Source organism: Citrobacter freundii complex sp. 2024EL-00216, assembly GCF_043945515.1.
Classification (GTDB): domain Bacteria; phylum Pseudomonadota; class Gammaproteobacteria; order Enterobacterales; family Enterobacteriaceae; genus Citrobacter; species Citrobacter portucalensis.
This window is the reverse complement of the sequence record NZ_JBIMRA010000007.1, coordinates 57,530-115,200: the sequence shown is the minus strand read 5'-3', so window position 1 is coordinate 115,200 and position 57,671 is coordinate 57,530. Positions and strand designations below refer to the sequence as shown.

At 52.1% G+C, this 57,671-nt stretch carries 50 protein-coding genes, 2 tRNA genes and 2 other RNA genes (2 of these 54 running past the window's edge); 34 read left to right on the top strand and 20 right to left on the bottom strand.

Translation table 11 applies throughout. From position 1 onward, the window contains the following. The 6 genes in view from hemA to kdsA are tightly spaced (at most 41 nt apart) and all read left to right on the top strand, a layout consistent with a single transcriptional unit that may run on beyond the window. On the top strand, nucleotides 1-516 hold the 3' portion of the coding sequence (gene hemA / locus ACHHZ7_RS11325; RefSeq protein WP_060682113.1) for a glutamyl-tRNA reductase. The gene continues 741 nt to the left of window position 1, outside the view; only the last 516 of its 1,257 coding nucleotides appear in the window; its start codon lies off the left edge, out of view; it ends in the stop codon at nucleotides 514-516. Between the two features lie 41 nt (nucleotides 517-557). Next, nucleotides 558-1,640, top strand: coding sequence for a peptide chain release factor 1 (gene prfA / locus ACHHZ7_RS11320; RefSeq protein ID WP_003020786.1), 1,083 nt, complete (start codon nucleotides 558-560; stop codon nucleotides 1,638-1,640). After that, nucleotides 1,640-2,473, top strand: coding sequence for a peptide chain release factor N(5)-glutamine methyltransferase (prmC, locus tag ACHHZ7_RS11315; protein WP_057066746.1), 834 nt, complete (start codon nucleotides 1,640-1,642; stop codon nucleotides 2,471-2,473). The genes prfA and prmC overlap by 1 nt, the downstream gene beginning before the upstream one ends. Next, entirely contained in the window at nucleotides 2,470-2,862 is a 393-nt protein-coding gene (sirB2, locus tag ACHHZ7_RS11310) for an invasion regulator SirB2 (protein ID WP_032943708.1), read from the top strand. Before prmC ends, sirB2 begins: the two co-directional genes overlap by 4 nt. Nucleotides 2,863-2,864: 2 nt before the next feature. Continuing rightward, the gene (sirB1, locus tag ACHHZ7_RS11305) at nucleotides 2,865-3,674 is read left to right on the top strand and encodes an invasion regulator SirB1 (RefSeq protein ID WP_003020775.1); all 810 of its coding nucleotides are present in this window, start codon (nucleotides 2,865-2,867) and stop codon (nucleotides 3,672-3,674) included. Between the two features lie 35 nt (nucleotides 3,675-3,709). Beyond that, on the top strand, nucleotides 3,710-4,564 hold the full coding sequence (gene kdsA, locus ACHHZ7_RS11300) for a 3-deoxy-8-phosphooctulonate synthase (RefSeq protein WP_003020772.1): 855 nt from the start codon (nucleotides 3,710-3,712) through the stop codon (nucleotides 4,562-4,564). Nucleotides 4,565-4,631: 67 nt separating this feature from the next. Here the strand turns inward: kdsA and bdcA are convergent, their stop codons facing one another. Beyond that, nucleotides 4,632-5,345 carry an SDR family oxidoreductase gene (gene bdcA / locus ACHHZ7_RS11295; RefSeq protein WP_060682114.1) on the bottom strand — a complete coding sequence of 238 codons (714 nt, stop codon included), beginning with the start codon at nucleotides 5,343-5,345 and terminating at the stop codon, nucleotides 4,632-4,634. A gap of 72 nt (nucleotides 5,346-5,417) precedes the next feature. On the opposite strand from bdcA, the gene ACHHZ7_RS11290 reads away from it, so the two are divergent. Continuing rightward, on the top strand, nucleotides 5,418-6,011 hold the full coding sequence (locus ACHHZ7_RS11290) for a TetR/AcrR family transcriptional regulator (RefSeq protein ID WP_060683717.1): 594 nt from the start codon (nucleotides 5,418-5,420) through the stop codon (nucleotides 6,009-6,011). Nucleotides 6,012-6,102: 91 nt separating this feature from the next. Continuing rightward, complete coding sequence (locus ACHHZ7_RS11285) at nucleotides 6,103-6,390, top strand: amidohydrolase family protein (RefSeq protein ID WP_081003589.1); 288 nt, start codon at nucleotides 6,103-6,105, stop codon at nucleotides 6,388-6,390. Nucleotides 6,391-6,482: 92 nt separating this feature from the next. Here ACHHZ7_RS11285 and chaA read toward each other — a convergent pair whose 3' ends face one another. Then, nucleotides 6,483-7,583: a sodium-potassium/proton antiporter ChaA gene (gene chaA / locus ACHHZ7_RS11280; RefSeq protein ID WP_060682115.1), complete on the bottom strand. Its 1,101-nt coding sequence runs from the start codon at nucleotides 7,581-7,583 to the stop codon at nucleotides 6,483-6,485. A gap of 403 nt (nucleotides 7,584-7,986) precedes the next feature. Here chaA and ACHHZ7_RS11275 point away from each other — a divergent pair, with 403 nt between their 5' ends. Further along, nucleotides 7,987-8,682 (top strand): gamma-glutamylcyclotransferase, encoded by a 696-nt coding sequence (locus ACHHZ7_RS11275; RefSeq protein ID WP_060682116.1) that lies wholly within the window; start codon nucleotides 7,987-7,989, stop codon nucleotides 8,680-8,682. 54 nt (nucleotides 8,683-8,736) lie between these two features. On the opposite strand, the gene ACHHZ7_RS11270 is transcribed toward ACHHZ7_RS11275, so the two are convergent. Together ACHHZ7_RS11270 and ACHHZ7_RS11265 are read right to left on the bottom strand one after the other, a co-directional pair. After that, the gene (locus ACHHZ7_RS11270; RefSeq protein WP_003020763.1) at nucleotides 8,737-8,982 is read right to left on the bottom strand and encodes a DUF1883 domain-containing protein; all 246 of its coding nucleotides are present in this window, start codon (nucleotides 8,980-8,982) and stop codon (nucleotides 8,737-8,739) included. Nucleotides 8,983-9,244: 262 nt separating this feature from the next. Further along, nucleotides 9,245-9,598 (bottom strand): DsrE/DsrF/TusD sulfur relay family protein, encoded by a 354-nt coding sequence (locus tag ACHHZ7_RS11265; RefSeq protein WP_003833402.1) that lies wholly within the window; start codon nucleotides 9,596-9,598, stop codon nucleotides 9,245-9,247. A 73-nt stretch (nucleotides 9,599-9,671) separates the two neighbouring features. Between ACHHZ7_RS11265 and nasR the strand changes: the two genes are divergently transcribed. The 7 genes from nasR to ACHHZ7_RS11230 all read left to right on the top strand — a co-directional run bounded on the left by nasR (nucleotide 9,672) and on the right by ACHHZ7_RS11230 (nucleotide 22,170). Beyond that, entirely contained in the window at nucleotides 9,672-10,853 is a 1,182-nt protein-coding gene (gene nasR, locus ACHHZ7_RS11260) for a nitrate regulatory protein NasR (protein ID WP_081003590.1), read from the top strand. A gap of 222 nt (nucleotides 10,854-11,075) precedes the next feature. After that, complete coding sequence (locus ACHHZ7_RS11255; protein WP_008784967.1) at nucleotides 11,076-12,335, top strand: CmpA/NrtA family ABC transporter substrate-binding protein; 1,260 nt, start codon at nucleotides 11,076-11,078, stop codon at nucleotides 12,333-12,335. A gap of 1 nt (nucleotide 12,336) precedes the next feature. Then, nucleotides 12,337-13,212, top strand: coding sequence for a nitrate ABC transporter permease (gene ntrB, locus ACHHZ7_RS11250; RefSeq protein WP_032943702.1), 876 nt, complete (start codon nucleotides 12,337-12,339; stop codon nucleotides 13,210-13,212). 9 nt (nucleotides 13,213-13,221) lie between these two features. After that, nucleotides 13,222-14,010 carry an ABC transporter ATP-binding protein gene (locus ACHHZ7_RS11245; RefSeq protein WP_395149077.1) on the top strand — a complete coding sequence of 263 codons (789 nt, stop codon included), beginning with the start codon at nucleotides 13,222-13,224 and terminating at the stop codon, nucleotides 14,008-14,010. Nucleotides 14,011-14,020: 10 nt separating this feature from the next. Further along, nucleotides 14,021-18,085 carry a nitrite reductase large subunit NirB gene (gene nirB, locus ACHHZ7_RS11240; protein WP_192464129.1) on the top strand — a complete coding sequence of 1,355 codons (4,065 nt, stop codon included), beginning with the start codon at nucleotides 14,021-14,023 and terminating at the stop codon, nucleotides 18,083-18,085. After that, on the top strand, nucleotides 18,082-20,682 hold the full coding sequence (locus ACHHZ7_RS11235) for a nitrate reductase (protein WP_192464128.1): 2,601 nt from the start codon (nucleotides 18,082-18,084) through the stop codon (nucleotides 20,680-20,682). Before nirB ends, ACHHZ7_RS11235 begins: the two co-directional genes overlap by 4 nt. 102 nt (nucleotides 20,683-20,784) lie before the next feature. After that, complete coding sequence (locus tag ACHHZ7_RS11230) at nucleotides 20,785-22,170, top strand: YchO/YchP family invasin (protein WP_060683719.1); 1,386 nt, start codon at nucleotides 20,785-20,787, stop codon at nucleotides 22,168-22,170. Between the two features lie 21 nt (nucleotides 22,171-22,191). Here the strand turns inward: ACHHZ7_RS11230 and narL are convergent, their stop codons facing one another. Then, nucleotides 22,192-22,842, bottom strand: a complete 651-nt coding sequence (gene narL / locus ACHHZ7_RS11225; RefSeq protein ID WP_003833392.1) for a two-component system response regulator NarL — start codon at nucleotides 22,840-22,842, stop codon at nucleotides 22,192-22,194. Next, nucleotides 22,835-24,631, bottom strand: a complete 1,797-nt coding sequence (gene narX, locus ACHHZ7_RS11220) for a nitrate/nitrite two-component system sensor histidine kinase NarX (protein WP_060682118.1) — start codon at nucleotides 24,629-24,631, stop codon at nucleotides 22,835-22,837. The genes narL and narX overlap by 8 nt, the downstream gene beginning before the upstream one ends. A 340-nt stretch (nucleotides 24,632-24,971) precedes the next feature. Between narX and ACHHZ7_RS11215 the strand changes: the two genes are divergently transcribed. From ACHHZ7_RS11215 to narI, 5 genes are all read left to right on the top strand, one after another. Beyond that, nucleotides 24,972-26,363, top strand: a complete 1,392-nt coding sequence (locus tag ACHHZ7_RS11215; protein WP_003833390.1) for a NarK family nitrate/nitrite MFS transporter — start codon at nucleotides 24,972-24,974, stop codon at nucleotides 26,361-26,363. Nucleotides 26,364-26,758: 395 nt separating this feature from the next. After that, on the top strand, nucleotides 26,759-30,502 hold the full coding sequence (locus tag ACHHZ7_RS11210) for a nitrate reductase subunit alpha (RefSeq protein ID WP_008784960.1): 3,744 nt from the start codon (nucleotides 26,759-26,761) through the stop codon (nucleotides 30,500-30,502). Further along, nucleotides 30,499-32,037 carry a nitrate reductase subunit beta gene (narH, locus tag ACHHZ7_RS11205; protein WP_003833388.1) on the top strand — a complete coding sequence of 513 codons (1,539 nt, stop codon included), beginning with the start codon at nucleotides 30,499-30,501 and terminating at the stop codon, nucleotides 32,035-32,037. The genes ACHHZ7_RS11210 and narH overlap by 4 nt, the downstream gene beginning before the upstream one ends. Beyond that, complete coding sequence (narJ, locus tag ACHHZ7_RS11200; protein WP_008784959.1) at nucleotides 32,034-32,744, top strand: nitrate reductase molybdenum cofactor assembly chaperone; 711 nt, start codon at nucleotides 32,034-32,036, stop codon at nucleotides 32,742-32,744. The genes narH and narJ overlap by 4 nt, the downstream gene beginning before the upstream one ends. Further along, complete coding sequence (gene narI / locus ACHHZ7_RS11195) at nucleotides 32,744-33,421, top strand: respiratory nitrate reductase subunit gamma (RefSeq protein WP_003833386.1); 678 nt, start codon at nucleotides 32,744-32,746, stop codon at nucleotides 33,419-33,421. The genes narJ and narI overlap by 1 nt, the downstream gene beginning before the upstream one ends. Before the next feature lie 505 nt (nucleotides 33,422-33,926). On the opposite strand, the gene ACHHZ7_RS11190 is transcribed toward narI, so the two are convergent. From ACHHZ7_RS11190 to ACHHZ7_RS11165, 6 genes are all read right to left on the bottom strand, one after another. Next, nucleotides 33,927-34,057: non-coding RNA, RtT sRNA (locus tag ACHHZ7_RS11190), on the bottom strand. A 44-nt stretch (nucleotides 34,058-34,101) separates the two neighbouring features. Next, nucleotides 34,102-34,186, bottom strand: a tRNA-Tyr gene (locus tag ACHHZ7_RS11185). A 34-nt stretch (nucleotides 34,187-34,220) separates the two neighbouring features. Then, a non-coding RNA gene (locus tag ACHHZ7_RS11180) (RtT sRNA) lies at nucleotides 34,221-34,352 on the bottom strand. Nucleotides 34,353-34,396: 44 nt separating this feature from the next. Beyond that, a tRNA-Tyr gene (locus tag ACHHZ7_RS11175) sits at nucleotides 34,397-34,481 on the bottom strand. A gap of 156 nt (nucleotides 34,482-34,637) precedes the next feature. After that, nucleotides 34,638-35,480 (bottom strand): formyltetrahydrofolate deformylase, encoded by an 843-nt coding sequence (gene purU / locus ACHHZ7_RS11170; protein WP_060682119.1) that lies wholly within the window; start codon nucleotides 35,478-35,480, stop codon nucleotides 34,638-34,640. A gap of 55 nt (nucleotides 35,481-35,535) precedes the next feature. Next, a complete protein-coding gene (locus ACHHZ7_RS11165) occupies nucleotides 35,536-35,991 on the bottom strand; it encodes a YchJ family protein (protein WP_008784957.1) in 456 nt (151 codons plus the stop codon). A 111-nt stretch (nucleotides 35,992-36,102) separates the two neighbouring features. On the opposite strand from ACHHZ7_RS11165, the gene rssA reads away from it, so the two are divergent. From rssA to galU, 3 genes are all read left to right on the top strand, one after another. Further along, a complete protein-coding gene (gene rssA / locus ACHHZ7_RS11160; RefSeq protein WP_008784956.1) occupies nucleotides 36,103-37,014 on the top strand; it encodes a patatin-like phospholipase RssA in 912 nt (303 codons plus the stop codon). Nucleotides 37,015-37,104: 90 nt separating this feature from the next. After that, nucleotides 37,105-38,118 (top strand): two-component system response regulator RssB, encoded by a 1,014-nt coding sequence (gene rssB / locus ACHHZ7_RS11155; RefSeq protein WP_032943688.1) that lies wholly within the window; start codon nucleotides 37,105-37,107, stop codon nucleotides 38,116-38,118. A 204-nt stretch (nucleotides 38,119-38,322) separates the two neighbouring features. Then, nucleotides 38,323-39,231, top strand: coding sequence for a UTP--glucose-1-phosphate uridylyltransferase GalU (galU, locus tag ACHHZ7_RS11150; protein ID WP_003020727.1), 909 nt, complete (start codon nucleotides 38,323-38,325; stop codon nucleotides 39,229-39,231). A gap of 136 nt (nucleotides 39,232-39,367) precedes the next feature. Here the strand turns inward: galU and hns are convergent, their stop codons facing one another. Further along, nucleotides 39,368-39,781 carry a histone-like nucleoid-structuring protein H-NS gene (gene hns / locus ACHHZ7_RS11145; protein ID WP_003020723.1) on the bottom strand — a complete coding sequence of 138 codons (414 nt, stop codon included), beginning with the start codon at nucleotides 39,779-39,781 and terminating at the stop codon, nucleotides 39,368-39,370. Nucleotides 39,782-40,391: 610 nt separating this feature from the next. On the opposite strand from hns, the gene tdk reads away from it, so the two are divergent. After that, on the top strand, nucleotides 40,392-41,009 hold the full coding sequence (gene tdk / locus ACHHZ7_RS11140; protein ID WP_008784954.1) for a thymidine kinase: 618 nt from the start codon (nucleotides 40,392-40,394) through the stop codon (nucleotides 41,007-41,009). A gap of 236 nt (nucleotides 41,010-41,245) precedes the next feature. Here tdk and adhE read toward each other — a convergent pair whose 3' ends face one another. Then, complete coding sequence (adhE, locus tag ACHHZ7_RS11135) at nucleotides 41,246-43,924, bottom strand: bifunctional acetaldehyde-CoA/alcohol dehydrogenase (protein ID WP_008784953.1); 2,679 nt, start codon at nucleotides 43,922-43,924, stop codon at nucleotides 41,246-41,248. A gap of 486 nt (nucleotides 43,925-44,410) precedes the next feature. Between adhE and ychE the strand changes: the two genes are divergently transcribed. From ychE to ACHHZ7_RS11100, 7 genes are all read left to right on the top strand, one after another. After that, nucleotides 44,411-45,058, top strand: a complete 648-nt coding sequence (ychE, locus tag ACHHZ7_RS11130; RefSeq protein WP_003020714.1) for an NAAT family transporter YchE — start codon at nucleotides 44,411-44,413, stop codon at nucleotides 45,056-45,058. Nucleotides 45,059-45,829: 771 nt separating this feature from the next. Beyond that, complete coding sequence (gene oppA, locus ACHHZ7_RS11125) at nucleotides 45,830-47,461, top strand: oligopeptide ABC transporter substrate-binding protein OppA (protein ID WP_048216252.1); 1,632 nt, start codon at nucleotides 45,830-45,832, stop codon at nucleotides 47,459-47,461. Nucleotides 47,462-47,693: 232 nt separating this feature from the next. Beyond that, nucleotides 47,694-48,614, top strand: a complete 921-nt coding sequence (gene oppB, locus ACHHZ7_RS11120; protein WP_003020708.1) for an oligopeptide ABC transporter permease OppB — start codon at nucleotides 47,694-47,696, stop codon at nucleotides 48,612-48,614. A gap of 14 nt (nucleotides 48,615-48,628) precedes the next feature. After that, nucleotides 48,629-49,537: an oligopeptide ABC transporter permease OppC gene (gene oppC / locus ACHHZ7_RS11115; RefSeq protein ID WP_003020701.1), complete on the top strand. Its 909-nt coding sequence runs from the start codon at nucleotides 48,629-48,631 to the stop codon at nucleotides 49,535-49,537. Between the two features lie 11 nt (nucleotides 49,538-49,548). Next, on the top strand, nucleotides 49,549-50,562 hold the full coding sequence (gene oppD, locus ACHHZ7_RS11110) for a murein tripeptide/oligopeptide ABC transporter ATP-binding protein OppD (protein WP_060682120.1): 1,014 nt from the start codon (nucleotides 49,549-49,551) through the stop codon (nucleotides 50,560-50,562). Further along, nucleotides 50,559-51,563, top strand: coding sequence for a murein tripeptide/oligopeptide ABC transporter ATP-binding protein OppF (gene oppF, locus ACHHZ7_RS11105; protein ID WP_008784949.1), 1,005 nt, complete (start codon nucleotides 50,559-50,561; stop codon nucleotides 51,561-51,563). The genes oppD and oppF overlap by 4 nt, the downstream gene beginning before the upstream one ends. A 45-nt stretch (nucleotides 51,564-51,608) precedes the next feature. Beyond that, nucleotides 51,609-52,445 carry an ion transporter gene (locus ACHHZ7_RS11100; protein WP_008784948.1) on the top strand — a complete coding sequence of 279 codons (837 nt, stop codon included), beginning with the start codon at nucleotides 51,609-51,611 and terminating at the stop codon, nucleotides 52,443-52,445. 37 nt (nucleotides 52,446-52,482) lie between these two features. Here ACHHZ7_RS11100 and ACHHZ7_RS11095 read toward each other — a convergent pair whose 3' ends face one another. Together ACHHZ7_RS11095 and cls are read right to left on the bottom strand one after the other, a co-directional pair. Further along, complete coding sequence (locus tag ACHHZ7_RS11095; protein ID WP_003020691.1) at nucleotides 52,483-52,812, bottom strand: HI1450 family dsDNA-mimic protein; 330 nt, start codon at nucleotides 52,810-52,812, stop codon at nucleotides 52,483-52,485. A gap of 34 nt (nucleotides 52,813-52,846) precedes the next feature. After that, complete coding sequence (gene cls, locus ACHHZ7_RS11090; RefSeq protein ID WP_003020687.1) at nucleotides 52,847-54,307, bottom strand: cardiolipin synthase; 1,461 nt, start codon at nucleotides 54,305-54,307, stop codon at nucleotides 52,847-52,849. A gap of 142 nt (nucleotides 54,308-54,449) precedes the next feature. On the opposite strand from cls, the gene ACHHZ7_RS11085 reads away from it, so the two are divergent. Further along, on the top strand, nucleotides 54,450-54,623 hold the full coding sequence (locus ACHHZ7_RS11085; RefSeq protein ID WP_094301000.1) for a YciY family protein: 174 nt from the start codon (nucleotides 54,450-54,452) through the stop codon (nucleotides 54,621-54,623). Between the two features lie 50 nt (nucleotides 54,624-54,673). Here ACHHZ7_RS11085 and ACHHZ7_RS11080 read toward each other — a convergent pair whose 3' ends face one another. Continuing rightward, nucleotides 54,674-54,970 (bottom strand): YciI family protein, encoded by a 297-nt coding sequence (locus ACHHZ7_RS11080; protein WP_060682121.1) that lies wholly within the window; start codon nucleotides 54,968-54,970, stop codon nucleotides 54,674-54,676. Nucleotides 54,971-55,185: 215 nt separating this feature from the next. On the opposite strand from ACHHZ7_RS11080, the gene tonB reads away from it, so the two are divergent. Beyond that, the gene (tonB, locus tag ACHHZ7_RS11075) at nucleotides 55,186-55,914 is read left to right on the top strand and encodes a TonB system transport protein TonB (protein ID WP_168978222.1); all 729 of its coding nucleotides are present in this window, start codon (nucleotides 55,186-55,188) and stop codon (nucleotides 55,912-55,914) included. Nucleotides 55,915-55,978: 64 nt separating this feature from the next. Here the strand turns inward: tonB and yciA are convergent, their stop codons facing one another. The 3 genes from yciA to ACHHZ7_RS11060 form a co-directional block, all read right to left on the bottom strand. Further along, nucleotides 55,979-56,380, bottom strand: coding sequence for an acyl-CoA thioester hydrolase YciA (gene yciA, locus ACHHZ7_RS11070; RefSeq protein WP_008784945.1), 402 nt, complete (start codon nucleotides 56,378-56,380; stop codon nucleotides 55,979-55,981). Between the two features lie 165 nt (nucleotides 56,381-56,545). Further along, a complete protein-coding gene (locus ACHHZ7_RS11065) occupies nucleotides 56,546-57,085 on the bottom strand; it encodes a septation protein A (protein WP_003020667.1) in 540 nt (179 codons plus the stop codon). A 54-nt stretch (nucleotides 57,086-57,139) separates the two neighbouring features. Beyond that, nucleotides 57,140-57,671 carry the 3' portion of a YciC family protein gene (locus ACHHZ7_RS11060; protein WP_003020663.1) on the bottom strand. It continues 212 nt past the right edge of the window, so only the last 532 of its 744 coding nucleotides appear in the window; its start codon lies beyond the right edge, outside the window; it ends in the stop codon at nucleotides 57,140-57,142.

Sequence of the window (57,671 nt, the reverse complement as noted above, 5' to 3'; positions counted from 1 at the left end):
AGTTCTACCGCCAGTCCGCTGCCGATTATCGGCAAAGGAATGGTGGAACGTGCGCTTAAAAACCGCCGCAATCAGCCTATGTTGCTGGTGGATATCGCCGTACCGCGCGATGTCGAGCCGGAAGTGGGTAAATTGTCTAACGCCTATCTGTACAGCGTTGATGACCTGCAAAGCATCATTTCGCATAACCTGGCCCAGCGCAAAGCGGCGGCGGTGGAAGCCGAAACGATAGTGGAGCAGGAAGCCAGCGAGTTTATGGCCTGGCTACGCGCCCAGGGCGCAAGCGACACTATCCGCGAGTATCGCAGTCAGTCAGAACAGATCCGTGATGAACTGACCGCCAAAGCGTTGGCCGCTCTTCAACAGGGCGGTGATGCGCAAGCCATTATGCAGGATCTGGCCTGGAAACTAACCAATCGCCTGATTCATGCACCAACCAAATCACTTCAACAGGCCGCCCGTGACGGGGATAGTGAACGCCTGAATATTCTGCGCGACAGCCTCGGGCTGGAGTAGCAGCACACCAATCTTATTTTTTACAGGGTGCATTTACGCCTATGAAGCCTTCTATCGTTGCCAAACTGGAAGCCCTGCATGAACGCCATGAAGAAGTTCAGGCGCTGCTCGGTGATGCGGGTACTATCGCAGACCAGGATCGCTTTCGTGCGCTGTCGCGCGAATATGCGCAATTAAGCGATGTATCTCGCTGTTTTACGGACTGGCAACAGGTTCAGGAAGATATCGAGACGGCTCAGATGATGCTCGACGATCCTGAAATGCGTGAAATGGCGCAGGATGAACTGCGCGAAGCAAAAGAGAAATGTGAGCAGCTGGAACAGCATCTGCAGGTCCTGCTATTACCTAAAGATCCCGATGACGAACGTAACGCCTTCCTCGAAGTGCGCGCGGGAACTGGTGGTGATGAAGCGGCGCTGTTTGCCGGCGATCTGTTCCGCATGTACAGCCGTTACGCTGAATCGCGTCGCTGGCGGGTTGAGATCATGAGCGCCAGCGAAGGCGAGCATGGCGGGTTTAAAGAAGTCATTGCCAAGATTAGCGGCGAAGGCGTTTACGGGCGACTGAAGTTTGAGTCTGGCGGCCATCGCGTGCAGCGCGTACCTGCGACGGAATCGCAGGGGCGTATTCATACCTCGGCCTGTACGGTCGCGGTTATGCCGGAACTGCCGGATGCCGAACTGCCGGACATCAACCCGGCCGATCTGCGTATTGACACCTTCCGTTCATCGGGCGCGGGCGGTCAGCACGTTAACACCACCGACTCCGCAATCCGTATTACCCACTTACCGACCGGTATCGTAGTAGAATGCCAGGACGAACGTTCACAGCATAAAAACAAAGCCAAAGCGATGTCGGTGCTGGGGGCGCGAATTCGTGCCGCCGAAGTGGCAAGACGTCAACAGGCGGAAGCCTCTGAGCGTCGCAACCTGTTGGGCAGTGGCGATCGCAGCGATCGTAACCGTACCTATAACTTCCCGCAGGGTCGTGTGACCGATCACCGCATTAACCTGACGCTCTACCGTCTGGATGAAGCGATGGAAGGCAAACTGGATATGCTCATTGAGCCGATTGTCCAGGAATACCAGGCCGACCAACTGGCGGCGTTGTCCGAGCAGGATTAATGGATTATCAGCACTGGCTGCGTGAAGCGATTAGCCAATTACAGGCAAGCGAAAGTCCGCGCCGTGACGCCGAGATTTTACTCGAGTTCGTTACTGGCAAAGGGCGCACCTTTATTCTGGCTTTCGGCGAAACGGAGTTAACCGAGGCGCAGCGTCAACAGCTTGATACGCTACTGGAGCGGCGTCAGCGGGGAGAGCCGGTGGCGCACTTAACCGGCGTGCGTGAGTTCTGGTCGTTGCCGCTGTTTGTGTCTCCAGCCACGCTTATTCCGCGTCCGGATACCGAGTGTCTGGTGGAGCAGGCGCTGGCTCGCCTGCCGGCCTCAGCGTGTCGTATTCTCGATTTGGGAACCGGCACGGGTGCCATTGCGCTGGCGCTGGCAACCGAGCGTCCGGATTGTGCAGTGACAGCTGTAGACCGCATGCCTGATGCCGTGGCACTGGCCATTCGCAACAAGCAGCAACTGGGCATCGACAATGTTTGCGTGCTGCAAAGTAACTGGTTCAGCGCATTGCAGGGACAGCAGTTTGACATGATTGTCAGCAATCCGCCGTATATCGACGAACAGGATCCGCACCTGGCGCAAGGTGACGTTCGCTTTGAACCGCTGTCGGCGTTGGTGGCGGGCGATCAGGGGCTGGCGGATATCGTGCATATCATCGACCAGTCTCAGCGCATGTTAACGCCCGGCGGCTATCTGTTGCTGGAACATGGTTGGCAGCAGGGCGAGGTCGTCCGTGATGCCTTTACTCGTGCGGGTTACCTGGCAGTTGAAACCTGTCGTGACTATGGCGGCAACGAGCGAATTACGATTGGACGCATCCCATCATGAGTACCTTCGGTGTGTTACTCAACGTCCATCTCATCAGCATTGCGCTTTCGGTTGGTTTGCTGACGCTGCGATTTTGGTGGCGTTACACCGACTCGCGCCTTGCCTGCGCGCGCTGGACGCGCATCGTGCCGCCGGTTGTCGATACCGTTTTATTACTCAGCGGCGTAGCGTTAATGGTTAAAGCGCACATCCTGCCATTCACTGAGCACGGGACATGGCTGACTGAAAAGCTGTTTGGGGTTATCATTTACATCGTTTTGGGTTTTATTGCGCTCGATTATCGTCGGGCGCGCAGTCAGCAGGCGCGATTAATCGCTTTTCCGCTGGCGCTGGTGGTGCTGTACATCATCATTAAACTCGCCACCACAAAAATACCGTTACTGGGGTAAGCATGAGGTCGTTAGCTGATTTCGAATTTAATAAAGCGCCATTGTGTGATGGGATGATCCTGGCGTCGGAGTCTATCCGTCTGGATTTTCCGACACAAACTGTCTATGACGAACTGGAACGTCTGGTCAGTCTGGCGCAAGAAGAAATTAGCCAGCTCCTGTCTCAGGATGAGCAACTGGAAAAACTGCTGGCACTTTTTTACGGCGAATGGGGGTTTACGGATACCCACGGCGTCTATCGTCTTTCTGATGCACTATGGCTTGATCAGGTACTGAAAAATCGTCAGGGCAGCGCCGTATCCCTGGGCGCAATCTTATTGTGGATTGCCAACCGACTGGAGCTGCCACTGGTGCCGGTGATTTTCCCTACACAACTCATCTTGCGTATTGAATCGCTCGATGGCGAAATGTGGCTAATCAATCCGTTCAATGGCGAAACGTTAAATGAGCACACGCTGGAAGTGTGGCTGAAGGGGAATATCAGCCCGGTCGCGGAGCTGTTTAATGAAGACCTGGATGAGGCGGATAATGCAGAAGTAATTCGTAAGCTGCTCGACACGCTGAAATCATCGCTGATGGAAGAGCGGCAAATGGAGCTGGCGCTGCGTGCCAGCGAAGCACTATTACAGTTTAATCCTGAAGATCCGTATGAAATACGCGATCGTGGATTAATTTACGCGCAACTGGAGTGTGAACATGTTGCGCTGACCGATTTAAGTTATTTCGTTGAACAGTGTCCGGAAGACCCGATCAGCGAAATGATTCGTGCGCAGATTAATACTATTTCGCACAAGCAAATTGTATTGCATTGATTAATGACACTTTACCTACCGTTTAAGGCGATCCTATGAAACAAAAAGTGGTTAGCATTGGCGACATCAACGTGGCAAATGACCTGCCGTTCGTGCTGTTTGGCGGAATGAACGTGCTGGAATCCCGCGATCTGGCGATGCGCATTTGTGAGCACTACGTAACCGTTACTCAAAAGCTGGGTATCCCTTACGTGTTCAAAGCCTCCTTTGATAAAGCCAACCGTTCTTCCATCCACTCTTACCGTGGACCGGGCCTTGAAGAAGGGATGAAAATCTTCCAGGAACTGAAGCAGACTTTTGGCGTAAAAGTGATCACCGACGTTCACGAAGCCAGCCAGGCTCAGCCTGTTGCTGATGTGGTGGATGTGATTCAGCTGCCGGCCTTCCTCGCTCGTCAGACCGATCTGGTGGAAGCGATGGCGAAAACCGGTGCCGTTATCAACGTGAAAAAACCGCAGTTCGTAAGCCCGGGCCAGATGGGCAATATCGTGGATAAATTCCATGAAGGCGGCAACGACAAAGTAATTCTGTGCGACCGTGGCGCGAACTTTGGTTATGACAACCTGGTTGTGGATATGCTGGGCTTCAGCGTGATGAAGAAAGTTTCTGGCAACTCGCCGGTGATTTTTGACGTTACCCATGCGCTGCAATGCCGTGACCCGTTTGGCGCAGCAAGCGGCGGTCGTCGTGCGCAGGTTACCGAACTGGCGCGCGCAGGTATGGCGGTAGGTCTGGCCGGTCTGTTTATTGAAGCGCATCCGGATCCAGCCAATGCAAAATGCGATGGTCCATCCGCGCTGCCGCTGGCGAAACTGGAACAGTTCCTGACTCAGATTAAAGCGATTGATGACCTGGTTAAAAGCTTCGACGAGCTGGATACCGAGAACTAAGAAAGTATTGCAGTCCGGAGAGATATCTCTCCGGACTGCTGTTTGAGAAAAGTGTTAAGGGTGGCCGTCAGGCGCCAAATGCACCGTCAATTGTATGCATTGCCCCCGTCACAAACCCAGCCTCAGGGCCTGCAAGCCAGGCAACCATTCCCGCAACTTCCTCTGGACGGCCATGTCGTTTTAGCGCCATAAAACTGTGCATCACCTCTTTCAGTGGGCCATCTTCCGGGTTGGCATCGGTATCAATAGGACCCGGTTGAACCACGTTTACCGTAATGCCCCGCGGTCCAAAATCACGTGCCAGCCCCCGGGCCAGCCCTTGCAGCGCTGATTTGCTCACCGCATAAGAGGCCAGGCCAGCAAGAGGCATACGGTCGCCATTCACAGAACCAATAATGATAATGCGTCCGCCGTCAGGCATCTGTCGTGCCGCTTCCACGGCCGCATAGTATGGGGAGTGAATGTTAATCCGGAACAGGCGCTCCACGTCATCCGGATCCTGCTCCAGCGCATCACCAAACAGAATAATGCCTGCATTAACTACCAGCACGTCCAGCGGGCCGCTTTCGCGTACCCGGTTGATGACGGCGTTACGGTCGGCGCTATCGGTTTGCGCTGTCTGGGTACCCGTCTCATCAGCAAGCGCTTTGGCAGCGTCAGGGGAGCCTGAATAGGTAAAGATAACCGATGCGCCATCCGCGGCAAAACGGCGCACGATAGCCGCGCCAATCCCACGACTGCCGCCAAGAACCAGAACTGACTTGCCGTTAAAAGAAGACATGAGGTACTCCTTGAACAATTATGTAGTGATCGATATATAATGGGTGCACTGTTTTCTGTCAATGGATTTGTAATGATCACTACAAAATGCACTCGTGCACCTGGACGCCCACGTAATTTTGATCCAGAAATGGCCGTTGCCAAAGTACAACCCTTGTTTCACGCACATGGCTATGACGCGGTTAGCGTGGCGGATGTCACCGCGGCGTTGTCGATCAAGCCCCCAAGTTTCTATGCTGCTTTTGGGAATAAAATCGGTCTTTATAAACGTGTTCTTGACCGCTACGTACAAACTGAGGCGATCCCTTTTGATGACATTCTTCGCCCCGATAAACCCGTTTCTGCATGTCTTACCGATCTGCTTGAAGAGGCGGCGCGACGTTATGCCGCAGATCCGCATACGCCGGGATGTTTGGTCCTGGAGGGCACGCACAGTAACGATCCGCAGGCGCGGAAGGTCGCGCGGAATTTCTACTCGGCTGCCGAACATAAAATTCACGACTTTATCGCACAGCGGCATCCTAAAGAGGCTGACAGCCTGACTGATTACGTCAGTACCACAATGCTTGGCCTGTCGGGAAAAGCGCGTTGCGGGCATTCGTTCGAACGTCTGCTAGCCAGCGCGCGAATCGCCATCGTAGCGGTGCGGCATCAGCTTTCCAGATGATCATCACAAGATAAGGTAGATAAATATGATGGGGAAAATGGGAACTTAATCAGGCGGTGCCTCATATCAACCCGCATCAGAGCAGGGGGGTATCGTTGTAGGTGGTACGGATGCGACGCGGATTGGCGTTGCAGGAGTATGGCATGCCATTGAATATCATGTAACAGGTAAAGCGCTCGACGGCACGGTACGCCATGATGCGTGCCAGTTAAGCCGAGAAGATGCATTAAAAATGTATACCCTCAATGCCGCCTGGATAGCTTTTGCAGAACAGCAGAGGGGAAGTTTGCAGGCAGGTAAGCTCGCCGTTTTGCGGTGCTTAATCAGGATATTATGGCTATTCCGGCAGACAAATTGCACCAAACGGAGTCGTTATTAACGTTTGTCGATGGTCAACAGGTTTATCCGGAGCTGTGAGCGGTAAAAGAAAACGGCCCTGAGAAGGGCCGTGGGTTCTATCAGAAAGACTAATCAGGCAAATATCGTCATCAGATAGGCGATAAACAGCGCCAGATGCGCCGCACCGTTAAGCACGTTGGTGCGTCCGGTGGAGAAAGAGATGTGACACAGTACCAGTGATGAAACCATCACAATCATCTCTGGTGCGCCCAGCGCAAAGACCAAATCATTCCCGGTTGCCCATGCGATCAGGGTCACTACCGGAACGGTCAGTGAAATGGTGGCTAATACTGAACCGAAGAACAAATTCATCGCCCGCTGTACCTGATTACTCAGAACCGCTTTCAGCGCACCTAGCCCTTCAGGGGAGAGGATCAGCAATGCGACCAGGAAACCGGTAAAGGCGACCGGCGCATTCAGTTCAGTCAGCAATGTTTCCAGCGGGCTGGCGTTCATTTTGGTCACGGCAATAACAGCGATCAGATGAATGATAAGCCAAGCGGCATGCCACATATTGCTGTGGGCTGACGGTTTACCGTGATGCGGATCGTCGTCGTCACCCTCGTCTTCATGCTCATAAATGAACAGGCTCTGATGCGTTTTAGTTTGTATCAGCAAAAATACGCCGTACATCGCCGCAGAAATTAATGCCACTAATAGCGCCTGGGCGGTAGTGAAATTTGCACCCGGTAAAGCCATCGGGAACACCAGTACAATAATGGCCAGCGGAAACAGGGCGATTAAATACTGCTTAATACCAAACAGATTCATATACTGAGTGGCAAATTTACGGCCACCTAACAGTAATGAAAAACCGACCAGGCCGCCGGTTACGATCATAATGATTGAATATAGCGTATCGCGCATGAGCGTAGGCGCAGCATCGCCGGTCGCCATTAATGCGGAGATTAAGCTGACTTCAAGAATAACAACGGACAGGCTGAGGATCAGCGACCCGTAGGGTTCACCAAGTCGATGTGCTAATACGTCCGCATGACGGACAACACTGAATGCACTGCTTAATATACCAATAAGGGCCAGCGCATTAATGCCGATGACCACTGGTAGTGACTGACTGCTCCCCCATAAGAACAGTACTACCAGTGCCAAAATCGGGAAGACGAGAGAAGTCTCCTTGTGGCGGGTTTTTACCGCCTCATGTACGTGTGTCATTGAACTAATTCTCCATCTCTGCAGGTATTTATAATTATAAAAGTATTAAAGAATGTAAAAAATAACAGAACTTTCGGTATTTCCGATCTGATTTTACGTAATTTTACGGCATGGACCATTTTTTGCATCCGAGCGAATGAAATTGCATATCTTGTTTAGAGAATATTTAAATAACAGCACATTAGATTTTAGCGTCCACAAAAATTGATGAGCGTACTGATACAAATGATAGTGCAGGACGTACCACCCCGAGAGGATATAAAGTGCCGTTGACACTTTGTTCCCTTGCAAGCGAGCGGTGAATTGCCTATTGTCCAGCTATTGGTTTCAAAATGAGCAGTAAAAAAGCCCGGAAGGCGTCAAAAAAGTTGTCGCAGGGAAGCAGCAGTGGCGGAGGTGTAAGGTGTTAACGCGTGATTTTTTATTGAATGCCGACTGTAAGACGGCATTTGGTGCTATTGAAGAATCACTACTCTGGTCAGCGGAACAACGGGCAGCCTCACTGGCCGCCACGCTCGCTTGCCGACCAGATGATGGACCGGTGTGGATCTTCGGTTATGGATCGTTGATGTGGAACCCGGCCTTAGAGTTTGAAGAGTCCTGTACCGGGACGTTAGTCGGCTGGCACCGTGCTTTCTGTCTGCGCCTGACGGCGGGGCGAGGAACGGCGTGTCAGCCAGGACGTATGCTGGCCCTGAAAGAAGGGGGACGCACCACCGGTGTGGCCTACCGCTTGCCGGAGGCATCCCTGGAACAAGAGCTTTCGCTGCTGTGGAAGCGAGAAATGATCACCGGCTGTTATCTGCCGACCTGGTGTCAGTTGGCGCTTGATGACGGCAGGACGGTGAACGCACTGGTCTTTATTATGGATCCGCGTCATCCGCTGTTTGAGTCAGACACGCGCGCGCAGGTGATTGCGCCGCTTATCGCCGCGGCGAGCGGACCTTTAGGTACCAACGCCCAGTATCTGTTCTCACTGGAACAAGAGCTGGTCAAGTTGGGGATGCAGGATGATTGTCTTAACGATCTGGTGATCACGGTTAAACGATTGTTGGGAGAGAACCTGCCGGAAGGCGTTATGCGGCCTGGGTTTGCCTGAACCCAGCCTGGAACTGAATGCCCGAAAGCCAGGCGCTTTTCGGGCAATTAACGCTTAGGCTGCAATATAACTTATTGAATGCTCTAGCGACTGGCTGTGGCTGTCAATCAGCACATTCCAGATGCCGGTATAGGGCACGGTCAACCATGCGTTATCACGATCCTGCACGCTTAAGATGTCGGACTGCGTGTCTTTGACGTGATTTTTCTCGCTCATCAGATGGATGTGACAACGCTCGGAACAGCGCACAACCACCGTATCGCCACCAAATAACTTTAAACTCGCCTTCACTAATGCCATTTTTCACCCCGTTCTTGAAAACAACGTACTTTCTGTCGAAAGTGCTGCGTGATGTTGTTCACATTTCACTCATTGCATAACACCAAAGGGGGAGCAACGGGATGCTGATTTTGATCAAAAAATGGCATAACGATTAAACAAAAGTGACAAAATTCCTTAAAAGGGTTGAAAGGGCGTGCTAACGTTCAACGAAACCGCGCCCATCTACGATTAAATCCGGAAATTATCGACACTTTCAGTGTGCTTGCCTGAAAACGGTGTATCAGAAGGTCAGCACTTTATCTGCAGCCAGCGTCCATTGAGCCAGTTCAACCAGCGTGCCGACGGCCACTCCGTCAATTAACGGCAGCGTCGTGATCCCACGGCCATCGGTGCAGGTTTTGCACAGTTTGACCGGCACATTTTGCGCCGTCAGGATCTCCAGCATTTGCTGAATATTGTATCCTTCTGCAGGTTTCTGACCTCGTAATCCCGCGGTTACCGCGTCCGACATTAAAAACAGACGCAGGTCGAGATCCGCTTCCTGTTCGCGCAGGGCGATTGCCAGACGCAGGCTGTTAAATAACGATTCGCTTCCATAGGCCGCACCGTTCGCGACGATCACTATCTTTTGCATTTTTACTCCTGTTGTCAGGGGGGCATGGATATTGCTTGTCCTCAGGGATAACCCGTTATCGGTGAGGGCAGAGATGATGACAAATGCACAAAATTCCGGTGCGACGCAATGGTTTCGCCATGCCCGCCAGCTTGAGAACACCCAGCTTCGCCAACTGGCACAGTCCGGTAAGTTGGTAATGCGTATTAGCCATCTGGTGCATATGCTACAGTGCGAACGCGGTGCATCCAATATCTGGTTGTGTTCTCAAGGTACGCTTTATGAGCGGGAGGTCCGTGCCAGTCGGGCGCTGGTGGATGAAGAGTGTCGGCAACTGCATATCCTTTTCCAGCACATTATGCCGGTGGCGGGCAGTGCGTTGTGCCACCGCATTGCTGGCACCGTCTGGTGCCTCGATCAGCTAACGACGCTGCGTGAGTCTGTCAGTGGGCAGACTATCGATGCGCAGCAGGCGATGGAGCAATATAGCCGGATGTTACGCCATCTGCTGGGTATTGTACCGCAGCTTAACGACAGCATCGATTATCCCCATGTCGCAGGTGGACTGGTGGCGCTGTACAGTTTTATGCAGGGTAAAGAACTGGTGGGGCAAGAGCGGGCATTAGGGGCCATTGGCTTTACCCAGGGCGAGTTTAATCCTCCGATGCGCCAGGAGCTGGTGGACAGAATCGACGGGCAGCAGCCGTGCTTTGACACCTTTATCTCCCTGGCTTCACCTGTGCTGGTGCAGCATTTTCGTCAGCAGTGCGAGGCATCGGGCGAGATCGAACAACTGCGACGCCAGGCCTGTACGCGACAACCCCAACTCGATAACGGTGAAAGCGCGCTACGCTGGTTTACCCTACAGACCCAGCGCCTTGAACAATTACGCCATCTCGAAGAGATGTTGATTACCGAATTGCTGAACGCCGTGGCGCGTCGGCTGGCAGAAGAAACCTCCGCCTTGCCGCTCGACAACTGGCTTGATGACCGTGCTGAGGAACCCCTTTCGTTACGTCGGGATAAACAATTATTGTTGGTTGTTCGCCAGCAGGCTCGCCAGCTGGAGCAAATGAGCGCCCAACTTGCCTCATTGCAGGATGCCTTAGAGGAGCGCAAGGTGATTGATAAAGCAAAAAGCATCCTGATGAATTACCAGCAGGTCAGCGAAGAACAGGCGTGGCAGCTATTGCGAAAAATGGCGATGGATAAAAACCAACGGATGGTCGATATCGCCCGGGCATTGCTTACCGTTAAATCCCTGATGCAGGGATAGCGCCTGCACAACAGGCGGGCAGTGTCTGCCATATTTGGGTGCACCGCGGCGTCTGGTACGCGTCGAACCCGCTAAAACCGCCAGTGTAATTCTGGCATCTGAATTGCATTAACTCATACATACAATTTAGCAGCAGGCCAACGGCGGTCTGACTGTTTTGAGGATAAAGGCGTCCCGCAATGCTTCGGCATTGTTGGACGCCTTTTTTTATGGGGAGCATGTATGGGTGACAGAACAGTTTCGTTAACGCGGCGGCGGTTTTTACAGGCAAGTGCCGTGATGGGGGTCAGCTCGCTGATTCCAGGACTGATGTCTTCGGTCTGGGCGGCGGGGTCTGATGCGCCGGAGATGACTACCGTTCGGGTCGGTTTTATTCCGCTAACCGACTGCGCGCCGCTGGTTATCGCCACGTTGAAAGGTTTTGATAAAAAATACGGCATTACGCTGGTGCCGACCAAAGAGGCCAGTTGGGCTGCAGTGCGTGACAAACTGGTCTCTGGAGAGCTGGATGCGGCTCATGTTCTGTACGGCCTGTTGTATGGCCTGGAACTGGGTATTGCCAGTAAAGCGCAGCCCATGGCCAATCTGATGACGCTCAATCAGAACGGGCAAGCGATCACGCTCTCCGCAACGCTGCTGGAGCAGGGGATTACCGATGCGTCTGCGCTGAAGAAACTGATCGTCTCGCAGGCGCCTGGAACCTATACCTTCGCGCACACCTTTCCCACTGGCACACATGCCATGTGGCTCTATTACTGGCTGGCCAGCGCTGACATCAATCCTTTCACCGATGTTCGCACCGTTGTGGTACCGCCTCCGCAAATGGTGATGAACATGCGCATTGGCAATATGAGTGGCTTCTGCGTCGGCGAACCGTGGAATGCGCGGGCGATCAATGACCGCATCGGTTTTACCGCGGCGACGTCCCAGGATATCTGGCCCGACCATCCGGAAAAAGTACTCGGTACGCGCCGGGAGTGGGTAGAAAAATATCCACATACTGCCCGGGCACTGGTTAGCGCGCTGCTTGAGGCATCGCGCTGGATAGACGCCAGTGAAGCCAATAAACGCGAAACAGCACAAATTCTGGCGCGCCGGGCCTGGCTCAATACCAAAGAAGGCTATCTGACGGCGAGAATGCTGGGCGAGTACGACAACGGTGCCGGTCGTCGCTGGCAGGATCCGCATGCCATCCGCTTTTTTCGCGACGGCGAGGTGAGTTTCCCCTGGCATTCCGATGGCATGTGGTTTCTGACCCAGTTCCGCCGTTGGGGATTGTTGAAGCAGCAACCGGATTATGCAGCCATTGCCGCGCGCATCAACCGGACCGACATCTGGCGCGATGCGGCAGCGGCGGTTGGAGGGATAACACCTCCTGCGAAATTGCTACGAACCAGTACGCTGATGGACGGTTCCGTATGGGATGGCCGCAATCCAGAAGCCTATGCCAACAGTTTTACCCTCCACCGTACAGGAGCCTGAGATGAAACAAAATACGCAGCTTAAATCCCCTGAGCCGGTAGTCGGTGAGGTCATCACGCTATCAACGATGAAGGTCAGAAAGCGCAAAATGCCATGGTCAATGAGGCTTAGTACATGGCTAAGACGCGCCGTACCCGCTCTGTTGGGGATTGCCTTGCTGGTGGTGTGCTGGCAACTGGCCGCCATCAACAGCAAAGGCTTTCCGACGCCGCTGAGCACCCTGGATTCAGCCCTGACGTTGTTTGCCGATCCGTTCTATAACGGCGGGCCGAATGATATGGGTATCGGCTGGAACGTGCTGGCGTCGTTGCAACGGGTCGCGATCGGTTTCGGATTAGCGGCGCTGGTGGGGATCCCGCTGGGCTTTCTGATTGGGCGTTTCACCTTCTTTTCGCACATGTTTTCGCCGCTGATTGCGCTGTTGCGCCCGGTCAGTCCGCTGGCCTGGCTGCCGATTGGACTGCTGTTGTTTCAAAAAGCGGAACCCGCATCGAGCTGGACCATCTTTATCTGCTCTATATGGCCGATGGTGATCAACACCGCCGAAGGGGTGCGGAGAATCCCTGACGATTACCTCAACGTTGCTCGCGTACTGCAACTCTCTGAGTGGACGGTGATGCGGCGGATACTTTTCCCCGCCGTGCTGCCGGCGATCCTCACTGGCGTACGCCTGTCGATCGGCATCGCCTGGTTGGTGATTGTGGCAGCAGAAATGCTCACCGGCGGGTTGGGGATTGGTTTTTGGATCTGGAATGAGTGGAACAACCTTAATGTCGAAAACATTCTCATCGCTATCGTCATCATCGGCGTTGTCGGTCTGCTGCTTGAGCAGGGGCTAATGCTGGTGGCGCGTCGTTATAGCTGGCAGGAAAAATAAGGAGACAACATGAAACCCATTATTCAGGTCCAGGCGGTCAGCCAACGTTTTTCGACCGCCAGCGGTGAGTTCCTCGCGCTACACAATGTTTCTTTTGATATCCATGAAGGGGAGACCGTGAGTTTGATTGGTCACTCCGGTTGCGGAAAGTCGACGCTTTTGAATCTGATTGCCGGCATTACGCTGCCTACTGAAGGTGGCCTGATTTTCGATAACCGCGAAATCGCCGGGCCGGGGCCTGAGCGGGCGGTCGTTTTCCAAAACCATTCGCTGCTGCCGTGGCTGAGCTGTTTCGACAACGTAGCCCTGGCCGTCGATCAGGTCTTTCGCCACACCATGAGTAAAGCCGAGCGACGTGAGTGGATCGAACACAACCTGCACCGCGTCCAGATGGGCCACGCGATGCACAAACACCCCGGTGAAGTCTCTGGTGGGATGAAGCAACGCGTGGGCATTGCCCGGGCGCTGGCGATGAAACCCAAAGTCCTGCTTATGGATGAACCGTTTGGCGCACTGGATGCGCTCACCAGGGCGCATTTGCAGGATACGGTGATGCACATCCAGCAGTCGCTAAATACCACCATTGTGCTGATCACTCACGACGTTGATGAAGCGGTGCTGCTTTCCGACCGGGTTCTGATGATGACCAACGGGCCAGCGGCGACGGTGGGCGAGATCTTGACGGTTGATTTACCGCGCCCACGCAATCGGGTCCAGCTTGCCGATGACAGCCGATACCACCACCTGCGACAACGCATTCTCCATTTTCTGTATGAGAAACAGCCGAAGGCGGCGTAAGGAGGGGAAGATGACGCGACTGGTCATTGTGGGTCATGGCATGGCGGCAACTCGTCTGATTGAGGCGCTTGTTATGTACAAAAACGGCGGCATTTCCGTCACCGTTATTGGTGAAGAGCCGCAGCTTGCCTACAACCGGATCCAACTTTCCCCGGTGCTGGGGGGAGAAAAGCCCTTTGCGCAAACTTTGCTTCATCCGGCGCAGTGGTATCTCGATCACGGCGTGACGGTTCTGAGCGATGAAGCTGTGTTGGCCGTTGATGCCACCAGCCGCAGCCTGACCACCACAAAACGGCTTTTGTTCTGGGATGAGCTGGTATTTGCCACCGGATCGTATCCGTTTATTCCGCCCATTCCCGGCGTCCAACAACCGCATGTTCATGCTTTTCGCACGATGCAGGATGTCGAGGCGATTCTCCAACGGTCTGGGCCAAAGGTGGTGTTGGGTGGTGGCGTTCTCGGCGTGGAGGCCGCGGCAGCCTTACGTCTTCACGGTGACGATGTCACGTTGATTCATCGCGCGGGAAGGCTGATGGAACAACAGCTTGATCAACAGGCCAGCGATCTGTTGCAGGCACAACTAACAGGACGCGGTATTCGCTGCGAGCTTAGTTCCGGGCTCGTCAGTATCGAAGCCGACTGCGTAACGTTGCTCGATGGCCAGCGTATTGCGGCGAATGGCGTGGTGATTGCCACGGGGGTCAAACCCAATATCACTCTGGCGCAGGCGTGCGGTGTTGTTTGTCAGCAGGGGATCGTGGTGGATGAACAGCTTCGCACCTCAATGCCCGGCATTAGCGCCGTTGGGGAATGCTGCGAGATTAACGGCCAGACGTGGGGACTGGTTGCGCCGTGCCTGAAACAGGCTGAGGTGTTGGCTGCGCGACTGGCGGGTTTTACCGGTGCCGGATTTGGTTGGCAGGCGAGTGGAACGCGCCTCAAGGTGACGGGAATTGATCTGTTTAGTGCAGGCGTAACGGACACGACGGCGACGGATGCCACCCTGAGCACATACGATCCGCTCAGCGGGCACTATCGCCGCTTGCTGACGCGTGATGGAAAACTCCATGGTGTGCTGCTGATGGGCGATTGCCATAGCGCAGCGCCATTAACCGATTTGCTGGCCCAGGGGGCGACAGCCCACTCCGACTGGCTCTTCGACCGCTTTGATACGCAGCCATCGGCTGCAGGACAGATGACGATGACAAAACCGACGCTGGCTGTTGTGGGACACGGTATGGTTGGCCACCATTTTCTTGAGCAATGCGTAAGCCGTAATCTGCATTTGCATTATCACATTGTGGTGTTTGGCGAAGAACGTTATGCCGCCTATGACCGGGTGCATCTGTCAGAGTATTTCGCCGGGCGCAGCGCGCAATCACTTTCGCTTGTCGCTGATGATTTCTTTGCCCGTAGTGGCATAGAGCTACGTTTGGGGCAATGCGTGACCGGGATCGATCGTGAGATGCGCGTCATCCGCAACGCCGACGGACATGAAACCCACTGGGATTCGCTGGTGCTTGCCACCGGATCGTATCCGTTTGTCCCCCCTGTGAAAGGTGGGGACTCACCCGCCTGCTTTGTTTATCGTACGTTGGACGATTTGGATGCCATTGCAGCGAAAGCGAAAAGTGCGCGCCGCGGGGTGGTGATCGGCGGTGGCCTGCTTGGTCTGGAGGCTGCGAACGCGCTGCGTCAGCTTGGGCTGGAAACGCATGTTGTTGAGTTTGCCGCTAATCTGATGGCGGTGCAGCTGGATAACGCCGGTGCTGCGATGTTACGAGAAAAGATAGAGGCGCTCGGCGTTGGCGTCCACACCGCAAAATCGACCACGGAAATTGAAAGCACCACTGACGGACTGGTACTGCACTTTGCCGACGGCGAAAAGCTGGAAACCGAAATGGTGGTTTTTTCTGCGGGTATTCGTCCGCAGGATGCGCTGGCGCGTCGCAGCGGTTTAGATATTGGCGAACGCGGTGGGATTTGTATCGATAGCCACTGTCGCACGTCGGATGACGCCATTTTTGCGATCGGCGAATGTGCGCTGTGGGAAGGGCGAGTCTTTGGCCTTGTCGCGCCGGGATATCAAATGGCGCGGGTAGTCGCCGCACAGCTGGCCGGAGAAGATGTCAGTTTTAGCGGTGCGGATATGAGCACCAAGCTCAAGCTGCTGGGCGTTGATGTCGCTTCTTTTGGCGATGCGCATGCCCGTACGCCGGGCGCGAAAAGCTATCAATGGATGCATGGTCCCGAGCAGATCTACAAAAAGATCGTCGTCAGCGCAGAGGGCAAAACGCTGTTGGGCGGAGTGCTGGTTGGCGATGCTGGCGATTACGCCACGCTATTGCAAATGATGTTGAATGGGATGCCGCTTCCTGGTCAGCCGGAATCGCTGATCCTGCCCGCGCTGGCGGGCGGTGCGCCAAAAGCGCTTGGGGTTGCGGCATTGCCCGATACAGCGCAAATCTGCTCTTGTCATAACGTCAGTAAGGCCGATATATGCCGGGCGGTAAGTGCTGGTGCGACGGACATTGGCGCCATCAAACAGTGCACTAAAGCGGCGACCGGTTGTGGCGGATGCAGCGCGCTGGTGAAACAGGTGATGGAGCACCAACTTGCGGCCCAGGGCGTTGAGGTCAAAAAGGATATCTGTGAACATTTTCCCTGGTCGCGCCAGGAGATTTATCACCTTGTACGGGTGAACCATATCCATACTTTCGAACAGTTGATTAGCCGTTACGGCCAGGGTCACGGCTGCGAAATCTGTAAACCTCTGGTGGGGTCAGTGCTGGCGTCCTGCTGGAATGAGTATCTGCTTAAACCAGCGCACTTACCGCTGCAGGACACGAACGATCGCTATTTTGCCAATATTCAAAAAGACGGTTCCTATTCTGTGGTCCCGCGTATGCCTGCGGGAGAGGTCACACCGGACGGCCTGATCGCCATAGGACAGATTGCGAAACGTTATCAGCTGTACAGCAAAATCACCGGCGGGCAACGGGTGGATCTTTTCGGCGCGCGTCTGGAACAGTTACCCGATATCTGGCGCGAACTGGTGGCTGCGGGATTTGAAACAGGACATGCGTACGGGAAGTCGTTGCGAACGGTGAAGTCCTGCGTTGGATCGACCTGGTGTCGCTACGGCGTACAGGATTCAACGGCAATGGCGGTGATGCTAGAAAATCGCTACAAAGGGTTGCGTGCACCACACAAAATTAAAATGGCGGTGTCCGGTTGTACCCGGGAATGTGCCGAGGCACAGAGTAAGGATGTGGGCGTCATTGCGACGGATAAAGGCTGGAATCTCTATCTGTGCGGCAATGGAGGAATGAAACCACGCCATGCCGATTTGTTTGCCAGTGATTTAGATGATACCGCGCTGATGCGCACTATCGACCGTTTCCTGATGTTCTACATTCGCACCGCGGATCGTCTGCAACGTACCAGCACCTGGATGGATAACCTGGAAGGGGGCATTGCGTATTTGCGTGAAGTGATCCTCGACGACAGTTTAGGGATTGCCAGTGAACTGGAACAAGAGATGGCGCGGGTTGTGGAAAGCTACCAGTGCGAATGGCAAACCACGCTCAGTAGCCCGCAGCGTCTGGCGCTGTTTCGTTCATATATCAATAGTGATGAGGCGGATGAGACGGTTGCCCGTGCGCCTTTACGCGGGCAACCGCAGTTGGCTAAACCTGCATCCATGGGCCGTGAGTCATTACCGACAAAACCTTGGCAGGAGATATGCGCCCTTGATGCTATCCCTGAGCAGGCGGGTATTGGCGCACGTCTGGGAGATGTGCAAATTGCATTATTCCGCTTTGGGCAGACGATTTATGCCCTTGATAACCTTGAACCTGGTAGCGCTGCGCAGGTGTTATCGCGCGGTATTCTGGGGGATGTGCAGGGTGAGCCGATTGTTATCTCGCCGCTGTATAAACAACGTATTCGTCTGCGCGATGGCCGCCAGTATGACAGCGGAGAACAGGCGGTACGCGCCTGGCCGGTGAAAGTGGAGGCGGGCAAAGTGTGGGTGGGAACTCAGGCGTTGATCCTGCGGGCGGAGGCATCATGAGTGAGACTCGTACAACGTGCCCGTACTGTGGCGTTGGCTGCGGCGTGATTGCGCAGGTAGACGATAATGGCGTCACCGTCAGAGGCGACCCCGAACATCCGGCAAACTTTGGCCGCTTGTGCGTCAAAGGCGCGGCGCTGGCTGAAACCACAGGACTTAGCGGCAGGTTGTTGCAACCGATGGTGGATGGCGAAACGGCGAGTTGGTCGCAGGCGCTGGACACCGCCGGTGAACGTCTGCGCGCTATCATCGCTCAGCATGGACCGCATGCCGTGGCCTTTTATGCCTCTGGGCAACTGCTGACGGAGGATTACTATGCGGCGAATAAGCTGATGAAAGGCTTCATTGGCGCGGCCAATATTGATACCAATTCGCGGCTTTGTATGTCGTCTGCGGTGACCGGATATAAGCGGGCGCTGGGAGCGGATGTCGTGCCCTGCAGTTATGAGGACATCGAACGCAGTGATTTGGTGGTATTGGTGGGATCGAATGCAGCATGGACGCATCCGGTGCTGTATCAGCGTCTGGTGCAGGCGCGTAATGCTAATCCGTCGATGAAAGTCGTGGTTATCGATCCTCGTCGCACCGCAACCTGTGATATCGCCGATCTGCATCTTTCCCTGCTGCCCGGTAGCGATGCTGGGCTGTTTGTCGGCTTACTGAACACGATTGTGGCTGAGGGTAATGCGCAAAGTGAATTCGATGACGCTGCAGAAACGTTTGCTATCGCGCACGACTGGAGCCTCGCGCGTGTGGCGCAGTTTTGCGGGCTGGATGTTGCCGATGTTGTCACCTTCTATGACTGGTTTATGCGCGCGCCAACAGCCATCACGTTATACACCATGGGCATTAACCAGTCTGCCAGCGGTAGCGATAAGTGTAATGCGATTATTAACGTGCATTTGGCCAGCGGTAAGTTTGGTCGACAGGGGTGCGGTCCATTTTCGCTGACCGGGCAACCCAATGCGATGGGCGGCCGGGAAGTTGGCGGGTTGGCGACGCAGCTGGCGGCGCATATGAATTTTGAACCCCAGGATCTTGCCCGCCTGTCCCGCTTCTGGGGGACTGAAAGGTTGGCGCAGACGCCTGGTTTGATGGCCGTGGATTTGTTTGAGGCGATCGGTAAAGGCGACGTTAAAGCGGTATGGATCATGGGGACAAACCCGGCGGTGTCATTACCGGACAGCCATGCCGTGTGCCAGGCGTTGGCAGCCTGTCCACTGGTGATCGTCTCTGAAGTCGTGGCAGACACGGACACCAGCCGCTACGCGCATATTCGGTTTCCGGCGCAGGCCTGGGGCGAAAAAAACGGTACGGTGACGAACTCAGAACGACGGATCTCGCGCCAGCGTGCATTTTTACCTGCGCCGGGTGAGACGAGGGCGGACTGGTGGATCGTTGCGCAAATGGCGAAACAGTTGGGTTTTGCCCATGCGTTTGGCTGGCAAAGCGCATGGGAGGTATTTTGTGAACATGCGGCGCTTTCCGGTTATGAAAACAGGGGGGAACGTGCATTTGATATCGGCGCGTTAGCGGAGCTGACGCATCAACAGTGGGATGAGATGACGCCGGTTCGCTGGCCAGTGAGTACCGGCTCATCAACGCTAAATTTTTGGCAGGGGTGGCGTGGTAACCAACGTTTACGCCTGGTATCTGTTACACCACAGGGGATGAAAACGGCCTGTGATGCCCTCTATCCATTGGTGCTAAACAGTGGTCGCATTCGCGATCAGTGGCACACTATGACGCGGACGGGGACGATTTCACGCCTGATGCAGCACATCAATGAACCGCTGGTAGAAATTGCACCAGAGGATGCCTATCGCTTCAAGCTGAATGAAGGTGCGCTATGCCGGGTTAACTCCCCGCTCGGCGTAATGGTTGGTAGGGTGACCATTCACCGTGGACAGCGGCCAGGGAGCGTCTTCACTTCAATGCATTGGAATAATCATTTTGCCCGTCAAGGGCGGGTAAATGCATTGGTGGCGCCGATTTGTGATCCTGACTCTGGACAGCCGGAAAGCAAACAGACAGCGGTGCGCATTATGGCATGGCAGCCCCGGTGGCTGGGAGAGCTGTTTTGTCGCTCCGCGCTGACGTTTCCGGGGTTCGTTCACTGGTGGCGCAAAAGTGCTGACAATGCCTTGCGTTATACGCTGGCGGGCGACAGCGATATTTCTACGTGGCTGCAACAATATTGTGTGACGCAAAGCTGGCAACTTCAGCAGGCGAAATGGGAGCAGGGACTGAATCTGTTGGCCTGGCATGAAGGAAAGCTGATGCTTGGGCTCTGGTCAGCGGCAACGCTGCCGCAGATTGATGATGCGGCGATCCTCAGCGCATTCGTGCAAACGCCGGAAAATGCTCAGACTCGTCACGCACTGTTGGGCGGGAAACCCGGTGGTATTACGGCTGATAAGGGCGCGACTATTTGTAGTTGTTATAGCGTAGGAGAAAAGGCCATTACCCAGGCTATCGCTAACGGTTGTGATACGGTTCAGGCATTGGGAAAAGCGTTACGTTGCGGGAGTAATTGCGGATCGTGTATTCCGGAACTGAAGACATTACTGGCACAAAAAATCACACTCAATGATTAAGGATATTCCTGAAAATTTGAGAAAAAGCTGCAAAGGGGACGTCGGACAGGTAGGATTTACGCTGTGGTCCCCAAATTCAATGATATAAAAGCCAGTAACGATTTGAGCCGTTTTGTTTGCTGCAGATTTTCTCTTCTCCTACTCTTGCCGCTGGCAGGCGGTATTGCCAGCGCGCAGCCATCTTTTGTGCACCAGGCTGAAAACCCTTTCGATAACAATAGTGATGGCTTGCCCGATCTCGGTATGGCGCCGGAGTCGCGGGCAGGCGAAAAGCACTTTGCCGAAATGGTCAAAGCGTTTGGTGAAGCCAGCATGACCGATAACGGGCTTGATACGGGTGAACAGGCGAGGCAGTTCGCGTTTGGTCAGGTGCGTGACACGGTCAGCGAACAGGTTAATCAGCAACTGGAATCCTGGCTCTCTCCCTGGGGAAACGCCAGCGTTGGATTGCAGGTGGATAACGAAGGCAGCTTTACCGGAAGTCGGGGAAGTTGGTTTATCCCATGGCAGGACAATCAACGATATTTAACCTGGAGCCAGTTGGGGCTGACGCAACAAGACGAAGGTTTAGTCAGCAATGCGGGGATTGGGCAGCGCTGGGTACGCGACGGCTGGTTTCTGGGTTACAACACCTTTTATGACAACCTGTTGGATGAAAATCTGCCCCGGGGAGGCCTTGGCGCCGAGGCGTGGGGCGAATACTTGCGCTTATCCGCTAACTATTACCAACCGTTGTCCTCCTGGCAGGAGCGTTCCACAACCCAGGAACAACGGATGGCCCGCGGCTACGACCTGACTGCGCAAATGCGCATGCCGTTCTATCAACACCTCAATACCAGCGTCAGCGTGGAACAGTATTTTGGCGACCGGGTGGATTTGTTTCATTCCGGAACCGGGTACCACAATCCTGTGGCGGTGAATCTGGGATTGAGCTATACGCCGGTGCCGTTGATTACCGTGACGGCACAACATAAGCAGGGCGAAAGCGGAGTCAGCCAGAATAACCTCGGCTTAACGCTGAATTACCGCTTTGGCGTACCGCTAAAAAAACAGCTGATGGTCAGCGAGGTGGCAAACAGCCGATCGCTGCGCGGCAGTCGTTATGACGATCCGCAGCGTAACAATCTGCCGACGCTGGAATATCGCCAGCGTAAAACATTGTCGGTATTTTTGGCCACGCCGCCCTGGGATCTCAAGTCTGGTGAGACGGTGGCGCTGAAGCTGCAGGTGCGTAGTTTGCATGGGATCCGCCATTTGACCTGGCAGGGTGATACCCAGGCGTTGAGTTTAACGGCGGGTAGCGATAACCGAAGCGCGCAAGGCTGGACGATTATTATGCCGAAGTGGGACAGCAGCGAAGGCGCGGCAAACCGCTGGCGGTTGTCTGTGGTGGTAGAAGATGAGCAGGGTCAGCGTGTCTCTTCCAATGAGATCACGCTATCACTGACCGAACCGTTTATTACCGTTTCGGAAAATGATCCTCGTTAGCAATGAAGCATCAACGCGTTATCAGAAAATGCGTTCCTGATGTACCCATACCGCGGCTTCGACGCGTGATTTGAGCTTCATTTTCTTCAACATATGCTTCACATGGACTTTTACCGTACTTTCAGTGATGTCCAGACGACGGGCGATCATCTTGTTCGGCAGCCCCTGGGCAATGAGCTTGAGAATGTCGCGCTCACGCGGTGTCAGTTGGGTGACATCACGGTCCGACGTTGCACGATTAGCACGCAGGCTGGCGGCGAGAACCGGCGTTAAGGCTTCACTCAGCACCATTTCACCGGCCGCTGACTGTTGTAAGGCTTTGAGTAAATCTTCAGGCTCCATATCTTTCAGCAGATAACCGTCAGCGCCGCGTTTCAGTGCGGTAACTACGTCTTCTTCATGATTGGATACGCTAAACACAACGATACGGCCCGACAGTGACTTTTCACGCAGCTTATCGAGAGTTTCCAGACCGTTCATGCCGGGCATGTTGAGATCAAGCAGGATCAGATCGGGATCAAGGGATTCAGCCAGCTCGATACCCTGCTCACCATTGCTGGCTTCGCCGACAACGGTAATATCGGGCGCCATGCTGACAAGCTGTTTTACACCGGTTCGCAGCATCGGATGATCGTCGATCAACAGGATGGTTGCCGGTTCCAGATTACTCATGGGTATCTCCTTGGACTTCTGTGAAGTTTGTTTCGGGAATAAAAGTGACAGCAACTTCAGTACCGCCCGTCTCGCGACGGCGTACGCGGCAATCGCCGCGCAAGCTCTGCGCACGATCGCGCATTATAATCATGCCGTAGTGGTTACTGCGTTCGGCGTTTTCCGGTACGCCGCAGCCGTTATCTTGCACTGTTAGTTTGACCTGCTTGCCATTTTGCACCACCGTCACGACCACTTCATTGGCCTGAGAGTGTTTAAGTGCATTACTCAGGGCTTCGCGCGCAATTTGTAGCAGGTGAATCGCCTGATGCGAAGGGACCAGGCGTGGCGGTAGCTGATAATCCAGCTTAACCGTAAATCCAAAACGGGCGCTGTACTCCTGACAGCTGGCTTCCAGCGCCGGCCGTAATCCAGGTTCCGTGAGCTGTAAACGGAAGGTGGTTAACAGCTCACGCAGTTGTGCCCATGAAGCATTCAGCTCGTTACGAATCTGGCTGAGCAACTCGCGACAGTTATCTGAAAGCGCATCGCCCTGCATCTGCAAACAGCTAACCTGCATCTTCATACAAGAGAGCGATTGTGCAATAGAATCATGAAGTTCGCGTGCAATGGTGGCACGCTCTTCCATCACGATCAACTGCTGCTGACGCTCCTGATGTCTGTCGAGCGCGAGCGTTGCGGTCAGTTGCTCAACCAGGGTATCAACCAGCTGTTGCTGATCGTGGCTGAGATGGCGTCCGTTCGGCAAGGTAGCGAGCAGAATACCATACTGGGTATGCGCATCGGTCAGCCGCCATTTCAATGTGATCCCGCCGTCAATCGCGGGCAGCGTTCCGCGAGGACACAGATGGCAACCTTTTTCATCACAGCTGGCATTGGACTGACAGGTAAATTCCTGATGATTGTCTTCATCTTCCAGGTCGTAAACCCGGAGTTCAATATCATGTAGCAAGGTCAAATTTTGCAGACCGTTCAGCACCGGAGAGAGGCGTTCGCACAACGGCACCTGAGAGTGCAGGCGGCGGTTGGCTTGCCACAGAAAAGAAAGGATCTGATTTTTGTGCTCCAGTCCCGCCGTTTTTTCCTGCACCCGCTGTTCCAGCACGGCATAACTTTCGGCCAGTTCTTCCGACATATTATTCAGTGCCGAGCCCAGAGCGGCCATCTCATTACGCCCGCTGATACGCGCGCGTTGGGTAAAATCACGTTGGCTGACGGCTCGCGCCATCGCCAGCAGCTGCTTCCACGGCTCTAACAGGCGCACGCGCAGCCAGATAATGGTGAAAACCAGCAGCAATGCCATAAATATGGCCATCAGGCGATGCAGCAGGACGACGCGTTCAATGCGTAATTCGGTGGTATGGTCAAAAGCGGTAACCAGCTTATCCAGACCGCCTACAAAGCGCGTCACATCCTGCGCTACCGCATCAGGCGTTTGCGCATGCGCAAGCCCCGGCGCCAGTTCAGTGTGCCAGTAATCCTGTAGTGCTTTTAACTGCGCCTGTTGTCCGTCTCGCTTTGCGGCACGCGTCAACTCCGGGCTAAATGCCGTTTTCTCCATTTCATCCAGAAGCGGTTGATCGCTAGTGTCCAGCGGTACGGCTGCCAGCAGGCGATAACTCTGCATGCGCAGCGATCCCGCTTTGTTGATTGCATGGGCGCTACCCTGAACGCCCTGAACCAGCCAGCCGGAGACAGCCATACCCGCCACGCCGATGGCTGTGGACAATAAAACAATCAGCGCCACCTGGTTGACCAGCGTAAGCGGGGAGAGACAACGTTTAAACATGGTGACTTGTTCCTTCGGGTTTTCGTCGAACAGAAAACCTTATTGAATGACGATTCTGCTGCAGGCAGTGGCGTTATTCTCGGCGATACACTGGAGTATACCCATACCTCAAACGGGCTACCTCTTAATTGCCAGTGGAGGGAGAGATCCTGGGCGAGGGGGAGTAGGGGGCGACAGAAGCGTGAAAAACCACATCTTTTTTACCGAAGTTATGTACTCATTTAGGGTAATGATAAATTTTAGGCATGAATAATGACACCTTTTCCTTTGATTTATATCAACTTACCCCCAGCTGTAAACCCTAATGTTGCAGGCATCGAAACAAGTATCAGAGGTGTCTATGAGTCACTCATCTGCCCCGGAAAGGGCATCTGGAGCTGTAATTACCGAATGGCGGCCGGAAGATCCCGCCTTCTGGCAGCAGCGTGGTCAACGAATCGCCAGCCGTAACCTGTGGATTTCCGTCCCTTGCTTGCTGCTGGCGTTTTGCGTGTGGATGTTATTTAGCGCCGTGGCGGTGAACTTACCGAAAGTCGGATTTGATTTCACCACTGAACAGCTGTTCATGCTGACGGCATTACCTTCGGTGTCCGGCGCGCTGCTGCGTGTACCGTACTCCTTTATGGTTCCCCTGTTTGGTGGACGTCGCTGGACAGCGTTTAGCACCGGTATCCTGATCATTCCTTGCGTATGGTTAGGTTTTGCGGTGCAGGATACCTCCACGCCGTTTAGTACCTTTATTATTATCTCTCTGTTGTGCGGTTTCGCCGGTGCGAACTTTGCGTCCAGCATGGCAAACATCAGTTTCTTCTTTCCAAAACAGAAACAGGGTGGTGCGCTGGGTCTGAACGGTGGCCTGGGCAACATGGGCGTCAGCGTGATGCAGTTGGTTGCGCCGCTGGTGGTTTCACTGTCAATCTTTGCCGCATTTGGTAGCCACGGGGTTGAACAACCTGATGGTACGCAGCTGTATCTGGCAAACGCCGCATGGATTTGGGTACCGTTCCTTGCGGTGTTAACGCTGGCTGCATGGTTTGGTATGAATGAACTGGCAACCTCAAAAGCGTCGCTGAAAGAGCAATTGCCGGTGCTGAAACGTGGGCATCTGTGGATTATGAGCCTGCTGTATCTGGCAACCTTCGGTTCATTCATCGGTTTCTCTGCCGGTTTTGCCATGTTGTCAAAAACGCAGTTTCCTGAGGTACAGATCCTGCATTACGCCTTCTTTGGACCGTTGATTGGCGCGCTGGCTCGTTCAGCGGGTGGCGCAATCTCTGACCGTCTGGGCGGAACCCGTGTAACGCTGGTGAACTTTGTGCTGATGGCTATTTTCAGTGCCTTACTGTTCCTGACGTTGCCATCAAACGGCGTTGGCGGCAACTTTATCGCCTTCTTCGCGGTGTTCCTGGCATTGTTCCTGACGGCTGGTCTGGGGAGTGGTTCAACCTTCCAGATGATCTCCGTTATCTTCCGCAAGCTGACGATGGACAGAGTGAAAGCTGAAGGTGGTTCAGAAGAGAAAGCAATGCGCGAAGCAGCAACCGACACCGCGGCAGCGTTGGGCTTTATCTCAGCCATTGGTGCGATTGGCGGCTTCTTTATCCCGAAAGCATTTGGTACGTCTCTGGCGTTAACTGGTTCGCCGGTCGATGCGATGAAAGTCTTTCTGATCTTCTATGTCGCTTGTGTGGTCATCACCTGGGCGGTATACGGACGTCATTCTAAAAAGTAAAAAAGTAGTAGCAGTTGATTATCCATTGCGCGGTGTTAGACCGCGCTTTTTTTTGCTCTAAATTAGTTACAACATACTTATATGTGAGCTCATGACGAAAGTCTGCGAAAACGGTGCTGGTAATATGCCTGGCAGGGGGGATACCCCTTAATACCCACTTATAAAGAATTTAACATTTGTATGATAAGTGAATTATTTAAAATCCTTTAAATTCAGAATATTACGTTAAAAAACAATATCCCACTTTGGGGGTATGTAAAAACCAACCTTCATTTTTCATCCCTGCATGCCTTGATCGTTATCAATTCTCACGCCCTTTCAGAGCGTTACCTTCGCTCTCAATCAAGCAATGTCGATTTATCAGAGAGCCGTCAGGCTCCTACAGGAGAAAACCGATGAGTAAATTCCTGGACCGGTTTCGCTACTTCAAGCAGAAGGGCGAAACCTTTGCCGATGGGCATGGCCAGCTTCTCAATACCAACAGGGACTGGGAGGACGGATACCGCCAGCGTTGGCAGCATGACAAAATCGTGCGTTCAACCCACGGGGTAAACTGCACGGGCTCATGCAGCTGGAAAATCTATGTGAAAAATGGTCTGGTGACCTGGGAGACCCAGCAAACTGACTACCCACGCACGCGTCCAGATATGCCTAACCACGAGCCTCGCGGCTGCCCACGTGGTGCAAGCTATTCCTGGTATCTCTACAGCGCTAACCGTCTGAAATACCCGCTGATGCGCAAACGTCTGATGAAGATGTGGCGTGAAGCAAAAAGACTGCACAGCGATCCGGTAGACGCATGGGCATCCATCATCGAAGACGCCGACAAAGCAAAAAGCTTCAAACAAGCGCGTGGTCGTGGTGGGTTTGTTCGTTCTTCCTGGCAGGAAGTGAATGAACTGATTGCTGCATCTAACGTTTACACCATCAAAACCTATGGCCCTGACCGCGTTGCAGGCTTCTCTCCGATCCCGGCGATGTCGATGGTTTCTTATGCTTCCGGTGCACGCTATATGTCGCTGATTGGCGGTACCTGCCTGAGCTTCTACGACTGGTACTGTGACCTACCGCCGGCTTCCCCGCAAACCTGGGGCGAGCAAACCGACGTACCGGAATCTGCCGACTGGTATAACTCCAGCTACATTCTTGCATGGGGCTCTAACGTACCGCAGACCCGTACTCCGGATGCACACTTCTTTACTGAAGTTCGCTATAAAGGCACCAAAACGGTAGCGATTACCCCGGACTACGCAGAAATCGCCAAACTTTGCGACCTGTGGCTGGCACCGAAGCAGGGAACCGATGCTGCGATGGCAATGGCGATGGGCCATGTCATGCTGCGCGAGTTCCACCTCGATAACCCGAGCCAGTACTTCACCGACTACGTTCGTCGTTATACTGACATGCCAATGCTGGTGATGCTCGAAGAGCGTGACGGTTACTATGCTGCTGGTCGTATGCTGCGTGCGGCGGATCTGGTCGACTCTCTGGGCCAGGAAAATAACCCAGAATGGAAAACTGTCGCTATCAACAGCAACGGCGAAATGGTTGCGCCAAACGGTTCAATTGGTTTCCGTTGGGGCGAAAAGGGCAAATGGAACCTTGAGCAACGCGACGGAACGTCCGGTGATGAAACCGAACTGCAGCTCAGCCTGCTGGGTAGCCAGGACGATATCGCTGAAGTGGGCTTCCCGTACTTTGGCGGCGAAGGTACCGAGCACTTCAGTAAAGTAGAGCTGGAAAATATTCTGCTGCACAAACTGCCGGTTAAACGCCTGCAGTTGGCCGATGGCTCTACCGCGCTGGTGACCACCGTTTACGACCTGACCATGGCTAACTATGGCCTGGAACGTGGTCTGAACGACGAAAACTGCGCGACCAGCTACGATGACGTGAAAGCGTACACGCCGGCATGGGCAGAAAAAATCACTGGCGTATCACGTTCTCAGATCGTGCGCATTGCCCGTGAATTTGCGGATAACGCCGATAAAACACACGGTCGTTCGATGATCATCGTCGGTGCGGGCCTGAACCACTGGTACCACCTCGATATGAACTATCGTGGCCTGATCAATATGCTGGTGTTCTGCGGTTGTATCGGTCAGAGCGGCGGCGGTTGGGCCCACTACGTCGGCCAGGAAAAACTGCGTCCGCAAACCGGCTGGCAGCCGCTGGCGTTTGCTCTTGACTGGCAGCGTCCGCCTCGTCATATGAACAGCACTTCCTACTTCTATAACCACTCCAGCCAATGGCGCTATGAGACGGTTACTGCGCAGGAACTGCTTTCCCCGATGGCAGACAAATCCCGCTACAGCGGTCATTTGATTGATTTTAACGTTCGCGCTGAACGTATGGGCTGGTTGCCATCTGCGCCGCAGTTAGGGACTAACCCACTGCGTATCGCCGAAGAAGCGCAGAAAGCAGGTATGACGCCGGTGGATTACACCGTTAAATCCCTGAAAGAAGGTTCTATTCGCTTTGCGGCAGAGCAGCCGGAAAACGGTAAAAACCATCCGCGCAACCTGTTTATCTGGCGTTCTAACCTGCTCGGTTCTTCCGGTAAAGGCCACGAGTACATGCTCAAGTATCTGCTGGGTACTGAACATGGCATTCAGGGCAAAGATCTCGGCCAGCAGAGCGGCGTGAAGCCTGAAGAAGTGGAATGGCAGGATAACGGCCTGGACGGCAAACTGGATCTGGTTGTCACGCTGGACTTCCGTCTGTCGAGCACCTGTCTGTATTCCGACATCGTGTTGCCGACCGCAACCTGGTATGAAAAAGACGATATGAATACCTCGGACATGCATCCGTTTATTCATCCTCTGTCTGCGGCCGTTGACCCGGCCTGGGAATCGAAGAGCGACTGGGAAATCTACAAAGCCATCGCCAAGAAATTCTCTGAAGTTTGCGTGGGTCATCTCGGTAAAGAAACCGACGTCGTTACGCTGCCAATTCAGCACGACTCTGCCGCAGAACTGGCACAACCGCTGGACGTGAAGGACTGGAAAAAAGGTGAATGTGACCTGATTCCTGGTGTTACCGCACCGCACATCATGACCGTTGAGCGTGATTATCCGGCAACCTACGAGCGTTTCACCTCCATCGGCCCGCTGATGGAAAAAATCGGTAACGGCGGTAAAGGGATTGCCTGGAATACCCAGAGCGAAATGGATCTGCTGCGTAAGCTCAATTACACCAAGGCTGAAGGTCCGGCAAAAGGCCAGCCTTGGCTTAATACCGCAATTGATGCAGCCGAGATGATCCTGACGCTGGCGCCGGAAACTAATGGTCAGGTAGCCGTTAAAGCCTGGGCTGCGCTGAGTGAATTTACCGGTCGTGACCATACGCATCTGGCGCTGAATAAAGAAGACGAAAAAATTCGCTTCCGCGATATTCAGGCGCAGCCGCGCAAAATTATCTCCAGCCCGACCTGGTCAGGACTGGAAGATGAACACGTGTCTTATAACGCCGGCTATACCAACGTTCACGAGCTGATCCCATGGCGTACGCTGTCTGGTCGCCAGCAGTTGTATCAGGATCATCAGTGGATGCGTGACTTTGGTGAAAGCCTGCTGGTTTACCGTCCGCCAATCGACACCCGTTCGGTGAAAGCGGTGATCGGCGAGAAATCTAACGGTAACCCGGAAAAAGCGCTCAACTTCCTGACGCCGCACCAGAAATGGGGTATCCACTCCACTTACAGCGACAACTTGCTGATGCTGACGCTGTCACGCGGTGGCCCGATTGTGTGGATGAGCGAAGTCGATGCGAAGGATCTGGGAATCGAAGATAACGACTGGATCGAAGTCTTCAACAGTAACGGTGCGCTGACGGCACGTGCAGTTGTCAGCCAGCGTGTACCGGCCGGGATGACCATGATGTACCACGCGCAGGAACGTATCGTTAACCTGCCGGGTTCAGAAATCACCCAGCAGCGCGGTGGGATCCACAACTCGGTGACCCGTATTACACCGAAACCGACCCATATGATCGGCGGCTATGCGCAGTTGGCCTACGGCTTTAACTACTACGGCACCGTCGGTTCAAACCGTGATGAGTTCGTAGTTGTACGTAAGATGAAGAACATTAACTGGTTGGATGGCGAAGGCAATGACCAGGTACAGGAGAGCGTAAAATGAAAATTCGTTCACAAGTCGGCATGGTGCTGAATCTCGATAAGTGCATCGGCTGCCACACCTGTTCAGTGACCTGTAAAAACGTCTGGACCAGCCGTGAAGGTATGGAGTACGCCTGGTTCAACAACGTCGAAAGTAAGCCTGGCGTTGGCTTCCCGAACGACTGGGAAAACCAGGAAAAATGGAAGGGCGGTTGGATCCGAAAAATCAACGGCAAACTGCAGCCGCGCATGGGTAACAAAGCGCTGCTGTTGGGTAAAATATTTGCTAACCCGCATCTGCCGGGCATGGATGATTACTACGAGCCGTTTGATTTTGACTACCAGACGTTGCATAACGCCCCGGCAGACAGCAAAGCGCAGCCGATTGCTCGTCCGCGCTCGCTGATCACCGGTCAGCGAATGGATAAAATCACCAGCGGTCCGAACTGGGAAGAAATTCTGGGCGGCGAGTTCGAAAAACGCGCCAAAGATCAGAACTTCGAAAACATGCAGAAGGCGATGTACGGTCAGTTCGAAAACACCTTCATGATGTACCTGCCGCGTCTGTGTGAGCACTGCCTTAATCCGGCGTGTGTGGCGACCTGTCCGAGCGGCGCTATCTACAAGCGTGAAGAAGATGGCATCGTGCTGATCGACCAGGACAAGTGCCGCGGCTGGCGTATGTGTATCACCGGCTGCCCGTACAAGAAGATCTACTTCAACTGGAAGAGCGGGAAATCTGAGAAGTGCATTTTCTGCTACCCGCGTATCGAAGCTGGTCAGCCGACCGTTTGCTCCGAAACCTGTGTAGGTCGTATCCGTTACCTCGGCGTACTGCTGTATGACGCAGATGCGATCGAAAGTGCAGCAAGCACCGAGCACGAGAAAGATCTGTACCAGCGTCAGCTGGACGTGTTCCTCGATCCGAACGATCCGGCTGTTATTGAACAGGCGCTGAAAGATGGTATTCCGCTGAGCGTCATTGATGCCGCACAGCAGTCTCCGGTTTACAAAATGGCGATGGACTGGAAGCTGGCGCTGCCGCTGCATCCGGAATACCGCACACTGCCGATGGTCTGGTATGTGCCGCCATTGTCACCGATTCAGTCAGCTGCTGATGCGGGCGAGCTGGGCAGCAACGGTATTCTGCCGGATGTTGACAGCCTGCGTATTCCGGTTCAGTACCTGGCGAACCTGCTGACTGCAGGTGACACCCAGCCGGTACTGTTGGCGCTGAAACGTATGCTGGCGATGCGTCACTACAAACGTGCGGAAACTGTTGACGGCAAAGTTGATACCCGTGCGCTGGAAGAGGTGGGCTTAAGCGAAGCACAGGCTCAGGAAATGTATCGTTACCTGGCAATCGCGAACTACGAAGATCGTTTCGTGGTACCGAGCAGCCATCGTGAACTGGCACGTGACGCGTTCCCGGAGAAAAGCGGTTGTGGCTTTACCTTCGGCGACGGTTGCCACGGTTCTGATACTAAATTCAATCTGTTCAACAGCCGCCGCATCGACGCTGTCGATGTGACCAGCAAAACGGAGCCGCACCAATGATTGAACTCGTCATTGTTTCGCGTCTGCTCGAGTACCCGGATGCTGCCTTGTGGCAGCATCAGCAGGAACTTTTCGATGCACTCGCGTCATCTGAGAACCTGGATAAAGAGGATGCCCAGACTCTGGGCGTTTTCCTGCGCGATCTAACCGCGCAGGACATGCTGGATGTGCAGGCCGCCTACAGCGAACTGTTTGACCGTGGCCGCGCGACATCGCTGCTGCTGTTTGAACATGTTCACGGTGAATCCCGCGATCGCGGTCAGGCTATGGTTGACCTGATGGCACAGTATGAGCAGCACGGTTTACAGCTCGACAGCCGCGAACTTCCCGATCATCTGCCGCTGTATCTGGAATACCTTGCGCAACTGCCGAAAAGCGAAGCGCTAGGTGGCTTACAGGATATTGCGCCGATTCTGGCGCTGCTTAGCGCTCGTTTGCAACAGCGTGAAAGCCGTTATGCGGTGCTGTTCGATTTGCTGTTAAAACTGGCGAATACCGTTATCGACAGCGATAAAGTGGCTGAAAAAATTGCGGATGAAGCCCGTGACGATACTCCACAAGCGCTGGATGCGGTCTGGGAAGAAGAGCAGGTGAAATTCTTCGCCGATCAGGGGTGTGGCGAGTCGGAAATCTCCGCTCACCAGCGTCGTTTTGCCGGGGCCGTTGCGCCGCAGTATCTGAATATCACCACCGGAGGACAGCAATAATGCACTTCCTGAATACGTTCTTCTTTGACATCTATCCGTACATCGCGGGTTCTGTCTTTCTGATCGGCAGCTGGCTGCGTTATGACTATGGGCAATATACATGGCGTGCGGCTTCCAGTCAGATGCTGGATCGCAAAGGGATGAACCTGGCGTCAAACCTGTTTCACATCGGGATCCTGGGAATCTTTGCTGGGCACTTCCTTGGCATGTTGACGCCGCACTGGATGTATGAAGCCTGGCTACCGCTTGAAGTGAAACAAAAGATGGCAATGTTTGCGGGCGGTGCCAGTGGCCTGATGTGTCTGATTGGTGGCGTACTGCTGCTGAAACGTCGTCTGTTCAGCCCACGCGTGCGGGCCACCACCACTGGAGCGGATATTCTGATCCTCTCACTGCTGGTGATCCAGTGTGCGCTGGGCCTGCTGACCATTCCGTTTTCCGCCCAGCATATGGACGGTAGCGAGATGATGAAGCTGGTGAACTGGGCGCAGACAGTGGTGACCTTCCAGGGCGGAGCGTCTCAGTATCTCGATGGTGTTGCGTTCATTTTCCGTATGCACCTGGTGCTGGGTATGACGCTGTTCCTGTTGTTCCCATTCTCTCGTCTGGTACACATCTGGAGCGTCCCGGTCGAATATCTGACACGCAAATACCAGATTGTTCGCGCGCGTCACTAATCGTATATTTGAGAATGACAAAACCCTGCTTCGGCGGGGTTTTTTTATGCCTGTTTGCCGGATGGCGGCGCAAGCGCCTTATCCGGCCTACGAAGGTATCAGCGAGCGCTGTAGGCCTGATAAGCGCAGCGCATCAGACAAATAGCGGGCACGTATCGAGTTCGTAGGCCTGATAAGTGCAGCGCATCAGACGAATAGCGGGCACGTATCGAGTTCGTAGGCCTGATAAGCGCAGCGCATCAGGCAAATTGCGGGCACGTGACGAGTTCGTAGGCCTGATAAGCGCAGCGCATCAGGCAAATTGCGGGCACGTGACGAGTTCGTAGGCCTGATAAGCGCAGCGCAGCAGACAAATTGCGGGCACGTGTCGAGTTCGTAGGCCTGATAAGCGTAGCACATCAGACAAATTACGGGCACATGTCGAGTTAGTAGGCCTGATAAGCATAGCGCATCAGGCAAATAAAAGGCATTGCTGAGGAATTGAGTGTGTTGCTTTATGAAGTGATGGTGGTGGGGGAAGGATTACTCAGCGCTACGCGCTTCGCCCTTCGGGTCGTTGCCTGTGGCAACGCTTTCTCGCTACGCTCGAATCGAACCTTAGTCGAAGCTTCTCATCCTTCCCGCATGGGCAGAATATGGGGCATTAGAGATTGATTTGCTGTTGGTGCTTCATGAAGTGATGGTGGTGGGGGAAGGATTCGAACCTTCGAAGTCGATGACGGCAGATTTACAGTCTGCTCCCTTTGGCCGCTCGGGAACCCCACCAGGGGTAATTCAAATTGTAGGCAGTGCTATAAGATAGTGGTGGGGGAAGGATTATTCGTCGCTTCGCTCCTCACCCTTCGGGTCGTTGCCGTTGGCAACGTTCTCTCGCTTTCGCTCGAGTCGAACCTTAATCGAAGGCTCTCACTCTTCCCCGACAAGTGCAAACTTCTGCATTACTCACCGGGATAACTACATCGCTGTAGTAAATAATGGTGGTGGGGGAAGGATTCGAACCTTCGAAGTCGATGACGGCAGATTTACAGTCTGCTCCCTTTGGCCGCTCGGGAACCCCACCACGGGGTAATGCTAATTACTGGCCTGCTTCCGTTGGAAGCGGGGCGCATCATATCAAATGATGCGCCCCTGTAAAGCATTCCGTTGATAAAAAAGAACTGGTTGCCTGATTTTTACACGTAAAGATGTAAAGGTAACCAATTAACTTATCAATCGATTACAGAATAATCGTTCGGTTACCGTAAACAAAGACGCGTTGAGCCAGAACCTGATACAGCGCACGGCTTAATACATTTTTTTCAACGTCGCGACCCGCGCGCATCATATCTTCGGCGGTGTAGGTGTGATCAACATGGATCACGTCCTGCATAATGATTGGGCCTTCATCGAGGTTATCATTCACGTAGTGGGCCGTCGCACCGATGATCTTCACGCCGCGTTCATAAGCTTGATGGTACGGACGAGCACCAATGAATGCTGGCAGGAATGAATGGTGAATATTGATAATCTTATTCGGGAAGCGTGAAACAAATGTCGGGGTCAGAACGCGCATGTATTTAGCCAGCACGACATAGTCCGGCTGGTGGGCGTCGATAGCATCAGCCATTTTCTCATCATGTTCGTCACGTGTTAAACCTTCATGGCTCATCAGCTCAAACGGAATATCAAACCGTTCAACCAGAGGACGCAAGGTCTCGTGATTGCCGATCACCGCGGCGATTTCAACATCCAGCCCGCCATAATTGGCCTTCATTAATAAATCGCCCAGGCAATGCGCTTCCTTGGTGACCAAAATGACGATGCGGCGGCGGCCTGCTGGGGTTAATTCACGAATCGAGCCTTCAGGTAAGGCGCTGTCCAGATCGGCAAGAAGCGTGACGTCGTTAAAAATGCCCTCCAGTTCGGTGCGCATAAAAAAGCGTCCGGTACGGTGGTCCACAAACTCATTGTTCTGCACGATGTTCAGTTCATGCTTGTAACAGATATTCGTAATGCGCGCGATCAGACCTTTTTGGTCCGGGCAAATAGTACGCAGCACTTTTCGTTGTAATGAATGCATTTGCAGCGGTGATCCTGTTGAGAATGTTTGCAAAATTGATACTGTCGGGCGTTGATTAGCCGCAGCACTTTTTAAATTTTTTACCTGAGCCACAAGGGCAGGTATCGTTTCGTCCAATTTGAGGGCGTGTACCGTCTATATAGTACCACTGACCGTTTTCTTTTAAAAAACGAGAGCGCTCGATAATTGCACCTGTTTTACCTTGTTCAGAAAACCGTGCGACAAAACTGACGTAGCCGATATTTTCTGTGTCTGCCGTCTCTTGTTCAAAAACGGTCAGTCCAAGCCATTCGGTATGAGTAAATCCTGCGATAATGTCGTCGCGAAACTCGGCCGCATGGCAATCCGGATGCCAGGTTCTGATAAGGTAATCTGCGTCTTTCATCACAAAAGCACAGTAACGAGAACGCATGAGGTGTGACGGCGTAGGTGCTACTTGCGCGCCGGACACATAACGGTAGCAACATAGGCTATACTCGACAGCGCTACCACAGGGACAAAGCTGAGACACAAAGTACTCCCTGGAATATAAAAACGGCGTAAAAACGCCAGAGTGGCACTATGTTAACTGAGCGGTAGCGATGTTGCTACGTCTGCAAGCCAGGGGAAGTTTGTACGTATAATGAGAAAAATAAAAATTGGGCTGGCGCTAGGTTCCGGCGCGGCGCGAGGTTGGTCGCATATTGGCGTTATTAAAGCCCTTAAGCATATGGGCATTGATGTTGATATCGTGGCAGGGTGCTCCATCGGTTCGTTGGTTGGCGCTGCCTACGCCTGCAATAAGCTGCCTGCTCTCGAAAAGTGGGTCTGTTCTTTCAGCTATTGGGATGTTTTACGGTTGATGGATCTCTCGTGGCGCAGGGGAGGTTTACTGCGCGGTGAACGGGTATTCAATCAGTACCGTAATGTGATGCCGGTAGAAGCAATTGAGCAATGTACTCGCCGTTTCGCAACAGTGGCCACCAATCTGAGTACGGGTCGGGAACTTTGGTTCACCGAAGGTGATTTACATCTGGCTGTTCGGGCCTCCTGCAGTATTCCTGGCCTGATGTCACCTGTGGCGCACAATGGTTACTGGCTGGTCGATGGTGCGGTGGTGAATCCTGTCCCTGTCTCCCTGACTCGCGCGTTGGGGGCCGATATTGTTATAGCGGTCGACCTGCAACACGATGCGCATCTCATGCAACAAGATTTACTCTCCTTCAACGTCAATAGCGATGCCGAATCGGGTGATGATGCTGACGAACTCTCATGGCATGCCCGTCTGAAAGAACGCTTGAGCAACATTACGGCCAGGCGTGCAGTAACTGCACCCACGGCGATGGAGATTATGACGACGTCTATTCAGGTTCTGGAAAACCGACTGAAACGTAACCGCATGGCCGGTGACCCTCCAGACATTCTGATTCAGCCGTTTTGTCCACAAATATCCACGCTGGATTTTCACCGCGCCAGTGCGGCAATTGCTGCCGGGCAGTTAGCGGTCGAGAAGAAAATGGATGAGCTTCTACCCCTGGTGAAAACCAACGTCTAACGCATTTTTTATCAACACTTAAGCTAATTCTGACAGGCGTGAGTGGCAATAGCATGCCACTATTTATTAAAGCCAGTCAGGGGGGAGAATATGACGCAGCCATTGGTCGGAAAACAGATTCTTATCGTTGAGGATGAGCCGGTATTTCGCTCACTCATGGACTCATGGTTTTCCTCTTTGGGAGCGACAACGGCGGTAGCTGGTGACGGACTTGAAGCACTGGACTTGCTTGGGCATTTTAAACCCGACCTGATGATCTGCGACCTGGCTATGCCAAGAATGAACGGTCTCAAACTGGTTGAGTATTTACGTAATCGTGGCGATCAGACCCCGATACTGGTGATTTCTGCGACGGAAAACATGTCCGACATAGCCAAAGCGCTACGACTCGGTGTGGATGACGTCCTGTTGAAGCCGGTGAAAGACCTTAATCGCTTGCGAGAAACCGTCTTTGCATGTCTTTATCCCAACATGTTTAATTCACGCGTGGAAGAAGAAGAGCGGCTATTTCGCGACTGGGATGCGATGGTGGACGATCCTGCCGCCGCCGCGAAGCTGCTAAAAGAATTACAGCCTCCAGTGTCGCAAGTGATTTCGCACTGTCGCATTAACTATCGACAATTGGTGGCAGCCGACCAACCGGGGCTAGTGCTGGATATTGCGCCGCTGTCGGATCATGACCTTGCATTCTATTGCCTTGATGTGACGCGTGCAGGGGATAATGGCGTGCTGGCTGCATTATTACTGCGGGCGCTATTTAATGGTTTACTGCAGGAGCAACTGACACAACAAAATCAACGGTTGCCGGAGTTGGGTACGTTATTGAAACAGGTAAATCATTTGTTGCGGCAAGCCAATTTACCAGGGCAGTTTCCCTTGCTGGTGGGGTATTACCACAGCGGATTAAAAAATCTGATTCTGGTATCGGCAGGGCTGAATGCGACATTAAATACAGGTTCCCACCAAGTGCAAATCAGCAATGGCGTTCCGCTGGGTACCTTAGGTAATACGTATCTTAATCAGCTGAGCCAACATTGTGAGTCATGGCAATGCCAAATTTGGGGGGCGGGAGGTCGCCTGCGCTTGATGTTGTCTGCGGAATGAACAATTGAGAGGCGTGCAAATGAAATTGGTTCACCCTCCCCATGTTGCGAGTGCTACTATCAACGCCAGATTTATTCGTATTTATCTTAATTATACCGACGCGCGTCCTTTTCAGACCAGAAGCTTGTCGCTGTACTGATATACTCGGATGCGATACAGAATGATGAACACGTTCAATACATGAACAGTCCAGGAGAGTTTTAAATGGCTGCCCTTAATTCAAAAGTCAAAAAAGCCGTTATCCCGGTTGCGGGATTAGGAACCAGGATGTTACCGGCTACGAAAGCAATCCCGAAAGAGATGCTACCGTTGGTTGATAAGCCATTAATTCAGTACGTCGTAAACGAATGTATTGCTGCGGGCATCACTGAAATTGTACTTGTAACTCACTCGTCTAAAAATTCCATTGAAAACCACTTTGATACCAGCTTTGAACTTGAAGCGATGCTGGAAAAACGTGTAAAACGCCAGCTGCTGGAAGAAGTGCAATCTATTTGCCCGCCACATGTGACTATTATGCAGGTGCGTCAGGGGCTGGCTAAAGGTCTGGGCCACGCGGTATTGTGCGCGCACCCTGTGGTTGGCGATGAACCGGTAGCTGTAATCCTGCCGGACGTAATTCTTGACGAATACGAATCTGATTTATCCCGCGACAACCTTGCCGAAATGATTCATCGTTTTGATGAAACAGGTAGCAGCCAGATTATGGTTGAACCGGTAGAAGATGTTACGGCTTATGGTGTTGTGGATTGTAAAGGCGTTGAATTATCCCCGGGCGAAAGCGTCCCGATGGTTGGCGTGGTTGAAAAACCAAAAGCTGATGTTGCGCCTTCTAATCTGGCCGTTGTGGGTCGTTACGTTCTTAGTGCCGATATCTGGCCTCTGCTGGCTAAAACCCCTCCGGGAGCGGGTGATGAAATTCAGCTGACAGATGCTATCGATATGCTGATTGAAAAAGAGACGGTTGAAGCTTATCACATGAAGGGCAAAAGCCATGACTGTGGTAATAAACTGGGCTATATGCAGGCGTTCGTTGAATATGGTATTCGCCATAATACTCTCGGCGCCGAATTTAAAGCCTGGCTGGAAGACGAGATGGGTATTAAGAAGTAACCTTCTGGTATTATCTGGTCAGAACGGCGCTGTATTAACAGCGCCGTTTTTTTATACCTAATCCGGGTAGGGTTGAGCGAAGTACCGGTAAAAAAAATCCCGCCAGTGGCGGGATTTTAAGCAAACTATTTCTGAATTATTCCTTGATCAGGAAATCGTCCAGTTGTTTACCTTGTTCTTCCATCGCTTTTTTGATCACTGCCGGTGTACGGCCCTGGCCAGTCCAGGTTTTAGTTTCACCGTTTTCGTCAACATAGCTATATTTAGCCGGACGTGCAGCGCGTTTAGCTTTGGTGCCAGATTTAACAGCAGCCATGCTATTCAGCAATTCGTTCGGATCAATGCCGTCAGCGATCAGCATTTCACGATATTGTTGCAGTTTACGAGTACGTTCTTCAACTTCAGCAGCAGCAGCGCTTTCTTCTTCGCGACGCTCGCTAACTACAACTTCTAATTTTTCCAGCATTTCTTCAAGCGTTTCCAGAGTGCATTCTCTTGCCTGCGCACGAAGAGTACGGATGTTGTTCAGAATTTTAAGTGCTTCGCTCATTGTAGTAATCTCAAACTTATATTGGGGTGGTTTGTTGAGCTAATAATAGAGCGATAAATTCAGTTGTGCAATAGCCAGGAATGTAAGGAATTCAAAATTGCGCTTTATTTAGTATCAGAATTAATTCTCCTGTCTTAAATTCCCCATGATGTTGGGCATAAAAAAGGCTTATTGACGAGGGGGCTTCTCAGCGGCTGAGAGTAAAAATTCAAGATTCAGGTCACATTTTATGGTGTACAAATAGTATCTCTTTGCAGTGATTTCAACCTTTTGTATTAGTTTTGCTTACGTGAATTCGCTAATACACGGCGACAGTGGGTAGATTCAATAACAATATGGGAAGGGTTTCTTTATTGCCGTATGATGATAAGTGACATTGATAAATTTCATGAGCACTATTTGTGAAAGAGTGTGTATATACGCGTCCGAGTTCAGGCTGTTTGGTCGATGGTTGTATGCTCTCTCACTATCCGTTACTTAAATTCAGGCGGCACTGTGCCAGCTTGCCCGCTCATTTATACGCCTTTGTGGCCAACGCTACACCGACATGTTCGTGAAATATGATACAATCCAGCCCATATTTATTTCCCCTGGTGAGGGCCTTCGGTCAATGGCACAACTATATTTTTACTATTCTGCAATGAACGCAGGTAAGTCGACTGCATTGTTGCAATCTTCGTACAATTATCAGGAACGTGGGATGCGTGCCGTTGTATATACAGCGGAAATTGATGACCGTTTTGGTGCTGGAAAAGTAAGTTCACGTATAGGTCTGTCGTCACCTGCAAAATTGTTTAACCAAAATTCATCATTGTTCGAAGAGATTCGCGCCGAGAATGCGCAGCAAAGAATTCACTGTGTACTGGTCGATGAGTCTCAGTTTCTGACCCGACAACAGGTTTATGAATTATCTGAAGTTGTCGATCAACTGGATATTCCTGTTTTGTGTTACGGCTTACGCACTGATTTTCGTGGTGAGTTATTTGGTGGCAGCGAATACCTGCTTGCCTGGTCAGATAAACTGGTTGAATTAAAGACCATTTGTTTCTGTGGCCGTAAGGCCAGCATGGTATTACGCCTTGATCAGGCTGGAAGACCTTATAACGAGGGCGAGCAGGTGGTTATCGGCGGGAATGAACGCTATGTGTCGGTATGTCGTAAACACTACAAACAAGCGCAGTCTGAGGGCTCTCTGACAGCGATACAAGAACGACACAGCCACGATTAACCCTGTACTCTTCTGAGCGCTTATAAACACAGGGTAGGCCGGAACCTTCGTCAATGTTCTCTACCCTGTCAGACTCTTTTCTGACGGCTGGTCTCACATCTTCCTGAATACATCTCTTACACTGCCATTCTATTCACATGGTTAAATTGTGTATTCCCCGATTTTCATAACACAAGACGAAAAAAACGGCCCCAATTGGGACCGTTTATGATGAAGCTAAAACTTATCTGAGCAAATTAAGCGGATTTCTTCGCTTTCTTTTCTGCTTTCGGTGCAGCTACTGCTTCAGTCTTAGCGGCGGTCTGACCTTCGCTATACTCACGACCGTAGTAGGTATCCAGCAGGATCTGTTTCAGTTCAGAAATCAGCGGGTAACGTGGGTTAGCACCAGTACACTGATCGTCAAACGCATCTTCAGACAGTTTGTCCACGTGTGCCAGGAAGTCAGCTTCCTGAACGCCAGCTTCACGGATAGACTTAGGAATACCCAGTTCAGCTTTGATTTCTTCCAACCAGCCCAGCAGTTTCTGGATTTTCGCGGCAGTACGGTCACCCGGTGCGCTCAGACCCAGATGGTCTGCGATTTCAGCGTAGCGACGGCGTGCCTGCGGACGGTCGTACTGGCTGAATGCAGTCTGTTTAGTCGGGTTGTCGTTCGCGTTATAACGAATAACGTTGCTGATCAGCAGGGCGTTCGCCAGACCGTGAGGAATGTGGAACTGAGAACCCAGTTTGTGCGCCATTGAGTGACATACACCCAGGAAGGCGTTAGCAAACGCGATACCAGCGATAGTTGCTGCACTGTGTACACGCTCACGCGCTACCGGGTTCTTAGAACCTTCATGGTAAGACGCTGGCAGGTTTTCTTTCAGCAATTTCAGCGCTTGCAGAGCCTGACCGTCAGAGAACTCAGAAGCCAGTACTGAAACGTAAGCTTCCAGAGCGTGAGTGACGGCATCCAGACCACCGAACGCACACAGTGACTTCGGCATATCCATAACCAGGTTGGCGTCAACAATCGCCATATCCGGAGTCAGCGCGTAGTCTGCCAGCGGGTATTTCTGCCCAGTTGCATCGTCGGTAACGACCGCAAACGGAGTCACTTCAGAACCGGTACCGGAAGTGGTGGTAACTGCAACCATCTTCGCTTTTACGCCCATTTTCGGGAACTTGTAGATACGTTTACGGATGTCCATAAAGCGCAGTGCCAGTTCTTCGAAGTGAGTTTCCGGATGCTCGTACATAACCCACATGATTTTCGCGGCGTCCATCGGGGAACCACCACCCAGTGCGATGATTACGTCTGGTTTGAAGGAGTTAGCCAGCTCAGCACCTTTGCGAACAACGGTCAGAGTCGGGTCAGCTTCAACTTCAAAGAACACTTCGGTTTCAACGCCAGCAGCTTTCAGAACGGAGGTGATCTGGTCTGCATAACCGTTGTTGAACAGGAAGCGGTCGGTCACGATCAGCGCACGTTTGTGACCATCGGTAATCACTTCATCCAGTGCGATTGGCAGAGAGCCACGACGGAAGTAGATAGATTTCGGAAGTTTGTGCCACAACATGTTTTCAGCTCGCTTAGCAACGGTTTTCTTGTTGATCAGGTGCTTAGGACCAACGTTTTCAGAGATGGAGTTACCACCCCAGGAACCACAACCCAGAGTCAGGGAAGGTGCGAGTTTGAAGTTGTACAGGTCACCGATACCACCCTGAGAAGCAGGGGTGTTGATCAGGATTCGTGCGGTTTTCATCATCTGACCGAAGTAAGCAACACGCTCTGGCTGGTTGTCCTGGTCAGTGTACAGGCAAGAGGTATGACCGATACCGCCCATCGCAACCAGTTTTTCAGCTTTGATAACTGCGTCTTCGAAGTCCTTCGCACGGTACATTGCCAGCGTCGGAGACAGTTTCTCGTGAGCAAACGGTTCGCTTTCGTCAACAACCTTCACTTCACCGATCAGAATCTTGGTGGTTTCTGGTACGGAGAAGCCTGCCAGTTCAGCAATCTTGTATGCCGGCTGACCAACGATAGCTGCGTTCAGCGCGCCATTTTTCAGGATAACGTCCTGGACTGCTTTCAGCTCTTTGCCCTGCAGCATGTAGCCGCCGTGAGTCGCAAAACGCTCACGTACTGCATCATATACGGAGTCAACCACGACGACAGACTGCTCAGAAGCACAGATTACGCCGTTATCGAAGGTTTTAGACATCAGAACAGATGCAACAGCACGTTTGATATCAGCGGTTTCGTCGATAACCACAGGGGTGTTACCTGCGCCTACGCCGATAGCCGGTTTACCGGAGCTGTATGCCGCTTTAACCATGCCTGGACCACCGGTCGCAAGGATCAGGTTGATGTCCGGGTGGTGCATCAGCGCGTTAGACAGTTCAACGGAAGGTTGATCGATCCAGCCGATCAGATCTTTCGGTGCGCCAGCAGCGATTGCTGCTTGCAGAACGATGTCAGCTGCTTTGTTAGTTGCATCTTTTGCGCGCGGATGCGGAGAGAAGATGATGGCGTTACGGGTCTTCAGGCTGATCAGTGATTTGAAGATTGCAGTAGAAGTCGGGTTAGTGGTTGGAACGATACCGCAGATGATACCAATCGGTTCAGCAATGGTAATGGTACCAAAAGTGTCGTCTTCAGACAGCACACCACAGGTTTTTTCATCTTTGTAAGCGTTGTAAATGTATTCAGAAGCGAAGTGGTTTTTAATCACTTTATCTTCGACAATACCCATGCCGGATTCGGCAACGGCCATTTTCGCGAGAGGAATTCGAGCGTCTGCGGCAGCCAGAGCGGCGGCACGGAAGATTTTGTCAACCTGTTCTTGAGTGAAACTGGCATATTCACGCTGGGCTTTTTTTACGCGCTCTACAAGTGCGTTAAGTTCAGCGACATTAGTAACAGCCATGATGCTCTCCTGATAATGTTAAACTTTTTTAGTAAATCATCTGCTCGATACGAGAGTATAGACAGACCGACGAAAATTTGTGTAATGGTTTGAAAATCAAACGGTTAATTAACGTCCACTTTACTTTGATTTACTAAAAGAGCTTATACGCTAGCGCCTGTTAACTCTAACGCGTTACCTCCAGGTGGCGTAAGCAAGATTACTCACTTCTGAGTAGTAATTGCGTGATCTGGATCAAAAATTCGCAAAGCTGACACCTTTCAGCAGGCCCTTTTAGCGTTTCTCGTTAAGTGTTAATAAATTGACGTAATGAATGCTAATAACATTAGCATATTTAATACATATTAATAACACTGAGTATTGGTAGCGTATTTACATTGATATACGAAGATAGAAGGTGAAGTATGCTGACAAAAGGCGTATCTTCAGCGCGGATTTTATCAATTTTATGACTCATTTTATCCGGCTAACGCTTCGGAGCTAACCGTGATCCAAACGCTATTTGATTTTCCTGTCTATTTTAAATTTTTCATTGGGTTATTTGCGTTGGTCAACCCGGTAGGGATCATCCCCGTCTTTATCAGTATGACCAGCTATCAAACTGCCGCAGCACGAAACAAAACCAACCTCACGGCAAACCTTTCGGTCGCAATCATCCTGTGGACTTCGCTGTTTCTTGGTGATGGTATTCTGCAACTTTTCGGCATCTCAATTGACTCGTTCAGGATCGCTGGCGGTATTCTGGTTGTGACTATCGCGATGTCAATGATTAGCGGAAAACTAGGGGAAGATAAACAAAACAAACAGGAAAAATCAGAAACCGCAATCCGTGAAAGTATCGGCGTTGTACCGTTGGCATTGCCGTTGATGGCGGGACCGGGTGCGATAAGCTCAACTATTGTCTGGGGTACGCGATATCATAGTGCGATTAACCTGTTTGGCTTTTTTGTAGCGATTGCGTTGTTTGCCCTGTGCTGCTGGGGGCTGTTCCGCATGGCACCATGGTTAGTGCGCCTGTTGGGCCAAACCGGTATCAACGTCATTACGCGTATTATGGGGCTGCTGTTAATGGCTTTGGGTATCGAATTTATCGTTACAGGCATCAAATCCATTTTCCCTGGTTTGCTGGCCTGAAACCTCTCTTCTGTGCAAACGGAGTCGTGTCCGGCTCCGTTTCATTTCATTATCAGTAAAACTTCTCACTAAAGTTGAAAATCAGCAGAGCAATAATAAAAAATGCTGATGATTAACTCTCCTGTTAGCCATTGATTCTAAAGATATAACACGTCCCAGTACGCCCGGCGAAGACCGATACTGCTGTTATTTTATTAACATCATACTCTGGGGCTTGCTGAAGGATTATCGAAATGTTATTAGTTATTTCAGCCTTTATTTCAGATGAATGTGCTAATTAATAACCAATTGTTAAATTTATGTGCATTTTGACATGGCGTTGACTTAGGAAAGGATGGTTAACACCATGGTCGACATAATGCATTGATTTTTGTGAACTTCCCATAATAAATCTTCATTCGTAAGACTTTTTAAGTGAGATTTATTTCCAATAAAAGAGAATTGGTTAACAAAATTGTAAAATGTATTGGCGGTTAAGAAACGCATTTGATACTTTCCGGCCAAGTATTATGCAGAAGAATTCACGTTGATGAGAATCATTTGCAGTTAGTTTCTCTCAACAGGGTAATAGCGTGTTTCCGGCAGGGGAGGCACGTAGAGAATCGACGCAAGGCGGTCATACGAATCGCCAGAATAAATAAAGTCGGTGATAGCAAGCAGTAAAACAATAAACCACCTGACGGCAGAAAATCTCCGGTGCCGTACAGGGATCCTGACAGGATTAACAGTCTGGTTAAAAAACCAGCCATAATAATGAGGGAGTACAACACAATGACTAACATCACTAAAAAAAGTTTAGTAGCTGCGGGGATCTTAACTGCGCTAGTCGCAGGAAATGTTGCCACGGCGGCAGTAGTGCCAGCGGGTGTGCAGCTTGCTGAAAAGCAGACTCTGGTGCGTAATAACGGTTCGGAAGTGCAATCACTCGATCCCCATAAAATCGAAGGTGTACCTGAATCCAACATTAACCGTGACCTGTTTGAAGGTTTATTAATCAGTGATGTCGATGGCAAACCATCGCCTGGCGTGGCTGAAAAATGGGAAAATAAAGATTTTAAAGTCTGGACATTCCATCTGCGTAAAGATGCTAAATGGTCTGACGGCACGCCTGTTACTGCGCAAGATTTCGTGTATAGCTGGCAACGTTTGGCTAATCCAAATACTGCATCACCGTATGCCAGTTATTTGCAGTACGGTCATATTGTCAACATTGATGATATTATCGCCGGTAAAAAACCGGTCACCGATCTGGGCGTAAAAGCTCTCGACGATCATACTTTTGAAGTTACCCTCAGCGAACCCGTTCCTTATTTCTACAAACTGCTTGTGCACTCTTCCGTTTCACCGGTTCCCAGAGCGGCTGTTGAAAAATTTGGCGAGAAGTGGACCCAGCCCGCTAACATCGTTACTAACGGTGCGTATAAACTGAAAGACTGGGTTGTGAACGAGCGCATTGTGCTTGAGCGTAATACCAACTATTGGGACAACGCCAAAACGGTTATTAACCAGGTAACCTACCTGCCTATTTCTTCTGAAGTGACTGACGTAAACCGCTATCGCAGCGGTGAAATCGACATGACCTATAACAACATGCCGATTGAGTTATTCCAGAAACTGAAAAAAGAGATCCCGAACGAAGTCCACGTTGACCCGTATCTGTGCACCTATTATTACGAAATCAACAACCAGAAAGCACCGTTCAACGATGTTCGTGTTCGTACCGCCCTGAAGCTGGCGTTGGATCGTGACATTATCGTCAATAAAGTGAAAAACCAGGGTGACCTGCCAGCATATAGCTTTACTCCTCCATACACCGATGGCGCGAAACTGGTTGAGCCAGAGTGGTTCAAGTGGTCTCAGGAAAAACGTAATGAAGAAGCGAAGAAACTGCTGGCTGAAGCCGGATATACCGCTGAGAAACCGCTGACCTTTGATCTGCTGTATAACACCTCAGACCTGCATAAGAAGCTGGCTATTGCCGCGGCATCTATCTGGAAGAAAAATCTGGGTGCTAATGTGAAGCTGGAAAACCAGGAATGGAAAACGTTCCTCGATACGCGCCATCAGGGCAACTATGATGTTTCACGTGCGGGCTGGTGTGCGGACTATAACGAACCGACGTCCTTCCTGAATATGGTGCTGTCCGACAGCTCCAATAATACCGTCCACTATAAGAGCCCGGCATTTGATAAGCTGATTGCGGATACGCTGAAAGTGACGGATGAAGCGCAGCGCAGCGAACTGTATTCGAAAGCGGAACAGCAGCTGGATAAAGATTCTGCGATTGTACCGGTTTATTACTATGTTAACGCCCGCCTGGTGAAACCATGGGTTGGCGGATACTCCGGTAAAGACCCGATGGATAATATCCACGTTAAAGACTTGTATATTATCAAGCATTAATGGCAAGACGTGGGGCAATCATATTGCCCCACAGTGTCTTTTTCTTCGAACTATATATACCTCTTTAGACAAAGAGAGGTATACCCTAAATAATTCACGTTGCAGGAAGGCGGCAACGCAGCGAATCGCCAGGAGCTTACTTAAGTAAGCTCCTGGCGTGAGCGAGCAAAGCCAACGCACTTGCAGCTTGAAGTATGACGGGTATAAAGGCACACGCCAGAAGGTACGGGCAATGTTAAAATTTATATTACGTCGCTGTCTGGAAGCGATTCCGACGCTGTTTATTCTTATTACGATTTCATTCTTTATGATGCGCCTTGCGCCGGGTAGCCCATTCACCGGGGAACGCGCATTGCCGCCAGAAGTGCTGGCGAATATTGAAGCGAAATATCATCTCAACGATCCCATCTCGACGCAGTACTTCAGCTATCTGAAACAGCTGGCGCACGGCGATTTTGGACCATCCTTTAAATATAAAGACTACACGGTTAACGACCTCGTTGCCTCGAGCTTCCCGGTTTCTGCGAAGCTGGGTGCGGCAGCCTTTATTCTGGCGGTGCTCGTCGGTGTTAGCGCCGGAGTGATAGCCGCGCTGAAGCAAAATACACGTTGGGACTATACGGTGATGGGGGTGGCAATGACCGGGGTGGTTATCCCCAGTTTCGTGGTCGCTCCCTTATTGGTCATGATATTTGCCATAACCTTGAAATGGCTACCCGGCGGGGGCTGGAACGGCGGGGCGCTGAAATTTATGATCCTGCCGATGGTAGCCTTGTCACTGGCCTACATCGCCAGTATCGCCCGTATTACTCGCGGTTCGATGATTGAAGTACTGCACTCTAACTTTATTCGTACCGCACGCGCTAAAGGGCTGCCGATGCGGCGGATTATTTTCCGCCATGCGTTGAAACCTGCGCTGTTGCCAGTGTTGTCCTATATGGGACCGGCATTTGTCGGCATTATCACCGGTTCGATGGTTATTGAAACCATTTATGGTTTGCCGGGTATTGGCCAGTTGTTCGTCAATGGGGCGTTAAACCGCGACTATTCGCTGGTTCTTAGTCTGACCATACTGGTGGGTACGCTGACCATCGTGTTTAACGCGATTGTCGATGTGCTGTATGCCGTTATCGACCCGAAAATTCGTTACTGATACTGGAGCTCGCTATGATGTTAAGTAAGAAAAACAGCGAGGCGCTGGAGAATTTCAGTGAAAAGCTGGAGGTCGAAGGCCGCAGCCTGTGGCAGGACGCGCGTCGACGCTTTATGCATAACCGCGCGGCGGTAGCAAGCCTGGTGGTGCTGGTAATTATTGCGCTGTTCGTAACGCTGGCACCGATGCTGTCGCAGTTTACCTACTTTGATACCGACTGGGGCATGATGTCCAGCGCGCCGGATACAGAATCAGGCCACTATTTCGGTACTGACTCGTCGGGACGCGACCTGTTGGTTCGCGTGGCGATTGGCGGGCGTATCTCGCTGATGGTCGGCATTGCCGCGGCGCTGGTCGCGGTAGTAGTCGGTACGCTGTACGGCTCTCTGTCGGGCTATCTCGGCGGTAAAATCGACTCGGTGATGATGCGTCTGCTGGAAATCCTCAACTCCTTCCCGTTCATGTTCTTCGTGATTCTGCTAGTGACCTTCTTTGGACAAAATATCCTGCTGATTTTTGTCGCTATCGGAATGGTCTCCTGGCTGGATATGGCGCGTATCGTGCGTGGACAAACGCTGAGCCTGAAGCGCAAAGAGTTTATTGAAGCGGCGCAAGTCGGCGGGGTGTCTACCGTGCGTATCGTTATCCGCCATATTGTGCCGAACGTGTTGGGTGTGGTGGTGGTTTACGCTTCATTGCTGGTGCCTAGCATGATCCTGTTTGAATCCTTCCTGAGCTTTTTGGGACTAGGTACGCAGGAACCGTTAAGTAGCTGGGGCGCGCTGCTCAGTGATGGTGCCAACTCTATGGAAGTCTCACCATGGCTGCTGCTGTTCCCGGCAGGTTTCCTGGTGGTCACTTTGTTCTGTTTTAACTTTATTGGCGATGGCCTGCGTGATGCCCTCGACCCGAAAGACCGTTAAGGAGTGCAGCCATGAGCGTAATTGAAACCTCAACCGCGCCGCTCGCGCAACAACAGGCTAACGCACTGCTGAACGTAAAAGATCTGCGCGTGACGTTTGCTACCCCCGACGGCGATGTAACTGCGGTCAACGATTTAAACTTTTCTCTGCAAGCCGGAGAAACGCTGGGTATTGTCGGGGAATCCGGTTCGGGTAAATCGCAGACGGCCTTTGCCCTGATGGGGCTGCTGGCGGCGAATGGTCGTATCGGGGGCTCCGCAACGTTCAACGGGCGTGAAATTCTGAATTTACCGGAACGTGAACTGAATAAACTGCGCGCCGAGCAAATCTCGATGATTTTCCAGGACCCGATGACGTCTCTCAATCCGTACATGCGGGTCGGGGAGCAGTTGATGGAAGTTCTGATGCTGCATAAAGGCATGAGCAAAGCGGAAGCTTTTGAAGAGTCGGTCAGAATGCTGGATGCGGTGAAGATGCCGGAAGCGCGTAAGCGTATGAAAATGTATCCGCATGAATTCTCCGGTGGTATGCGTCAGCGCGTAATGATCGCCATGGCGCTGCTGTGCAGGCCCAAATTACTGATTGCCGATGAACCAACCACTGCGCTCGATGTGACGGTACAGGCGCAAATTATGACGCTGCTGAATGAACTGAAAAGTGAATTCAACACCGCGATTATCATGATCACCCACGATCTGGGGGTTGTTGCCGGTATTTGCGATAAAGTCCTGGTGATGTATGCCGGACGTACTATGGAATACGGCAGTGCGCGGGATGTCTTTTATAAACCCGTTCATCCGTATTCGATTGGTTTGCTAAATGCCGTACCTCGTCTGGATGCCGAAGGGGAAGAGATGCTCACTATCCCTGGCAACCCACCGAACCTACTGCGTCTACCAAAAGGTTGTCCATTCCAGCCGCGTTGCCCGCATGCGATGGAAATCTGTAGCAGTGCTCCGCCACTGGAGGAATTTAGCCCAGGCCGTCTGCGTGCCTGCTTTAAGCCGGTGGAGGAACTGGTATGAATACGGTGACCGAACAACGTAAAGTGCTCCTTGAGATTGCCGACCTTAAAGTCCATTTCGATATTAAAGATGGCAAACAGTGGTTCTGGCAACCGTCTAAAACCCTGAAGGCGGTTGATGGCGTAACCCTGCGACTGTATGAGGGCGAAACCCTGGGCGTGGTCGGTGAATCAGGCTGCGGGAAATCGACCTTTGCCCGTGCGATTATCGGCCTGGTGAAGGCCACCGATGGAAAGGTTGCCTGGCTGGGTAAAGATTTACTGGGTATGAAACCCGATGAGTGGCGGGAAGTGCGCAGCGATATCCAGATGATTTTCCAGGATCCTCTGGCATCGTTAAACCCGCGCATGACCATTGGTGAAATCATTGCCGAACCGCTGCGAACTTATCATCCGAATCTTCCTGGTCAGGAAGTCCGCGACCGTGTGAAGGCGATGATGATGAAGGTTGGACTACTGCCTAACCTGATTAACCGCTACCCACATGAGTTTTCCGGTGGCCAGTGTCAGCGTATTGGTATTGCCCGCGCGCTGATCCTCGAACCGAAGTTGATTATCTGCGATGAACCGGTTTCGGCGCTGGATGTATCAATCCAGGCCCAGGTGGTTAACCTGCTGCAACAGCTTCAGCGCGAAATGGGATTATCGTTAATCTTCATTGCCCACGACCTCGCGGTGGTTAAACACATCTCCGACCGTGTGCTGGTTATGTATCTCGGACATGCGGTGGAATTAGGGACTTATGACGAGGTGTACCATAACCCGCTGCATCCTTATACCAAAGCGCTGATGTCTGCGGTGCCAATCCCCGATCCGGATCAGGAAAGGAATAAGGTTATTCAGTTGCTGGAAGGCGAGTTACCGTCCCCGATTAATCCTCCTTCCGGTTGCGTGTTCCGTACGCGCTGTCCGATTGCTGGACCGGAATGCGCAAAAACGCGCCCGGTTCTGGAAGGAAGTTTCCGACATGCAGTTTCCTGCCTGAAAGTAGACCCGCTATAATCCTGAGGGCTGACAAAGGTCAGCCCTTTTTTTGGTGAGGTATCTGTGCCAGGTTTAGTCTCTTCTGTCCGCCGTGCGCTCTATCGCAAATTATTTGATTTAAATACCCGTTCAGGGCGTCGCTTTGAAGGTATGTGCGCGCTATTTGCCTTGCTCAGCGTTATCGTTATCTTCATTGAGTCCGGAGTAGGGACGCAATACCATTTAACCTTTGAGGAATGGCGCGTTTTTGTCTGGCTGGAGATCTTCATTACTCTGGTCTTCACCCTCGAATATCTTCTGCGCTTATGTTGCTGGGCTAACCCCGCTAAATATGTGTTCAGCTTCTGGGGGATAATTGACCTTGCCACCATTCTGCCGCTGTATGTGATGTGGCTATGGCCGGAAATCAGTCTGAGCTATGTTTTCGCCTGGCGAGCGATGCGTGTCCTGCGCGTCCTGCGTATTCTCAAGCTGCTGCGCTTTATGCCTTCTCTGCGGGTGTTCTGGAATGCGTTAAAAAGCGCCCGACATCAGCTGATGCTGTTCTATTCCTTTATTGCCATCCTGATGGTGGTTTTTGGCGCGATGATGTATCTGATTGAAGGGCCAAAATATGGGTTTACTACGCTGAATGCGTCGGTGTATTGGGCGATTGTTACTGTAACCACCGTCGGCTATGGCGATATCACGCCGCACACCCCGTTGGGGCGCATGGTGGCGTCCGTGCTTATCCTGATTGGTTACTCGGTGATTGCGATACCGACGGGATTGATTACCACGCACATGAGCAGTGCGTTCCAGCAGCGCGGGCACCAACGAAAATGTCCCCAGTGCCAGCAGGCGCAGCACGAAAATAGTGCGCAATTTTGTAACCGCTGTGGAAGTAAACTGCCGGGTTAAAAATGAAAAAAGCTGCGAGAGCAGCTTTTTTGTTTGATTATTCGCGCCAGAGAATATGGCAGAGCTTATGATCTTTTTCGCGACATAATAAAACGCGCGCGAAAATATCGTTAATCTCGCCGTCTTCTGTATCTGCCAGACCAATCACCACCTCGGCAAAGAAGTCAGGGTTCAGGTCAAAATCAACATGCTCCTGCCAGTCTTCTGCCGGATCGAACAACTCGGCACCGCCACGCTCTTCAAACTGCAAATTGAACAGAATGATGTCGGCTGGATCCAGATTGTCCGCAGCCAGTTCGAGAAAAATGTCATAAGCCTGCTCAAGCGTTTCGTCTTCGGTCAGGCGATTGTTCAAATCCATATCCATAATGACTACCTGTTTACTGTCTGATGGGCACGTTTTACAGCAACGGACTAAAGAAGTAAAACAGTCGCTCTGCTATCCGCTGCCAGAGTGGTCGTTTTACCCACAAACGGGCATCAAGCAGGCGGGAACGCGAAATATAATCATCCTGTACTGCCGCGAGATCGCCACCGAATCCGGCATCATCAATGACCAGCGTGATTTCAAAATTGAGCCACAGACTGCGCATATCCAGGTTAACCGTACCGACCAGGCTCAGCTCGCCATCGACCAGTACGCTCTTGGTGTGCAGCAAGCCACCTTCGAACTGATAAATTTTAACGCCAGCCGCCAGCAGCTCGGTGAAAAAGGCCCGGCTTGCCCAGCCAACCAGCAGGGAGTCATTTTTACGTGGAAGAATGATACTGACGTCAACCCCACGCTGCGCTGCCGTGCAGATCGCGTGCAACAGATCGTCGCTGGGGACGAAGTAGGGGGTGGTCATAATTAAATATTCACGCGCTGAATAAGCAGCGGTTAGCAGCGCCTGATGAATCAAATCTTCAGGGAAACCAGGACCCGAGGCGATAGTGTGAATGGTGTGGCCGCTGGCCTGCTCAAACGGCATGATATTGACGTCCGGTGGCGGAGGCAAAATGCGCTTTCCGGTCTCAATTTCCCAGTCGCAGGAATAGACAATGCCCATAGCAGTGGCGACAGGACCTTCCATTCTCGCCATTAAATCAACCCATTGCCCGACGCCCGCATCTTGTTTGAAGAAACGCGGATCGACCATATTCATGCTGCCGGTATAAGCAATGTAGTTATCGATCATGATCATTTTGCGGTGCTGACGCAGGTCCATACGGCGTAAAAATACACGCATCAGGTTCACCTTCAGCGCTTCTACAACCTCGATACCTGCGTTACGCATCATCGCTGCCCAAGGGCTGCGGAAAAAAGCCACGCTGCCTGCGGAGTCCAACATCAGGCGACAGTGAATGCCACGCCTCGCGGCAGCCATTAACGACTCGGCTACCTGATCGGCCATACCGCCTGGCTGCCATATGTAGAACACCATTTCGATGTTGTGGCGCGCCAGCTGAATATCACGGATCAGCGCCTGCATCACGTCATCTGAACTGGTGAGCAACTGCAGCTGGTTTCCCTTTACGCCGGCTATTCCCTGACGACGCTCGCACAGTTTAAATAACGAAGAGGCGACGCTGCTATTTTCCTGGGCAAAAATATGCTTGCAGGCCTTGAGGTCGTTCAGCCATTTGGCGGTTGAAGGCCACATCGCCCGGGCGCGTTCGGCACGTCGCTTGCCCAGGTGAAGTTCACCAAAAGACAGATAAGCAATGATTCCTACCAATGGCAGAATGTAGATGATCAACAGCCAGGCCATTGCGGAGGGCACTGCGCGTCGCTTCATCAGAATGCGTAACGTTACGCCAGCAATGAGTACCCAGTAACCCAGAATGACCAGCCAACTCACCACGGTGTAGAAGGTTGTCATAAATTTAAAAATCCTTTTGAAAGCGTATTGTTAAGAGTTTACGCATAAGGATTAATCTGGCAAATAAAAACACGGGAAAACCACTGGTCTGCATTCGGTCTGGCGTTATAATGGCCGCTCAGTGACTGGAAGAGTAGTTAACATGAAGCGTAGTAGAACGGAAGTGGGACGCTGGCGGATGCAGCGTCAGGCTAGCCGCCGTAAAGCACGTTGGCTTGAAGGACAATCGCGTCGTAATATGCGTATCCACACTATCAGAAAGTGCATTCTCAACCATCAACGCAACTCGTTGCTGTTTGCAATCCACAGTATCTGATCTAAAAGGGCACCGCTGGCGGTGCCCAATGTCTGCGTTTGTTCTGTTTTTTAAAATACTTTCTTGTAAGGTTTTACTGAAACCTGCGCATAAACGCTCGCCGCAACATACGGATCGGCTTCTGCCCACGCCTGTGCCGCCTCCAAAGATTCAAATTCGGCAATCACCGTCGAGCCGGTAAAACCCGCCGCACCGGGATCGTTACTGTCGACCGCTGGCATGGGGCCCGCCGTGAGCAAACGACCTTCGTCATGAAGGAGTTGCAGGCGAGCCAGATGAGCAGGGCGCACGGAAAGACGTTTTTCGAGAGAGTCTGCGATATCTTGAGCGTAAATAACATACAGCACGGGTAGAGCTCCTTGAACGGTAAAAGTCGTTAATAACGTTATTGGAAAGGCCTAACAACTGCAACGGAAAGATAACTGATATGTTAAGGCCATACTCTGAAAGTGGTTTTTTATCATAAAATCGCGTTTTAAATGTCAGTTAGCATCACGGGCTTATTGAATATGATTGCTATTTGCATTTAAAATCAGGGCCTGGTTTTTTTACTGAAACGATTATGACTTCAATGACCCTTGATTTACCTCGTCGCTTTCCCTGGCCAACGTTACTGTCTGTCGGCATTCATGGTGCCATAGTGGCTGGTTTGCTGTATACCTCGGTACATCAGGTTATTGAACTACCTGCGCCAGCGCAGCCGATCTCTGTCACGATGGTCGCGCCTGCCGATCTCGAACCGCCTCAGGCCGTTCAGCCGCCGCCGGAACCCGTTGTCGAGCCTGAACCGGAACCTGAACCGATTCCAGAGCCACCAAAAGAGGCGCCGGTGGTGATTGAAAAACCGAAGCCCAAGCCTAAACCGAAGCCAAAACCGGTGAAAAAGGTGGAAGAGCAACCGAAACGCGATGTTAAACCAGCAGAACCGCGCCCGGCCTCCCCACTGGAAAATACGGCACCTACGCGCACAATGACCAATACCGCGCCGGCAACTACCAGCAAACCGGTGGTCAGTGCGCCATCGGGTCCACGTGCTTTAAGCCGTAATCAGCCTCAGTATCCGGCGCGAGCTCAGGCGCTGCGCATTGAAGGCCGGGTAAAGGTCAAATTTAACGTAACGCCGGATGGCCGGGTTGAAAATGTGGAAATCCTGTCTGCACAGCCTGCCAATATGTTTGAACGTGAAGTGAAAAACGCGATGCGTAGATGGCGTTATGAAGCTGGTAAACCCGGTTCCGGACTTGTGGTGAATATTGTTTTCAAATTAAACGGCACAACGCAGATCGAGTAAGCATCAGGCCGTCCGGCAATGATCAAGAGTGATGATTGCCGGATAGCAGTACTGACGTGTGCTATCAGACCAACGTGGGAATTGGACGCGGTTTCCCGTCTTTATCAACGGCAACGTAGATAAACAGAGCTTCGGTGGCCTTATAGCGCTGCCCAATAGGTTCAGAAGCGACCTTCTTCACCCAAACTTCAATATTGATGCTGATCGAGGTTGTCCCGCGTTTCACACAGCGCGCATAGCAACACACCACATCACCTACGGCGACCGGGCGCAAAAAGCTCATCCCTTCCACTCGCACCGTTACCACACGACCATGTGCGATCTCTTTGGCCTGAATCGCGCCACCTATATCCATTTGTGACATCAGCCAGCCGCCAAAAATATCACCGTTCGCGTTGGTATCGGCAGGCATGGCCAGAGTGCGTAAAACCAGTTCACCCTGGGGAGTGTTATTCGTTGTTGTCATTGTAGAACCGACTATAGAGAAAGATTACAGGCGCGATGCTACTAGAATTTGTGCGTTGAGAACAGAGGTGATGCGGCGTGCAGAGCAGATGTAAGTCAGGTTGTCAGCTCTATGGAACGCGAAGGGATAAAAATTCGCCAGATCCGCAGATCTGGCGAGCATGTATTACGATTTATCTTCTTGCGGCAGATGACGGTAAATATAGACCCCACTCAGCAGCGTAAAGAATAAAGTCAGGGCGGTCAGGCCGAACACCTTGAAGTTGACCCAAATGTTCTGCGGTAGCCAAAATGCAATATAGATATTCGCCAGGCCACACAGGATGAAAAAGACGGCCCAGGCTAGATTAAGTTTCGACCACACCGGCTGCGGCAGAGTCAGCTCTTTACCTAACATGCGTTGAATCAGCGGCTTTTTCATCACCCACTGGCTAACCAGCAGAGCGCCAGCAAACAGCCCGTAAATCACCGTTACTTTCCACTTAATGAATTCATCGTTGTGGAAAAAAATAGTCAAACCACCAAATACGGCCACCAGGACAAAGGTGATTAACGCCATCTTCTCGACCTTGCGATAGCGAACCCAGCTGTAAATCAACACCACAGCCGTCGCGACAATCAGCGCCGAGGTCGCCGCATAGATGTCGTAAAGCTTATAAAAAGCAAAAAAGACAACCAGCGGTAAAAAATCAAGAAACTGCTTCATTCTTCGATTCCGTAATCAAAAGCACCGGGTACAAGCCCGGAATGCGTTCAGGGTTTATTGGCGAATCAGCATGTACAGGCGGAACAAATAGATCAGCAACACGGCGGAGATCATATTGCTCAGCGTATTCGCCAATACCGCGCCTACATTCGGCGTAAGTACTGCAAAACTTGGCGCAAAAAGCAACAGCAACGTTTTTGCCAGCAACCAACCGATCACTGCCGGCGCAACTAGTCGCATATTCGACCACGCCAGACGCATACTGTTGCGCATCGCGGCAAAGACACCCATTTTGTCCTGTACCAACATCACCGGTGCGAGTGCCAGCAGGATCGCCAGCAGAATACCGGGAACAACAACCAGCATAATACCGATTTGCACTAGCAGAGTAGTCAGAAAAATCAGAATAAACAGCTTCGGTAACACTGGCGCACTGGCGCCGATGGCACGTAACGCGCTGACCCGATGACCCGCTGAAATCAGCTGAATCATCAGGATGACTCCCCCGGCGAGGATGGCATTACCAATCAGACCGGAAAACGTCGACGCCGCGGAAGCGCGTAGCAAAATTTGCTGTTGCTCCGGG

Bases quoted from the DNA above. Each gene is read 5' to 3' on its own strand.
- yciA (WP_008784945.1), bottom strand. From the start codon at position 56,380: ATGACAACAACGAATAACACTCCCCAGGGTGAACTGGTTTTACGCACT.
- ACHHZ7_RS11235 (WP_192464128.1), top strand. From the start codon at position 18,082: ATGAGTGAGACTCGTACAACGTGCCCGTACTGTGGCGTTGGCTGCGGC.
- ACHHZ7_RS11245 (WP_395149077.1), top strand. From the start codon at position 13,222: ATGAAACCCATTATTCAGGTCCAGGCGGTCAGCCAACGTTTTTCGACC.
- oppA (WP_048216252.1), top strand. From the start codon at position 45,830: ATGACTAACATCACTAAAAAAAGTTTAGTAGCTGCGGGGATCTTAACT.
- cls (WP_003020687.1), bottom strand. From the start codon at position 54,307: ATGACAACCTTCTACACCGTGGTGAGTTGGCTGGTCATTCTGGGTTAC.
- sirB2 (WP_032943708.1), top strand. From the start codon at position 2,470: ATGAGTACCTTCGGTGTGTTACTCAACGTCCATCTCATCAGCATTGCG.
- ACHHZ7_RS11265 (WP_003833402.1), bottom strand. From the start codon at position 9,598: ATGCAAAAGATAGTGATCGTCGCGAACGGTGCGGCCTATGGAAGCGAA.
- galU (WP_003020727.1), top strand. From the start codon at position 38,323: ATGGCTGCCCTTAATTCAAAAGTCAAAAAAGCCGTTATCCCGGTTGCG.
- nirB (WP_192464129.1), top strand. From the start codon at position 14,021: ATGACGCGACTGGTCATTGTGGGTCATGGCATGGCGGCAACTCGTCTG.
- prfA (WP_003020786.1), top strand. From the start codon at position 558: ATGAAGCCTTCTATCGTTGCCAAACTGGAAGCCCTGCATGAACGCCAT.
- nasR (WP_081003590.1), top strand. From the start codon at position 9,672: ATGATGACAAATGCACAAAATTCCGGTGCGACGCAATGGTTTCGCCAT.
- ACHHZ7_RS11095 (WP_003020691.1), bottom strand. From the start codon at position 52,812: ATGGATATGGATTTGAACAATCGCCTGACCGAAGACGAAACGCTTGAG.
- ACHHZ7_RS11085 (WP_094301000.1), top strand. From the start codon at position 54,450: ATGAAGCGTAGTAGAACGGAAGTGGGACGCTGGCGGATGCAGCGTCAG.
- ACHHZ7_RS11255 (WP_008784967.1), top strand. From the start codon at position 11,076: ATGGGTGACAGAACAGTTTCGTTAACGCGGCGGCGGTTTTTACAGGCA.
- narL (WP_003833392.1), bottom strand. From the start codon at position 22,842: ATGAGTAATCTGGAACCGGCAACCATCCTGTTGATCGACGATCATCCG.
- purU (WP_060682119.1), bottom strand. From the start codon at position 35,480: ATGCATTCATTACAACGAAAAGTGCTGCGTACTATTTGCCCGGACCAA.
- oppD (WP_060682120.1), top strand. From the start codon at position 49,549: ATGAGCGTAATTGAAACCTCAACCGCGCCGCTCGCGCAACAACAGGCT.
- bdcA (WP_060682114.1), bottom strand. From the start codon at position 5,345: ATGTCTTCTTTTAACGGCAAGTCAGTTCTGGTTCTTGGCGGCAGTCGT.
- kdsA (WP_003020772.1), top strand. From the start codon at position 3,710: ATGAAACAAAAAGTGGTTAGCATTGGCGACATCAACGTGGCAAATGAC.
- hns (WP_003020723.1), bottom strand. From the start codon at position 39,781: ATGAGCGAAGCACTTAAAATTCTGAACAACATCCGTACTCTTCGTGCG.
- prmC (WP_057066746.1), top strand. From the start codon at position 1,640: ATGGATTATCAGCACTGGCTGCGTGAAGCGATTAGCCAATTACAGGCA.
- sirB1 (WP_003020775.1), top strand. From the start codon at position 2,865: ATGAGGTCGTTAGCTGATTTCGAATTTAATAAAGCGCCATTGTGTGAT.
- ACHHZ7_RS11065 (WP_003020667.1), bottom strand. From the start codon at position 57,085: ATGAAGCAGTTTCTTGATTTTTTACCGCTGGTTGTCTTTTTTGCTTTT.
- rssA (WP_008784956.1), top strand. From the start codon at position 36,103: ATGAGAAAAATAAAAATTGGGCTGGCGCTAGGTTCCGGCGCGGCGCGA.
- oppB (WP_003020708.1), top strand. From the start codon at position 47,694: ATGTTAAAATTTATATTACGTCGCTGTCTGGAAGCGATTCCGACGCTG.
- rssB (WP_032943688.1), top strand. From the start codon at position 37,105: ATGACGCAGCCATTGGTCGGAAAACAGATTCTTATCGTTGAGGATGAG.
- ACHHZ7_RS11215 (WP_003833390.1), top strand. From the start codon at position 24,972: ATGAGTCACTCATCTGCCCCGGAAAGGGCATCTGGAGCTGTAATTACC.
- narH (WP_003833388.1), top strand. From the start codon at position 30,499: ATGAAAATTCGTTCACAAGTCGGCATGGTGCTGAATCTCGATAAGTGC.
- narJ (WP_008784959.1), top strand. From the start codon at position 32,034: ATGATTGAACTCGTCATTGTTTCGCGTCTGCTCGAGTACCCGGATGCT.
- ACHHZ7_RS11270 (WP_003020763.1), bottom strand. From the start codon at position 8,982: ATGGCATTAGTGAAGGCGAGTTTAAAGTTATTTGGTGGCGATACGGTG.
- chaA (WP_060682115.1), bottom strand. From the start codon at position 7,583: ATGACACACGTACATGAGGCGGTAAAAACCCGCCACAAGGAGACTTCT.
- oppF (WP_008784949.1), top strand. From the start codon at position 50,559: ATGAATACGGTGACCGAACAACGTAAAGTGCTCCTTGAGATTGCCGAC.
- tdk (WP_008784954.1), top strand. From the start codon at position 40,392: ATGGCACAACTATATTTTTACTATTCTGCAATGAACGCAGGTAAGTCG.
- ACHHZ7_RS11210 (WP_008784960.1), top strand. From the start codon at position 26,759: ATGAGTAAATTCCTGGACCGGTTTCGCTACTTCAAGCAGAAGGGCGAA.
- adhE (WP_008784953.1), bottom strand. From the start codon at position 43,924: ATGGCTGTTACTAATGTCGCTGAACTTAACGCACTTGTAGAGCGCGTA.
- tonB (WP_168978222.1), top strand. From the start codon at position 55,186: ATGACTTCAATGACCCTTGATTTACCTCGTCGCTTTCCCTGGCCAACG.
- ntrB (WP_032943702.1), top strand. From the start codon at position 12,337: ATGAAACAAAATACGCAGCTTAAATCCCCTGAGCCGGTAGTCGGTGAG.
- ACHHZ7_RS11290 (WP_060683717.1), top strand. From the start codon at position 5,418: ATGATCACTACAAAATGCACTCGTGCACCTGGACGCCCACGTAATTTT.
- narX (WP_060682118.1), bottom strand. From the start codon at position 24,631: ATGTTTAAACGTTGTCTCTCCCCGCTTACGCTGGTCAACCAGGTGGCG.
- narI (WP_003833386.1), top strand. From the start codon at position 32,744: ATGCACTTCCTGAATACGTTCTTCTTTGACATCTATCCGTACATCGCG.
- oppC (WP_003020701.1), top strand. From the start codon at position 48,629: ATGATGTTAAGTAAGAAAAACAGCGAGGCGCTGGAGAATTTCAGTGAA.